Annotated in this window: 52 protein-coding genes, 1 tRNA gene and 1 pseudogene (1 of these 54 only partly in view); 25 read left to right on the top strand and 29 right to left on the bottom strand. The window is 66.7% G+C overall.

Features of this window, described 5'->3' with window-relative positions; all coding sequences use genetic code 11:
- Positions 1 to 125: 125 nt before the first annotated feature.
- From Q0Q02_RS07540 to Q0Q02_RS07525, 4 genes are all read right to left on the bottom strand, one after another.
- The gene (locus Q0Q02_RS07540; RefSeq protein ID WP_293808229.1) at positions 126 to 827 is read right to left on the bottom strand and encodes a phosphatidylserine decarboxylase; all 702 of its coding nucleotides are present in this window, start codon (positions 825 to 827) and stop codon (positions 126 to 128) included.
- Between the two features lie 293 nt (positions 828 to 1,120).
- Positions 1,121 to 1,348: a hypothetical protein gene (locus Q0Q02_RS07535; RefSeq protein WP_293808227.1), complete on the bottom strand. Its 228-nt coding sequence runs from the start codon at positions 1,346 to 1,348 to the stop codon at positions 1,121 to 1,123.
- 503 nt (positions 1,349 to 1,851) lie between these two features.
- A complete protein-coding gene (locus tag Q0Q02_RS07530; RefSeq protein ID WP_293808225.1) occupies positions 1,852 to 2,340 on the bottom strand; it encodes a hypothetical protein in 489 nt (162 codons plus the stop codon).
- A 159-nt stretch (positions 2,341 to 2,499) separates the two neighbouring features.
- Positions 2,500 to 4,410, bottom strand: a complete 1,911-nt coding sequence (locus Q0Q02_RS07525) for an ABC transporter ATP-binding protein/permease (protein WP_293808224.1) — start codon at positions 4,408 to 4,410, stop codon at positions 2,500 to 2,502.
- A 176-nt stretch (positions 4,411 to 4,586) separates the two neighbouring features.
- Here Q0Q02_RS07525 and Q0Q02_RS07520 point away from each other — a divergent pair, with 176 nt between their 5' ends.
- Entirely contained in the window at positions 4,587 to 4,925 is a 339-nt protein-coding gene (locus Q0Q02_RS07520; RefSeq protein ID WP_293808222.1) for a hypothetical protein, read from the top strand.
- A 156-nt stretch (positions 4,926 to 5,081) separates the two neighbouring features.
- Here Q0Q02_RS07520 and cimA read toward each other — a convergent pair whose 3' ends face one another.
- Complete coding sequence (cimA, locus tag Q0Q02_RS07515; RefSeq protein WP_293808220.1) at positions 5,082 to 6,680, bottom strand: citramalate synthase; 1,599 nt, start codon at positions 6,678 to 6,680, stop codon at positions 5,082 to 5,084.
- A 103-nt stretch (positions 6,681 to 6,783) separates the two neighbouring features.
- A complete protein-coding gene (gene cysS, locus Q0Q02_RS07510; protein ID WP_293808218.1) occupies positions 6,784 to 8,244 on the bottom strand; it encodes a cysteine--tRNA ligase in 1,461 nt (486 codons plus the stop codon).
- 332 nt (positions 8,245 to 8,576) lie between these two features.
- On the opposite strand from cysS, the gene Q0Q02_RS07505 reads away from it, so the two are divergent.
- On the top strand, positions 8,577 to 8,906 hold the full coding sequence (locus tag Q0Q02_RS07505; RefSeq protein ID WP_293808217.1) for a hypothetical protein: 330 nt from the start codon (positions 8,577 to 8,579) through the stop codon (positions 8,904 to 8,906).
- Positions 8,907 to 9,103: 197 nt separating this feature from the next.
- On the opposite strand, the gene Q0Q02_RS07500 is transcribed toward Q0Q02_RS07505, so the two are convergent.
- Complete coding sequence (locus tag Q0Q02_RS07500) at positions 9,104 to 9,619, bottom strand: CreA family protein (RefSeq protein WP_293808215.1); 516 nt, start codon at positions 9,617 to 9,619, stop codon at positions 9,104 to 9,106.
- 123 nt (positions 9,620 to 9,742) lie between these two features.
- Between Q0Q02_RS07500 and Q0Q02_RS07495 the strand changes: the two genes are divergently transcribed.
- The gene (locus tag Q0Q02_RS07495; protein WP_293808213.1) at positions 9,743 to 10,294 is read left to right on the top strand and encodes a GNAT family N-acetyltransferase; all 552 of its coding nucleotides are present in this window, start codon (positions 9,743 to 9,745) and stop codon (positions 10,292 to 10,294) included.
- Here the strand turns inward: Q0Q02_RS07495 and Q0Q02_RS07490 are convergent.
- Complete coding sequence (locus Q0Q02_RS07490) at positions 10,275 to 10,808, bottom strand: hypothetical protein (RefSeq protein WP_293808211.1); 534 nt, start codon at positions 10,806 to 10,808, stop codon at positions 10,275 to 10,277. The genes Q0Q02_RS07495 and Q0Q02_RS07490 overlap by 20 nt on opposite strands.
- A gap of 93 nt (positions 10,809 to 10,901) precedes the next feature.
- The gene (locus Q0Q02_RS07485) at positions 10,902 to 11,912 is read right to left on the bottom strand and encodes a fumarylacetoacetate hydrolase family protein (protein WP_293808209.1); all 1,011 of its coding nucleotides are present in this window, start codon (positions 11,910 to 11,912) and stop codon (positions 10,902 to 10,904) included.
- 62 nt (positions 11,913 to 11,974) lie between these two features.
- Here Q0Q02_RS07485 and Q0Q02_RS07480 point away from each other — a divergent pair, with 62 nt between their 5' ends.
- Together Q0Q02_RS07480 and Q0Q02_RS07475 are read left to right on the top strand one after the other, a co-directional pair.
- A complete protein-coding gene (locus Q0Q02_RS07480; protein ID WP_293808207.1) occupies positions 11,975 to 13,060 on the top strand; it encodes a TRAP transporter substrate-binding protein DctP in 1,086 nt (361 codons plus the stop codon).
- Positions 13,061 to 13,079: 19 nt separating this feature from the next.
- Positions 13,080 to 13,577, top strand: coding sequence for a MarR family winged helix-turn-helix transcriptional regulator (locus tag Q0Q02_RS07475; RefSeq protein WP_293808205.1), 498 nt, complete (start codon positions 13,080 to 13,082; stop codon positions 13,575 to 13,577).
- A 130-nt stretch (positions 13,578 to 13,707) separates the two neighbouring features.
- Here Q0Q02_RS07475 and Q0Q02_RS07470 read toward each other — a convergent pair whose 3' ends face one another.
- Positions 13,708 to 14,658, bottom strand: coding sequence for a phosphoribosylaminoimidazolesuccinocarboxamide synthase (locus tag Q0Q02_RS07470; RefSeq protein ID WP_293808203.1), 951 nt, complete (start codon positions 14,656 to 14,658; stop codon positions 13,708 to 13,710).
- 426 nt (positions 14,659 to 15,084) lie between these two features.
- Here Q0Q02_RS07470 and Q0Q02_RS07465 point away from each other — a divergent pair, with 426 nt between their 5' ends.
- On the top strand, positions 15,085 to 16,236 hold the full coding sequence (locus Q0Q02_RS07465) for a DUF2865 domain-containing protein (RefSeq protein WP_293808202.1): 1,152 nt from the start codon (positions 15,085 to 15,087) through the stop codon (positions 16,234 to 16,236).
- A gap of 189 nt (positions 16,237 to 16,425) precedes the next feature.
- Positions 16,426 to 17,751 (top strand): annotated as a pseudogene (locus Q0Q02_RS07460) (MFS transporter).
- 183 nt (positions 17,752 to 17,934) lie between these two features.
- On the opposite strand, the gene gltX reads toward Q0Q02_RS07460, so the two are convergent.
- Complete coding sequence (gene gltX / locus Q0Q02_RS07455) at positions 17,935 to 19,275, bottom strand: glutamate--tRNA ligase (protein WP_293808200.1); 1,341 nt, start codon at positions 19,273 to 19,275, stop codon at positions 17,935 to 17,937.
- Between the two features lie 152 nt (positions 19,276 to 19,427).
- Between gltX and Q0Q02_RS07450 the strand changes: the two genes are divergently transcribed.
- Positions 19,428 to 20,291 (top strand): outer membrane beta-barrel protein, encoded by an 864-nt coding sequence (locus Q0Q02_RS07450; RefSeq protein WP_293808198.1) that lies wholly within the window; start codon positions 19,428 to 19,430, stop codon positions 20,289 to 20,291.
- 79 nt (positions 20,292 to 20,370) lie between these two features.
- Here Q0Q02_RS07450 and Q0Q02_RS07445 read toward each other — a convergent pair whose 3' ends face one another.
- The gene (locus tag Q0Q02_RS07445) at positions 20,371 to 21,756 is read right to left on the bottom strand and encodes a class II 3-deoxy-7-phosphoheptulonate synthase (RefSeq protein WP_293808197.1); all 1,386 of its coding nucleotides are present in this window, start codon (positions 21,754 to 21,756) and stop codon (positions 20,371 to 20,373) included.
- Between the two features lie 405 nt (positions 21,757 to 22,161).
- Complete coding sequence (gene gor / locus Q0Q02_RS07440; RefSeq protein ID WP_293808196.1) at positions 22,162 to 23,532, bottom strand: glutathione-disulfide reductase; 1,371 nt, start codon at positions 23,530 to 23,532, stop codon at positions 22,162 to 22,164.
- 449 nt (positions 23,533 to 23,981) lie between these two features.
- On the opposite strand from gor, the gene Q0Q02_RS07435 reads away from it, so the two are divergent.
- From Q0Q02_RS07435 to Q0Q02_RS07425, 3 genes are all read left to right on the top strand, one after another.
- The gene (locus Q0Q02_RS07435) at positions 23,982 to 24,947 is read left to right on the top strand and encodes a tripartite tricarboxylate transporter substrate binding protein (protein ID WP_293808194.1); all 966 of its coding nucleotides are present in this window, start codon (positions 23,982 to 23,984) and stop codon (positions 24,945 to 24,947) included.
- Between the two features lie 100 nt (positions 24,948 to 25,047).
- On the top strand, positions 25,048 to 25,527 hold the full coding sequence (locus Q0Q02_RS07430; RefSeq protein ID WP_293808193.1) for a tripartite tricarboxylate transporter TctB family protein: 480 nt from the start codon (positions 25,048 to 25,050) through the stop codon (positions 25,525 to 25,527).
- Positions 25,528 to 25,540: 13 nt separating this feature from the next.
- Positions 25,541 to 27,040: a tripartite tricarboxylate transporter permease gene (locus Q0Q02_RS07425; protein WP_293808192.1), complete on the top strand. Its 1,500-nt coding sequence runs from the start codon at positions 25,541 to 25,543 to the stop codon at positions 27,038 to 27,040.
- Between the two features lie 103 nt (positions 27,041 to 27,143).
- On the opposite strand, the gene Q0Q02_RS07420 is transcribed toward Q0Q02_RS07425, so the two are convergent.
- The 4 genes from Q0Q02_RS07420 to Q0Q02_RS07405 form a co-directional block, all read right to left on the bottom strand.
- The gene (locus Q0Q02_RS07420; RefSeq protein ID WP_293808191.1) at positions 27,144 to 28,178 is read right to left on the bottom strand and encodes an aldehyde reductase; all 1,035 of its coding nucleotides are present in this window, start codon (positions 28,176 to 28,178) and stop codon (positions 27,144 to 27,146) included.
- Positions 28,179 to 28,320: 142 nt separating this feature from the next.
- On the bottom strand, positions 28,321 to 28,818 hold the full coding sequence (locus Q0Q02_RS07415) for a DUF2059 domain-containing protein (protein ID WP_293808190.1): 498 nt from the start codon (positions 28,816 to 28,818) through the stop codon (positions 28,321 to 28,323).
- Between the two features lie 114 nt (positions 28,819 to 28,932).
- Positions 28,933 to 29,634, bottom strand: coding sequence for a ribose-5-phosphate isomerase RpiA (gene rpiA, locus Q0Q02_RS07410; RefSeq protein ID WP_293808189.1), 702 nt, complete (start codon positions 29,632 to 29,634; stop codon positions 28,933 to 28,935).
- Positions 29,635 to 29,743: 109 nt separating this feature from the next.
- Complete coding sequence (locus Q0Q02_RS07405; RefSeq protein WP_293808188.1) at positions 29,744 to 30,064, bottom strand: hypothetical protein; 321 nt, start codon at positions 30,062 to 30,064, stop codon at positions 29,744 to 29,746.
- Between the two features lie 222 nt (positions 30,065 to 30,286).
- On the opposite strand from Q0Q02_RS07405, the gene gph reads away from it, so the two are divergent.
- Complete coding sequence (gene gph, locus Q0Q02_RS07400) at positions 30,287 to 30,985, top strand: phosphoglycolate phosphatase (protein WP_293808187.1); 699 nt, start codon at positions 30,287 to 30,289, stop codon at positions 30,983 to 30,985.
- Positions 30,986 to 31,013: 28 nt separating this feature from the next.
- Positions 31,014 to 31,088 (top strand) — tRNA-Val (locus tag Q0Q02_RS07395).
- A gap of 420 nt (positions 31,089 to 31,508) precedes the next feature.
- On the opposite strand, the gene Q0Q02_RS07390 is transcribed toward Q0Q02_RS07395, so the two are convergent.
- Positions 31,509 to 32,567, bottom strand: a complete 1,059-nt coding sequence (locus Q0Q02_RS07390; protein WP_293808186.1) for a hypothetical protein — start codon at positions 32,565 to 32,567, stop codon at positions 31,509 to 31,511.
- 149 nt (positions 32,568 to 32,716) lie between these two features.
- Between Q0Q02_RS07390 and Q0Q02_RS07385 the strand changes: the two genes are divergently transcribed.
- Positions 32,717 to 33,649, top strand: a complete 933-nt coding sequence (locus tag Q0Q02_RS07385) for a transglycosylase SLT domain-containing protein (RefSeq protein ID WP_293808185.1) — start codon at positions 32,717 to 32,719, stop codon at positions 33,647 to 33,649.
- Between the two features lie 179 nt (positions 33,650 to 33,828).
- Positions 33,829 to 34,407, top strand: a complete 579-nt coding sequence (locus tag Q0Q02_RS07380; protein WP_293808184.1) for a L,D-transpeptidase — start codon at positions 33,829 to 33,831, stop codon at positions 34,405 to 34,407.
- Positions 34,408 to 34,621: 214 nt separating this feature from the next.
- On the opposite strand, the gene Q0Q02_RS07375 is transcribed toward Q0Q02_RS07380, so the two are convergent.
- A complete protein-coding gene (locus Q0Q02_RS07375) occupies positions 34,622 to 34,984 on the bottom strand; it encodes a DUF971 domain-containing protein (RefSeq protein ID WP_293808183.1) in 363 nt (120 codons plus the stop codon).
- Between the two features lie 165 nt (positions 34,985 to 35,149).
- Here Q0Q02_RS07375 and moaA point away from each other — a divergent pair, with 165 nt between their 5' ends.
- The 4 genes from moaA to Q0Q02_RS07355 all read left to right on the top strand — a co-directional run bounded on the left by moaA (position 35,150) and on the right by Q0Q02_RS07355 (position 39,239).
- Positions 35,150 to 36,163, top strand: coding sequence for a GTP 3',8-cyclase MoaA (gene moaA / locus Q0Q02_RS07370; RefSeq protein WP_293808285.1), 1,014 nt, complete (start codon positions 35,150 to 35,152; stop codon positions 36,161 to 36,163).
- A 242-nt stretch (positions 36,164 to 36,405) separates the two neighbouring features.
- Positions 36,406 to 37,005 carry a hypothetical protein gene (locus tag Q0Q02_RS07365; protein ID WP_293808182.1) on the top strand — a complete coding sequence of 200 codons (600 nt, stop codon included), beginning with the start codon at positions 36,406 to 36,408 and terminating at the stop codon, positions 37,003 to 37,005.
- Entirely contained in the window at positions 36,995 to 38,464 is a 1,470-nt protein-coding gene (locus Q0Q02_RS07360) for a hypothetical protein (RefSeq protein WP_293808181.1), read from the top strand. The genes Q0Q02_RS07365 and Q0Q02_RS07360 overlap by 11 nt, the downstream gene beginning before the upstream one ends.
- Before the next feature lie 10 nt (positions 38,465 to 38,474).
- Positions 38,475 to 39,239 (top strand): hypothetical protein, encoded by a 765-nt coding sequence (locus Q0Q02_RS07355; RefSeq protein WP_293808180.1) that lies wholly within the window; start codon positions 38,475 to 38,477, stop codon positions 39,237 to 39,239.
- A 142-nt stretch (positions 39,240 to 39,381) separates the two neighbouring features.
- Here the strand turns inward: Q0Q02_RS07355 and Q0Q02_RS07350 are convergent, their stop codons facing one another.
- The gene (locus tag Q0Q02_RS07350) at positions 39,382 to 41,106 is read right to left on the bottom strand and encodes a methyl-accepting chemotaxis protein (protein WP_293808179.1); all 1,725 of its coding nucleotides are present in this window, start codon (positions 41,104 to 41,106) and stop codon (positions 39,382 to 39,384) included.
- A 238-nt stretch (positions 41,107 to 41,344) separates the two neighbouring features.
- Here Q0Q02_RS07350 and Q0Q02_RS07345 point away from each other — a divergent pair, with 238 nt between their 5' ends.
- Both Q0Q02_RS07345 and Q0Q02_RS07340 read left to right on the top strand, forming a co-directional pair.
- On the top strand, positions 41,345 to 42,247 hold the full coding sequence (locus Q0Q02_RS07345) for a DMT family transporter (RefSeq protein ID WP_293808177.1): 903 nt from the start codon (positions 41,345 to 41,347) through the stop codon (positions 42,245 to 42,247).
- Entirely contained in the window at positions 42,244 to 43,434 is a 1,191-nt protein-coding gene (locus Q0Q02_RS07340; protein ID WP_293808175.1) for a multidrug effflux MFS transporter, read from the top strand. Before Q0Q02_RS07345 ends, Q0Q02_RS07340 begins: the two co-directional genes overlap by 4 nt.
- An 18-nt stretch (positions 43,435 to 43,452) precedes the next feature.
- Here Q0Q02_RS07340 and Q0Q02_RS07335 read toward each other — a convergent pair whose 3' ends face one another.
- From Q0Q02_RS07335 to Q0Q02_RS07315, 5 genes are all read right to left on the bottom strand, one after another.
- Positions 43,453 to 44,319, bottom strand: a complete 867-nt coding sequence (locus Q0Q02_RS07335) for an NAD(P)-dependent oxidoreductase (protein WP_293808174.1) — start codon at positions 44,317 to 44,319, stop codon at positions 43,453 to 43,455.
- A 109-nt stretch (positions 44,320 to 44,428) separates the two neighbouring features.
- On the bottom strand, positions 44,429 to 45,145 hold the full coding sequence (locus tag Q0Q02_RS07330) for an ABC transporter permease (RefSeq protein ID WP_293808172.1): 717 nt from the start codon (positions 45,143 to 45,145) through the stop codon (positions 44,429 to 44,431).
- Complete coding sequence (locus Q0Q02_RS07325; RefSeq protein ID WP_293808170.1) at positions 45,142 to 45,852, bottom strand: ABC transporter permease subunit; 711 nt, start codon at positions 45,850 to 45,852, stop codon at positions 45,142 to 45,144. The genes Q0Q02_RS07330 and Q0Q02_RS07325 overlap by 4 nt, the downstream gene beginning before the upstream one ends.
- Positions 45,853 to 45,920: 68 nt before the next feature.
- Entirely contained in the window at positions 45,921 to 46,697 is a 777-nt protein-coding gene (locus Q0Q02_RS07320; RefSeq protein ID WP_293808168.1) for a transporter substrate-binding domain-containing protein, read from the bottom strand.
- Positions 46,698 to 46,898: 201 nt separating this feature from the next.
- Positions 46,899 to 48,101 (bottom strand): MFS transporter, encoded by a 1,203-nt coding sequence (locus Q0Q02_RS07315; RefSeq protein WP_293808167.1) that lies wholly within the window; start codon positions 48,099 to 48,101, stop codon positions 46,899 to 46,901.
- 179 nt (positions 48,102 to 48,280) lie between these two features.
- Here Q0Q02_RS07315 and Q0Q02_RS07310 point away from each other — a divergent pair, with 179 nt between their 5' ends.
- Positions 48,281 to 48,955 (top strand): hypothetical protein, encoded by a 675-nt coding sequence (locus Q0Q02_RS07310; RefSeq protein WP_293808284.1) that lies wholly within the window; start codon positions 48,281 to 48,283, stop codon positions 48,953 to 48,955.
- A gap of 54 nt (positions 48,956 to 49,009) precedes the next feature.
- On the opposite strand, the gene Q0Q02_RS07305 is transcribed toward Q0Q02_RS07310, so the two are convergent.
- The 3 genes from Q0Q02_RS07305 to Q0Q02_RS07295 are packed head-to-tail and all read right to left on the bottom strand — an operon-like array spanning position 49,010 to position 51,374.
- Positions 49,010 to 49,789, bottom strand: a complete 780-nt coding sequence (locus Q0Q02_RS07305; RefSeq protein WP_293808165.1) for a hypothetical protein — start codon at positions 49,787 to 49,789, stop codon at positions 49,010 to 49,012.
- Positions 49,786 to 50,844, bottom strand: a complete 1,059-nt coding sequence (gene speB / locus Q0Q02_RS07300) for an agmatinase (RefSeq protein ID WP_293808282.1) — start codon at positions 50,842 to 50,844, stop codon at positions 49,786 to 49,788. The genes Q0Q02_RS07305 and speB overlap by 4 nt, the downstream gene beginning before the upstream one ends.
- Positions 50,845 to 50,861: 17 nt before the next feature.
- The gene (locus Q0Q02_RS07295) at positions 50,862 to 51,374 is read right to left on the bottom strand and encodes a GNAT family N-acetyltransferase (RefSeq protein ID WP_293808164.1); all 513 of its coding nucleotides are present in this window, start codon (positions 51,372 to 51,374) and stop codon (positions 50,862 to 50,864) included.
- A 187-nt stretch (positions 51,375 to 51,561) separates the two neighbouring features.
- Between Q0Q02_RS07295 and Q0Q02_RS07290 the strand changes: the two genes are divergently transcribed.
- From Q0Q02_RS07290 to Q0Q02_RS07280, 3 genes are all read left to right on the top strand, one after another.
- On the top strand, positions 51,562 to 52,647 hold the full coding sequence (locus tag Q0Q02_RS07290) for a TRAP transporter substrate-binding protein (protein ID WP_293808162.1): 1,086 nt from the start codon (positions 51,562 to 51,564) through the stop codon (positions 52,645 to 52,647).
- A 228-nt stretch (positions 52,648 to 52,875) separates the two neighbouring features.
- Complete coding sequence (locus Q0Q02_RS07285) at positions 52,876 to 53,970, top strand: TRAP transporter substrate-binding protein (RefSeq protein WP_293808160.1); 1,095 nt, start codon at positions 52,876 to 52,878, stop codon at positions 53,968 to 53,970.
- Between the two features lie 138 nt (positions 53,971 to 54,108).
- On the top strand, positions 54,109 to 54,492 hold the full coding sequence (locus tag Q0Q02_RS07280) for a hypothetical protein (protein ID WP_293808158.1): 384 nt from the start codon (positions 54,109 to 54,111) through the stop codon (positions 54,490 to 54,492).
- 1 nt (position 54,493) lies between these two features.
- Here Q0Q02_RS07280 and Q0Q02_RS07275 read toward each other — a convergent pair whose 3' ends face one another.
- Positions 54,494 to 54,774, bottom strand: partial view of a uracil-DNA glycosylase family protein gene (locus tag Q0Q02_RS07275; protein WP_293808157.1) — the 3' end only. 346 nt of this gene lie beyond the right edge of the window; only the last 281 of its 627 coding nucleotides appear in the window; its start codon lies beyond the right edge, outside the window — the gene reads right to left on this strand; the stop codon is at positions 54,494 to 54,496.

Genomic DNA, 54,774 nt, shown 5'->3' with positions numbered 1-54,774 from the left:
GACCGTCATCAGGAGAGTGAGTTCTTCTCGGCAGCGTTCAGGTGGGGGCGCCCCCTTTCGGGGGGCGGTCCCGTGTCTGCGCAGCGGCATTTCATGCCGCAGCGCGCACGGGATGACAGCGCCCGTCAGATGTCGCGGAAGCTGCGGGCGACCGGCTCGTTGCCGGTCATGTCGGCAAGCACGGTCTCGCCAGCGATCGCGGTCTGGCCCTCGCCGACCAGCGGCACGACATGAGACGGCAGATAGACATCGACGCGGGAGCCGAAGCGGATCAGGCCGAAGCGCTCGCCGGTGCCCAGCACATCGCCTTCCTTGACGAAGGGCACGATGCGGCGCGCGATCAGGCCTGCGATCTGGACGACGCCGACGATGCCGGACTTGGTCTCGATCGCCAGCGCGTTGCGCTCGTTGTCGTCGCTCGCCTTGTCGAGTTCGGCATTGAGGAAGAGGCCGGGCGTGTAAGCGATCTTGGCGATGCGGCCGGGCACGGGGGCGCGGTTCACATGGCAATCAAAGACGTTCATGAAGATCGAGATGCGGGTCATCGGCTCGGCCGGCAGCTCGAGCTCCGGCGGCGGCAGCGACTGGGCGATCTGGCTGATGCGGCCATCGGCCGGCGAGATCACCAGCCCCTCGCGTTGCGGCGTGACCCGGACGGGATCGCGGAAGAAATAGCAGATCCAGATCGTGACGATCGCGCCGATCCAGCCGAAGGGCGACCAGAGATTGGCGAGGACGATCGTCGCCACGAGGCCGATCGCGATGAAGACATAGCCTTCCTTGTGGATCGGGACGATCACCTTGCGGACGGAATCGACGAGAGACATGGATGGAGTTCCGTTAGTCTAGCTGGCGCGGCAGCTGCGCATATGGCGGCGGCCTGCGGCAGAGTTACGACCGCAAGCGTTGGCTGTGTGATTTACGGGGTTCGGCGCGCGGGGGAAAGGGGTGTGCGGCAGCTTGTCCTCTGAAGCCGGGGATAGTGCCTCACGAGATCCTCAAGTGCGCGCCGCTCATCGCCTAGTCGAGGCCGCTGGAGTTGACGCTTCCGTTCAGCAGGCAATCACGCCCCCCGACAGCAACACTCCCAGGCGCAGGCCCAGCCCGAACGATGCAGACCTCATCGTGGCTGAGCTTCCAGCGGCTTGCTGAGCGGCGTCAACACGGCCCGCCATTCCGGAGGTCCCGGCTGCTCCAGATCGGCAGGAAAGACCGGCAGCAGCGTGAAGGCGAGCGGCCGGCCGGGCTTGTCGTTCTGAAGCACCAGCGTGTCCGACCTGAGCAGCCGGGCCGAAACCCGCGGAACGACGCCGCCGGCAGCCACCACCACGCCGCCTACGCTCAGCACGAAGCAGGAGTCGAGAGGGTGCCAGGCCCTCTCCTGCGGTGGGCCAGACGCGCTCCCCGTCCCCGATTGCACGAGTTGCCCGCCCTGCCACCGGACCGTCAAAGCCTCGTCGAGCCTCAGCGGCGCATGGGTAGACGTCAGGGCAGCGGGCGGCGGCCATGCCAGCCCTCTCGGCATAACGCAGGCTGTCAGGAGGCCGGGGCGGCTCGGTCGCAGAACCCAGAGCGACCACCCCTGCATCGGCTCGGCGCCAAGCGGGCCGACTGCGAGGAAGACCACAAGCCAGCCCCCCAGAAACGTCTCCAAGAGGCGCAGGCGCTTCCACATCTCGTCCACCGCATCAGCTGGAGTCGTTAGGTCAGGCCTATGACCTGTCTAGGCCGGGCGCAAGGTGGGATCGGCGTCGCCATGCATCCGAGGCAGCTGCGAGCGCGGCCCGTCACCGGCGCGCGCCCTGCCGATCATTGGCGGGCGCTGAACCTCCATAGCGACGGCGTCTCGCCCTAGATGAGCCGCGGCATCTGGACGAAGCGCACGGCCGCCTTCCAGGTCAGGGTGCCGAAGACGAACAGGACGAAGGCTTCTGCAATGGCGAAAACCGGCTCGGACTGGGTCGGCGCCAGCGCCCGCAGCGGCGGGATCTTGGCGAACATCTGCGCCACCAACACGAAGACGAGCAGGTAGAAGACCATCATCGCGGTGATCGCATACGTCCGGCGCCAGGGCCCTTCCAGCCTGCGTCCATAGAGCGCGAAGGCGGCGATCCCGACGAGCGCCAGCGAGACCGCTCCGACGATGTGGGAAGGAAGGATGCCGGTGAAGGGGAAGCCGAAGCCGGTCGCGCTGGCGGCAAAGGCGGTGGACAGGAACACTCCGGTCCAACGCGGGCGCGTATGCCCCTGAAGCAGCCCCGCCGCCACCGGGAAGCCGGCGATGATCGCAACCAGGCTGAGCCAGGTATGGAACCCCACGAACGTCGTCGGATCGAACATGGCAGCCGCTCCCCTGATGCCTTTGCCCCGGTGCCGGAGGATGCAGGAAACGGGCCGGCATTGCGAGCGGTTCAAGCGGGCGGGGAACATCCGCCCGTGGAGCGCCCGTTCAAGACCGGGATGCTCGCCACAGGGGCGAGCATGACGCCGATCCGGCTCTTACGACAGCGTGACCCGGACGCTTTCGCCCTCCGCCTCGGTGGCGCGCTGGAGCGTCGCCTTGGCCTCGTCGACCTCGCGCTGGCGGTTCCACATCGCGGCATAGACGCCATCGGCGGCGAGGAGATCGCGATGATGGCCGCGCTCGACGATCTGGCCCTTGTCGAGCACGATGATCTCGTCGGCATTGACCACGGTCGAGAGCCGGTGGGCGATGACCAGCGTGGTGCGGCCTTCGCTGACCCGATCGAGCGCGTCCTGAATCTCCTTCTCGGTGAAGGAATCGAGCGCCGAGGTCGCCTCGTCGAGGACCAGCACCGGCGGCCCCTTCAGGATGGTGCGGGCGATGGCGACGCGCTGCTTCTCGCCGCCGGAAAGCTTGAGGCCACGCTCGCCGACCGAGGTCGCATAACCCTCGGGCAGCAGGCGGATGAAGCGGTCGATCTGGGCGAGGCGCGCGGCCTCCTCGACCTCGGCCATCGTCGCCTCGGGGCGGCCGTAGAGAATGTTGTACTCGATCGTATCGTTGAACAGCACGGTGTCCTGCGGGACCATGCCGATGGCGGCGCGCAGCGAAACCTGCTGAACATCGGCGATCGGCTGGCCGTCGATCAGGATGCGGCCCGTCTGCGGCTCGTAGAAGCGGAAGAGCAGGCGCGAGATCGTCGACTTTCCGGCGCCGGACGGGCCGACGATGGCAACGGTACGGCCCGGCGGCACCTTGAACGAGACGCCGCGCAGGATCGACCGCTCCGGCACATAGGCGAAATGCACGTCCTCGAAGGCGACCTCGCCCGCCGGCACCGCCAGCGGCTTGGCGCCGGGCTTGTCCTGGATCTCGGGATCGCGGCCGATCAGCGAGAACATCTGGGCGATGTCGAGCGTCGCCTGCTTGATCTCGCGATAGACGGTGCCCATGAAGTTCAGCGGCAGGTAGAGCTGGATCAGCATGGCGTTGATCAGGATGAGGTCGCCGACCGTGTTGGTGCCGGCCTGGAAACCGCGCACCGCCATCACCATCGAGAGCGTCAACCCCACCGCGAAGATCGCGGCCTGGCCGAAGTTCAGCCAGGCGAGTGAGGTATAGGACTTGATCGAGTTGCGCTCGTAGCGCGCCATCGACTGGTCGTAGCGCGCGGTCTCGCGGGCCTCGGCGCCGAAATACTTCACCGTCTCGTAGTTCAGCAGCGAGTCGATCGCCTTGGCATTGGCGTCGGTATCCGACTCGTTCATCGCCGAGCGGATGGCGATGCGCCACTCCGTCGCCTTGATGGTGTAGGTCATGTAGGCCGTGACCATCGTCACGAGCACGACGACGTAGCGCCAATCGAACAGATAGAGCAGCACGGCGATGATCATGATGACCTCGATGATCACCGGCACGAGCTGGTTGAGGCCGAGACGCACCATCTCCTCGATGCCGTTGCGGCCGCGCTCCAGCACGCGGGTGAGACCGCCGGTCTTGCGCTCCAGATGGAAGCGCAGCGAGAGATGGTGGAGATGGCCGAAGGTCTGGAGCGCCAGCGTGCGCACCGCATGCATGAAGACCGGCGCGAAAATGGCGTCGCGCATCTGGACGAAAGCGGCCGCGCCGACACGGGCAAGACCGTAAAGCACCGTCAACGCCAGCGGTGCGCCGACCAGCCAGGGCAGCCATTTCTCCAGGTTCGAATAGGAACCGGCCAGCGCATCCGTCACCCATTTGAAGGTGAAGGGCACGCCCATCAGCACCAGCCGCCCCGCCAGCATCAGTGCGAAGGCGGCGACGACGCGGCTGCGCAGATCGGCGCGTTCTGCCGGCCAGAGATAGGGCCAGAGCGCGCGGAACGTGGCGAAGAAGCCGGACCCGGGCTGGATGACGGCAGAGCGTTGGAAGCTCGACGCCGGGGGCGGCGCAGACGGCGCGGACATTTTCAAACGATTCCAGTTGGCGCGTTCATATAGCCGCAATCGCGCGCCGTTGCATGGGAATGTCGTTGCATGGGGAACATGGCTCGGGCTGCCCGAAAGCTGCCTTGCCGCCGCCCCATCGCCGGTATCTGATCCCTCCCAGAGCGCCCGACGCTCGAGATGGGGAAGGAAATGACATGAAGGCTCAACAGCTTGTCGCCTCGGGGATCGGCCTTGCCGCCGCCCTCCTCCTCGCGTTGCCGGCCGCGGCGCAGACCTCCCGGCCGCATCCGCAAATCACGATCACCAACCAACGCACCGTGCCGCTCAGCAATTTCGCAATCGCAACCTCCGGCGATCAGCCGCGCCTCGTCGCCAAGCTCGCCAAGCCGCTGGCGCCGGGCAAGAGCGTCGCGCTCAAGCTCAACAAGCCGCAGGGCTGCTCCTATACGGTGCAAGCGAAATTCGACGACGAAGCCGAGAGCGACGCCGATATGGACCTGTGCAAGGACCGCGTGATCCGCCTGACGGAGTGAGCGTCTAACCACCTCCCGCGCCGTCATCCCGGACAAGCCGCGCAGCGGCGCCGATCCGGGATCCATGCCGGAGCGCTTCCGGCAAAGGTTCAGGCATGGATCCGGGGTCTGCGCTTCGCTTTGCCCGGGATGACGGCGTTTTCGGCAAGACGCGCTTCAAGCCGTCGCGCCTGCCTTGACCAGCTTGTAGGTGATCGAGTCGACCAGTGCCTGGAACGAGGCGTCGATGATGTTGGCGCTGACACCGACCGTGGTCCAGCGCTCCCCGGTCTCGTCGCCCGACTCGATCAACACGCGCGTCACGGCATCGGTGCCGCCCTGGAAGATGCGGACCTTGTAGTCCACCAGCCGCAAGCCGCCGATCAGCGACTGGTAACGGCCTAGGTCCTTGCGCAAGGCGATATCGAGCGCGTTGACCGGGCCGGCATCGCCTTCCGCCGCAGAGATCAGCAGGTCGTCGCCGACCTTCACCTTCACGATCGCCTCGGAGAAGGTGACGAGTTCGCCGAGCGCATTGTAGCGGCGCTCGACATTCACGGCGAAGCGCTCGACGGTGAAATAATCCGGGACTTCGCCGAGGATGCGCTTCACCAGCAGGAAGAACGAGGCATCGGCGCCCTCGAAGGCGTAGCCCTGCGCCTCCTTGTCCTTGACCTCCTGCAGCACGCGATTGAGGCGCGGATCGTCGCGGCCGAGCGTGACGCCGATGCGCTCCAGCTCGGCGACGAGGTTCGACTTGCCGCCCTGGTCGGAGATCAGGACCTTGCGGGTGTTGCCGGCCGCCTCGGGCGCGACGTGCTCGTAGGTACGCGGGTCCTTCAGCACGGCCGAAGCGTGGATGCCGGCCTTGGTGGCGAAGGCCGAGGCGCCGACGAAGGGCGCGTGCCGGTTCGGCGCACGGTTCAGCATCTCGTCCAGCGCGCGCGAGACATGGGTCAATTCGCCGAGCTGCTCTTCGCTGACACCGAGCGTGAAGCGGTCGCGATAGCGCTCCTTGAGCTTGAGCGCGCCGATCAGCGTGACGAGATTGGCATTGCCGCAGCGCTCGCCGAGACCGTTGAGCGTGCCCTGAATCTGGCGCACGCCGGCCTCGACGGCCGCGAGCGAGTTGGCGACGGCACAGCCGCAATCGTCATGGGCATGGATGCCGAGATTCTCGCCCGGCACTGTCTTGACGACCTCGCGCACGATCGCTCCGACCTCGTCGGGCAGCGTTCCGCCATTGGTGTCGCAGAGCACGACCCAGCGGGCGCCGGCTTCGTAAGCCGTGCGGGCGCAGGCGAGCGCGTAGTCGGGATTGGCCTTGTAGCCGTCGAAGAAATGCTCGCAGTCGAGCATCACCTCGCGGCCGGCGGCCTTGGCCACTGCTACGCTCTCGGCGATGCCGGCGAGGTTCTCCTCCAGCGAGATCTCGAGCGCGACATGGACATGGTAGTCCCAGCTCTTGGCGACGAAGACGATGGCGTCGGCCTTCGCCTCCAGCAACGCGGCGATGCCAGGATCGTTGGCGGCCGAGCGCCCTGCCCGCTTGGTCATGCCGAAGGCGGCGAACTTGGCCTGCTTCGTCGGCTTCTGTTCGAAGAAGGCGGTATCCAGCGGATTGGCGCCGGGATAGCCGCCTTCAACATAGTCGACGCCGAGCCGGTCGAGCAGCGCCGCGACGGCGCGCTTGTCGTCGAGCGAGAAATCGACGCCCGTAGTCTGGGCGCCGTCGCGCAGCGTCGTGTCGAAGAGATGGACGCGTGCCGCGCTCATCGCTCCCGCCTCAGTTTGAAGCGGACGACGCGCGGCACGACCATGGCCAGCATGACCAGCTTGATGGCAAAGGAGAGCGAGCCCGCCGGGCGGATCTTCGGGCTCATCGCTTCACCTCCCAGCTGGTCGTCGGCTCGCCGGTGGCGGGGTCCTTGCCGTCCTTGAGCGCGATGCCCATCGCGGCGAGCTCGTCGCGGAGGCGATCGGACTCGGCGAAGTTCTTCGCGCGGCGGGCGGCGAGACGGGCGGCGATCAGGCGTTCCACTTCGGGCGCTACGACGGCAGGCGCCGCCACCGCCGGCAAAGCAATGCCGAGCAGGTCGAGACCGGCCAGCAGCGCCGGCAGATCGCCCGCCTTGCGCAGGGCATGCAACTCCGCCAGCACGCGAGCGGTGTTGAGATCGTCCGCGAGCGCATCGAGCAGCTCGGCCGAGGGCTTGGAAGCGGCCACGTCCTGAGCCGCTTCGGCCCAGTCCTGCAGCGTCTTCTCCGCCTCCTCCAACGCCTTCACCGTCCAGTCGATCGGCTGGCGGTAATGCGTCTTGAGCATCGCGAGGCGCAGCACCTCGCCCGGCCATTTGCGGCCGCCGAACACATCCGTTTCCAGCAGTTCGTTGATCGTGACGAAGTTGCCGAGCGATTTCGACATCTTCTCGCCTTCGACCTGCAGGAAGCCGTTATGCATCCAGATATTGGCCATCAGCGGCTGCCCTTCCGCCGCGCCGAAGGCGCAGCAGGACTGGGCGATCTCGTTCTCGTGGTGCGGGAAGACGAGATCGATGCCGCCGCCATGGATGTCGAAGACATTCTTCATGGGATCGTCGCAAGCGAGACCGCCGCCGAAGGGGGTCAGCAGCTTCGCCATCGACATCGCCGAGCACTCGATATGCCAGCCGGGACGGCCCGGCGTGGCGATGCCGGCCGGCGACGGCCAGCCGGGATCAAGCCCGACGCGGCTCGGCTTCCACAGCACGAAATCCATCGCGTCGCGCTTATAGGGCGCGACGTCGACGCGGGCGCCGGCCAGCATCTCGTCGAGCGAGCGGCGGGCGAGCGTGCCGTATTTCGGCGCCTTCACGAGATGGGCGACGGCGGGAACGTGGAAGAGCACATGCTCCTCGGCGACATAGGCGACGCCGCGCGCGATCAGGCGCTCGATAATCGCCTTCATCTCCTCGATATGCTCGGTGGCGCGCGGCTCCGTCGTCGGGCGCAAGGTGCCGAGCGCGTCGATATCGGCGTGGAACTGCGCCGTCGTGGTCTCGGTGACCTTCGCGATAGCCTCGTTCAGGGACAGGCCGGGATAGTCACGCGCCGCGCGGGCGTTGATCTTGTCGTCCACGTCCGTGAGGTTGCGGGCATAGGTGACGTGATCGGCGCCGTAGATGTGGCGCAGCAGCCGGTAGAGCACGTCGAAGACGATGACCGGGCGAGCATTGCCGATATGGGCGTAGTCGTAGACCGTCGGGCCGCAGACATACATGCGGACATTCGACGGATCGATCGGCGCGAAGTCCTGCTTCGTCCGCGTCAGCGTGTTGTAGAGCCTCAGGGTCGGCGACATCGGGACTAAATCCTGGAACGAAACGAATGACGAAATACGAAAGGGCGACCTGGCCGCTGGCCGGGGGCGCTTTTGTCGGTTCGTTTTTCAGGACGAGGACGTGAGCAGCCGGCCAGCGAAAGCTAGCGGCAAATAATGCAAGGGCTGTTGATGGCGGCTCGCGTCATGGGAGGAACTGATTGCCTTTCCGCGAGCTTTCCGTCAAGAGGGCGCCCGATTGCTGCAATGCAGCATTGCCTCAAGATTGCCGCGGTTCACTCAAATTTAACCGGCCGGAAGCATCATCCCGATTCGCGGGTTCTGCGCCCGCAACCCATCAGGAACCAGAATTCATGCGCCGCGCCGTGGCCTTCGTCGGATTGCTCGGGATCGTCGCCGCCGGCATCTCGCTGTCGGTCATGCCGACCAGCCATACGGCTGCTGCCGCCAACGAGCCGCGCACCTTCCTGATCCCGGCCAGCGACGGCTACGGCGTCGCCGACTGCATCTCATCCAAGGCCGAATGCGGCAAGATCGTCGCCAATGCCTGGTGCGAGTCGCAGGGCTTCGGCAAGGCGGTCGCCTTCGGCGTCGCCGCCCGCGAGGACTTCACCGGCTCGGTCACGAAGCCGAGCCCGGCCCAGGCTGCCGAGCAGCCGCTCAGCATCACCTGCGGCGAGTAGGCTGCGCGAGGAACCGCGCCGTCATTCCGGGGCAGGCCGCAGGCCTGAGCCCGGAACCCAGAACCGATGCCGCCATGAATGCGAGCGACGACCCGACCGCGCCCTTCGTGGAAGCCGCATCGCTTCTGGGTTCCGGGCTCTTCGCTGGCGCGAAGCCCCGGAATGACGCAGCGGTTCCGTGCAAAATCGCCGGATTTCTAGCGAATCCATTCCGAGCATTTCGGCGGCTCGCCCGACGTGCCCCAGGGCATGATCGGCACGGTCGAGGTCGAATTCTGCGGCGAGCCGTCGATCAGCTTGTCGGTATAGACGAGATAGACCAGCACGTTGCGCTTGGCGTCGCAGCCGCGCACGATCTGCATCTTCTTCCAGACCAGCGAGCGGCGCTCGCGGAAGACGACATCGCCCTGCTCCGCCTTCTCCTTGAACTTGATCGGGCCGATCTGGCGGCAGGCGAGCGAGACCTCGGAAACCTCCTCGGCGACGCCGAACATGCCGGAGACGCCGCCCTTCTCGGGCACGGTGTAGTGGCAGGCAACGCCCTCGACGAGAGGATCGTCGACGCCGTAAACGGCGAGCTTGTCGTTCGGCGTCAGCATCTTCCAGACGGTGGATTTGCGGAAGATCAGGTCTTCCTGCGCCGAGGCCGGCGGCAGCATCATTCCCGACAGGGTGAGGGCCAGCGCGGCCAGGACCCAACGACGAAGCAGCATTCCCATTCTCCCGGCGCGTTCCAGCTTGGCGCCCGCCACGATATGGGATGCCGAGCCGCGGCGCACCAGAGTTTCGCGCCGCACAATGTCGCTCAGTCAAAACGGACCCGGGACAACGGAATCATGCTGCCGGAACTGGAAAGCGAGAGGTTGCTGCTGCGCCCGCGCTCGCTTGGGGATCTCGATGCCATCGCGGAGATGAACGCCGATCCGGAGGTGATGAAGCATATCGCCGCTATTGGCGATCCCGCGATGAGCCGTGAGGCCGTCACGGCGCGCAGCTTCAGCCATGTCGACCGGGGCCTCGGCTACTGGTCCGTCTTCGCGAAGGCCGAGCCTGAAATATTTCTGGGCTATGTCGGGCTGATCCCGGACGGCGACGCGGCCGACGATGTCCAGCTGAGCTACCGCTTCACAGTCTCAAGCTGGGGCCAGGGCTATGCCCGGGAAGCCGCCGCTCGCCTGCTGCGGCATGGCTTCGGGACGCTCGCCTTGCCGAGCATCGCCGTCACCACGCACCCGCTCAACCCGTCGTCGCTGCGCCTGGCCGAACGGCTCGGCTTCAGGCCTGCGCCCCTCGATCCGGCGATGCTGATCGGCCATCCTGCCGTGATCGCAACCCGCTTCCGTCTCACCGGCGAGATGTGGCGCGGCCTCAACCCGCCAGCGGCTTGAACACCAGATAAGCGGCAACGAGCGCGCCGATGACGCCGAGCGCGAAGAGGACGAGCTTCAACCGCGTCATCGTGCTGGCGAAGGCGACATTGCCGCCATCGACCTGCGGATAGCGATCGAGCATGCGTGCCAGCGCAAAATTCTCGGCGACATCGCAGAGGCCGCCAAGCAGCCAGCCGCCGCCACAGAGCGCCGCGACCCACCAGGGCTGCCCGCGCAGGCTGAGGCCGGCAACGATCAGCGCGCCGACGATCGCATAGGTGAAGGCGCAGGCGACATCCGCCGGCAGCACCCGGTTGCGGTAGCGCGCGCGGGTGTCCTCGCCATAGATCGTGAACAGCTTCTCGACATCGGCGGCATTGTAGCCGTCCCAGTCGCCTTCCAGCATGCGGGGCACGCCCTGCCTGTTCGACCAGAGGCCGACCAGCCAGAACAGCACCACCACCAGCACCGGCCCCCAGACGAAGAAAGCCAGCGGGATGGCGGTCGAATAGAACGGCACGGTCTCGGTCATGGCTCTCGCGTCTCGCGTCTGGCTGGGGCGCTGTGCTTGGGAGGTTATCCGGCGGCCCGGCTGCCGCCAAGACGCAGGTGGCCGGATCGCCGATCAGCCGTGCGGCAGAATTTCCTGCTCGATCGCGCCGAAGATCGAATGCCCAGCGGCATCCTTCATCTCGATGCGGACGGTGTCGCCGAAGCGCAGGAACGGCGTCTTCGGCTCGCCACCCCGGATCGTCTCGACCATGCGCTGCTCGGCGATGCAGGCATAGCCCTGCCCGCCCTCCGCCACCGGCCGCCCGGGACCGCCATCGGCATCGCGATTCGAAACCGTGCCGGCACCGACCACCGTGCCGGCCGAGAGGCGGCGCGTCGCGGCGGCATGGGCGATCAGCGTGCCGAAATCGAAGGTCATGTCGGTGCCGGCATCGGGCTTGCCGAAGAGCGTGCCGTTGACCAGCGCCAGCAGCGGCAGATGCAGCCGGCCGTCGCGCCAGGCACCACCCAGTTCATCCGGTGTCACCGCGACCGGCGAATAGGCCGAGGACGGCTTCGATTGAACGAAGCCAAAGCCTTTCGCCAGTTCGGCGGGAATCCGATTCCGCAAGCTCACGTCGTTCACGAGCATGACGAGGCGGATCGCCCCGAGCGCCTCCTCGCGGCTCGCGCCCATCGGCACGTCGCCGGTGACGACCGCGATCTCGGCCTCGAAATCGATGCCGTCCTCCTCGCTGCGGGCCTGCACGGCCTGGCGCGGGCTGAGCGAGGCGTCGCTGCCGCCCTGGTACATCAGCGGGTCGGTCCAGAAGCTCTCCGGCATCGTGGCGCCGCGCGCCTTCCGGACGAGATCGACATGATTCACATAGGCCGAGCCATCGAGCCATTGATAGGCGCGCGGCAGCGGAGCGGCGCAGTCATGCTCGTGGAAACGGAAGGACGGAACCGAGCCGTGTTCCAGCCCCTCGGCGAGATCGGCGAGGCGCGGGGCGTGGCGCTCCCAGTCATCGAGCGCCGCCTGCAAGGTCGGCACGACGGGGAAGGCATCGGTGGCACGGGTCAGGTCGCGCGAGACGACGACGAGGCGGCCGTCACGGCCATGCGCGAGCGAGGCTAGCTTCATGTCTTTTCATTCCTTCCCGGACGCGCCAATAAGGGCATAACAAGCCCTCGGGAGGAAACCATATGGAACGTCGCAGCTTTTTGAAATCCGGGGCTCTCGCCGCCGCCGCCACGACGGTCGCGATGCCGGCGGTCGCGCAGTCCCAGCCCGAGGTGAAATGGCGCCTGACGTCGAGCTTCCCGAAGTCGCTCGACACGATCTTCGGCACGGCGCAGCAATTCTCGAAATACGTGTCCGAGGCGACCGACGGGAAGTTCGAGATCCAGGTCTTCGCGCCCGGCGAGATCGTTCCCGGCCTGCAGGCGCTCGACGCGGTCTCGTCCGGCACCGTCGAATGCGCGCATTCGCCGACCTATTTCTATATCGGAAAGGACCCGACGCTGGGGCTCGGCACCGGCATCCCCTTCGGCCTCAACGCCCGCCAGCAGCATAGCTGGTGGTATTTCGGCGGCGGCGAGCAGATCGTGAACGGCGTGCTCGACCGCTTCAACGCCTATTCGATCCCCTGCGGCAATTCCGGTTGCCAGATGGGCGGCTTCTTCCGCAGTGAACTCAAGGGCGTGGAGGACCTCAAGGGCCTGAAGTTCCGCATCGGCGGCATGGGCGGTTCCGTGCTCGCCAAGCTCGGCGTGGTGCCGACGCAGATTGCACCGGGCGACGTCTATCCCGCACTGGAGCGCGGCTCGATCGACGCGGCCGAGTTCGTCGGCCCCTATGACGACGAGAAGCTCGGCTTCATCCGCGTCGCCAAGTACTACTACTATCCCGGCTGGTGGGAGGGCGGCGCGATGCTGCACCTGATCATCGGCAAGGAGGCCTGGGCCAAGCTGCCCAAGCACTACCAGGCGATCGTGCAGAACGCCTGCGAGGCGGCCAATAACTGGATGCTGGCGAAATACGATTTCGTGAACCCGGGCGGCCTGCGCCGGCTTGTGGCGCAAGGCGCGCAATTGCGCGGCTTCCCGCTGCCGGTGATGGAAGCTGCGCTGAAGGCGGCCGAGGAATTCTACGCCGAGACCAGCGCCAAGAGCCCGGACTTCAAGAAGGGCTACGATTCGATGGTCGCCTTCCGCGGCGAGAACCTGCTGTGGTGGCAGATCGCGGAACTGTCCTACGACTCGTTCATGAACCGGCTGAAGGCGCGCTGAAGCGCGCCTTTTCATCAGCATGACAACAAAGCCAACCACCGACCCGCAAGAACAGGCGCTCCATCTGGAGCGCTTCCTGCCCTACCGCCTCAATGTCGTCGGCACGCTCGGCGGCCGGGCGCTCGGGCGCATCTATGGCGAGCATTTCGGCATCGGCATCCCGGAATGGCGGGTGGTGGCGCAGCTCGGCGAATTCGGCAAGCTGACCTCGCGCGACATCGGCGACCTCGCCCAGATGCACAAGACCAAAGTCTCGCGGGCGGTCGGCGAGCTGGAGAAGCGCGGCCTCGTCTCGCGCGCCGAGAACCGGCATGACCGGCGCGAATCCTTCGTCGCGCTGACCCCGGCGGGAAAGCGCATCTACGACCAGATCGTGCCGCTGGCGCTCGGCTTCGAGGCGCGCTGGATCGATGGCATCGCGCCCGACGAACTCAAGGTGTTCGAACGCGTGCTCTCGACACTGACCGAGCGCGGCCGGCATCTGGCGGGGAATTATCGCGAGGAAGACGGGGCTTAGAGCCCTCTCGGCAGCGGTCGTCATGCTCGGGCTTGACCCGAGCGTCTCATGACGCGGAGGCTCCTCGCCCCTTTCGGTCTGAGATTCTCGGGTCTGCGTTGCGCTCCGCCCGAGAATGACGGTCACGTCCTCAGAAATACCGGGCGAGATTGCGCCGGATGCGCTCTGCCGGGTCCTCGCCCTTCGGCGGGTAGGCAAAGGCCGTCCCCGTAATCGCCTCATAGGCCCGGACATAGACCGAAGAGGTCTGGTCGATCAGCTCCTGCGGAATCGGCGGCAGGTCCTGCGTATAGGGATCGCAGCGGGCCACGACCCAATTGCGCACGAAATCCTTGTCGAAGGATTCGGGCTTGCCGCCCGAAGCGAAGCGCTCCGGGTAGCTCTCGGCGAACCAGTAGCGGCTCGAATCCGGCGTATGGATCTCGTCGGCCAACACGATGCGCCCCTCGGCATCGGTACCGAATTCGTACTTGGTGTCGGCCAGGATGAGGCCACGCTCGCGGGCGAGCTTCTGCCCACGAGCGAAGAGCGCCAGCGCATAGGCCGATACCTGGTCCCATTGCGCCTGGGTCAGCAGCCCTTCCCCGACGATCTGCTCGGCCGAGAGCGGCTCGTCATGGCCGCCGTCGAAGGCCTTGCTGGTCGGGGTGATGATCGCCTGCGGCAGCGCCTCGTTATCGTGCAGGCCGTCCGGCAAGGTTAAGCCGTACATCTCGCGCCGGCCCTGCTTGTACATCGTCAGGATCGAGGTGCCGGTCGTGCCCGCGAGATAGCCGCGCACCACCATCTCGACGGGCAGGATCTCCAGCCGCCGGCCGACGACGACGTTCGGATCGGGATATTCCAGGACATGGTTGGGGCAGATATCGGCTGTTTGTTCGAACCAGTAACGCGCCGTCTGTGTCAGCACCTGCCCCTTCAGCGGAATCGAGGCGATCGCCCGGTCGAAGGCGGAGAGCCGGTCGGTCGAGATCAGGATCCTGCGGCCGTCGGGCAGGTCGTAATTCTCGCGGACCTTGCCGCGATAATAGTTCGGCAGCTCCGGGATGACGGCTTCGTGAAGAGGCAGATAGTCGGACATGGGCGGGGCTTGCCTCATTGGCGCTGCACGGAAGGCCGGCGCGGACGGGCCGCTGCCGCAGGTCTTCTAGAGCACGCGCCGACCCGACTGCAACGCAGTCGAACCGGCACGCCTCTCGGAGATCGATGATTTTACGCAGAAACACGCCGTCATTCCGGGCTTGACCCGGAATGACGGTGTGCTTCAACCGGCAGCTATCAGGCTTGGCAGGAAAGGGAGTTTTCCACCACCGGGGCGGTGCATGAGTCCCCGGATTGCTGCGCCCTCGCGAATATGGCATGCGAGGCCCTCGCGATGGAGCGTCCCCGCGGCCTATCAGGCGAGGCTCCGCTCCATAGTTCCGTCGTGTTTGGCGGGTGTTCTCTGGCCGGCCCTCTTGGCCGAACTTCCCGGACAGAGCCGGCCGCCGGCTCGACTATGGATGACGTGACCCAACCTGCGATGATGCTGCGACTTTCCCGACGCTTCGGCATGGCCCTCGTGATGCTGGCCGCCCTCGGCGGCACCGCCGTGGCGCAGTCGGCCTCCTGCAACGCCTGGCGGGCCGAGCTCGAGAGCCTGCAGAGCCAGAGCGGCAGCGATCCGCGCGCGGCACAGGCCGCCCAGCGCGTCGGCGCCCAGCTCGCCCAGTTGAGCAGCCAGTACCGTTCGATGGGCTGCGATCGCGGCTTCAGCTTCTTCGAGTCGCCGCCGCCGCAGTGCAACTTCATCCGCCAGCAGCTGGGCCAGCTCCAGAACCAGTACGGCGCGCTGCAGCGCCAGGCGGAAGGCGGCGGCCTCGCGCAGCGCCGGGCCCAGCTCGCAGCCGCGATCAACAATAATTGCCGGGCGCAGCCACGCGGCTTCTTCGATACGATCTTCGGGCGCGATCCCGCTCCCGGCGACATCGATTCGACCCTGCCCGAGCTCGACCCCGAGCAGCCGACCGAACCGGCGAAGCCGCGCCTGGGTGGTCCGCAGACCGTCTGCGTCCGGACCTGCGACGGCTTCTTCTTCCCGCTCGCCAACAATGCCGGCAATGGCGACGAGATGTGCCAGGCGCTCTGCCCTGGGACCGAGACCCGCGCCTATGGCATGAGCGCCGGCGGCGACATCCAGAACGCCGCCGCCCGCTCGACCGGGCAGCCCTATTCCTCCCTGGCCAATGCCGGAAAATACACCCGCAGCTTCGATGCCGCCTGTACCTGCCGCGGCCAGGGGCAGAGCTGGTCGGCCGCCCTCAAGGACGCCGAATACCTGCTCGACAAGCGCAAGGGCGACGTCATCCTCAGCGAGCAGCGCGCGGCGGAACTGTCGCGGCCGAAGATCGACCCCAAGCGCAAGGGCGCAGGGCCCCAGCCGGCAGCAGCGACGCCCGCTCCGGCCGTGCCTGACGAGAAGCCGATGCCGTCGGAGGATTCGCCGACGGCGGGCACCGAGTCGGCCGGCGTCGGCCCCGACATCGTCGGCGAGAAGGTGCTCGACAAGAAGGACGGGCTGAAGAGCGAGTCGCGCAGCGCCACCGGCGAGCGCCGTACCGTACGGATCGTCGCTCCCAATCTCGCGCCGAACCTGAGCCCCCAACTCGTCAGACCCTGAACGCGGAAGATTCCATGCCGACAGCGCATGGAAGACTGCCCGACAACAGCAGGATAACCGCTGGACGCATAGCCGGGACCGCCGCATAAAGGTGCCTTCCAAGCCGCCTCCGGGAGGCCGCCAGACCCGTCCGACGGCTCATTTGCGCCGCGCGCCCGCTTCTGACGCTCCCCAGCTCAGAAGGCCGCCATGTCCGGGACGACTGCGACGCCTCCCGCCCATCCGATCGAATTCGACGATGCCAAGCGCCGCCTCAAGGCGATCTTCATCGGCTCCGTCGGCAATCTCGTCGAATGGTACGATTTCTACGCCTACACCGCCTTCGCGCTCTATTTCGCGCCGCATTTCTTTCCGTCGAACGACCCCGTGGTGCAGCAGCTCAATGCGGCGACGCTGTTCGCGGCCGGCTTCATCGTGCGCCCGCTCGGCGGCTGACTGTTCGGCCATATCGCCGACCGCTATGGGCGGCGCCTGTCCCTGACCGTTTCCGTCCTGATGATGTGCTTCGGCTCGCTGATCATCGCCTTGACGCCGACCTATGCCACGATCGGCTTCGCAGCGCCGGCCTTGCTGGCGCTGGCGCGCATCATCGAGGGCCTGAGCCTCGGCGGCGAATACGGCGCTTCGGCAGCCTATCTCTCCGAGATCGCCGACCCCGAGCATCGCGGCTTCTATTCGAGCTTCCAGTACGTCACGCTGATCGGCGGGCAGCTCACCGCGATCCTGGTGCTGCTGCTGCTCCAGAACGTCTTCCTGACGCATGAGCAGCTCGTCGCCTGGGGCTGGCGCATCCCCTTCGTCATCGGCGCGCTCCTGGCGATCACCGCCATGTTCATGCGCCGCCATATGCATGAGACCGAGGCGTTCGAGGCCATCAAGAAGAGCGGCATCAAGCGCGAGAGCTCGCTGCGCGGCCTGTTGAAATATCCGCGCGAGGTCGCGATCGTGGTCGGCCTGACGGCCGGCGGCACGGCCGCCTTCTACACCTTCACCGCCTATATGCAGACCTTCGTGCGCCAGACGGCCGGTTTCTCCGACATCACCACGACCTATGTCATCGCCGGCTCGCTGATCTTCGCTGCTGTGCTGCAGCCGATCTACGGGCTGATCTCGGACAAGATCGGCCGCAAGCCGATGCTGATCTTCTTCGGCGTCTGCGGCACGCTGTTCACGGTGCCGCTGCTGACGACGCTCGCCGGCACCAAGTCGCCCTGGATGGCCTTCCTGCTGATTTCGGGCGCCTGGATCTTCGTCGCCGGCCACACCTCGATCAATGCCGTGGTGAAGGCGGAGCTGTTCCCAACCGCGATCCGCGCCACCGGCGTCGCCGTGCCCTATGCGCTCACCGTCTCGATCTTCGGCGGCACGGCGCCGGCCATCGCCCTGTTCTTCAAGCAGCAGGGCCATGAGCAGTGGTTCTACTACTACCTCGCCGGCATCATCTTCCTGTCGTTCCTGGTCTATTCGACCATGCGCGACACCAAGCACGCCTCGGCGATGGAGCGGCACGAGTAAGCACTGCCGGTCCCAACATGCGCAAGCCTACACTTCCCTTCTCCCCTTGCGGGAGAAGGTGGCAGCGCGAAGCGCTGACGGATGAGGGGTCGCATCGAACCTGACAGTTGGGTGTTCGGCTCACGATCGACGCCGCGAGACCCCTCACCCTAGCCCTCTCCCGCAAGGGGAGAGGGGACAGGTTCAGGCGCTCTCGCCCGCCAATCGCTTCAGCGCCTTCTCCCGGCCGATCAACGGCAGCAGGGCTGCCAGCTCCGGGCCGTGGTCGAGCCCGGTCAGGGCCTGGCGCAACGGCATGAACAGCGCCTTGCCCTTCACGCCCGTCGCGGCGGAGACGGCCTGCGTCCAGCTCTTCCAGGTCGTGGCGTCGAAAGGCTCCGCCGGCAGCAAGCCGGCCGCCGTGGCGACAAAGCCCGGATCGGCGATCACAGGCTCAGTCGGCCCCTGCACCACCCGCCACCACTGGGCCGCCTCGCCCAGCTTGGCGAGATTGCCGCGCACCGCCTGCCAGAACGCCTCGTCAGCCGCGACACCGAGCGCTTTCAGACGATCCTCTACCGCCGCCAGCGGCAACTGGTGCAGCGTGCGCGCGCTCAGTGTCTCAAGCTCGTGTTCGTCGAACTTGGCCGGCGCGCGCGAGACATGAGCGAGTTCGACCAGTCCTGCGAGCTCGTCGAGGCTCGCGACCGGGCGCACCGCATCGGAGGTTCCGACCAGCGTCGCCAGCGCCGCCACGGCCAGAGCCTCGACGCCGGTCTCGCGCAGGCCGCGCAGCGAGAGATGGCCGAGACGCTTGGAGAGCCCCTCGCCGCTCGCCGTGGTCAGCAGGTTGTGATGGCCGAAGACGGGCAGGCTCGCGCCGAGCGCCTCGAAGATCTGGGCCTGGACGGCGGTATTGGTGACGTGGTCCTCGCCGCGGATGACATGGGTCACGCCGGTCTCGATATCGTCGACGACGGAGGGCAGCGTGTAAAGGTAGCTGCCGTCCTCGCGGACCAGCACCGGATCCGAGAGCGAGGCGCAATCGACATGGGAGGCGCCGCGCACCAGATCGTCCCAGGCGACCTCGCGCGGCTCCAGCAGGAAGCGCCAATGGGGTTTACGTCCTTCGGCCGCGAAGGCCGCCTTCTGCTCGTCGGTGAGCTTCAGCGCGGCGCGGTCGTAGATCGGCGGCAGGCCGCGGGCGAGCTGACGCTTGCGGCGGCGATCCAGTTCGTCGGCCGTCTCGTAGCAGGCGTAAAGGCGCCCTGCCCCGCGCAGCCGGTCGGCGGCGGCATCATAGATGGCGAGCCGCTCGGACTGCTTGATCACCTGATCAGGCAGGATGCCGAGCCAGCCGAGATCCTCGGCGATGGCATCGGCATATTCCACCTTCGAGCGGGCGGTGTCGGTGTCGTCGTAGCGCAGCAGGAAGCGGCCGCGATGCCTGCGGGCAAACAGCCAGTTGAACAGCGCCGGCCGGGCGTTGCCGATATGAAGATAGCCGGTGGGCGACGGCGCGAAGCGAACCAGTGGCGAGGTCATGGCCGGCTTATGGCGCGTTTCCCGACGGGCGACAATCCGGCGTTTCAGTGGAATTCCGCATCGTTAACCCTGCATTAGGGTTACCGAGGCATGAATTGAACCCAGAGCGGGGTGAAACGGGTGGAACCGGACCGCTGCTCGGGGAGATCAGGATGCGCATCCGTTCCATCGCGCTCATGCTTGGGTCCACCGCCCTCGCCACCAGCCTTGTTGTCGCGCCAACCCTTGCGGCCGACTATCCCGTCCTGCGCGGCTCGCAGATCGAGGACGCGCCGCCGGTCCCAACCCGGTTCAGCTGGGAAGGGTTCTATTTCGGCGGCGGCGCCGGCGTGTCCGATACCCAGTTCAAGCCCGGCACCGGCTTGCAAGATCTCGCCCGCTTCGCCTTCCGCAATACGACCCTGGGCCAGCAGATCGATATGGGCAACCTGGTGAACAATCTGCCCTCGAAGAGCGATAGCGGGGTCACCTATTTCGGCTTTGCGGGCTACAACTGGGCCTTCGGCGACGCGGTCCTCGGCTTCGAGGCTGACTATACACGCTCGGGGCACAGCTATCAGATCGACGACTATATCGCCCGACGCGCCGTGACGCCTGACGGCACGGTCAACGATTTCACGCTGACGACGAACCAAGGCGCGAAGCTCGACGACTACGCGACGGCGCGCCTGCGCATGGGGTGGGCCTTTGGCAACTTCATGCCCTTCGCAACGATCGGCGGCGCGGTCGGCCGCTTCAATACGATGTCGACGGTCACCGCCACGAATTACCTGACTCAGACCAATCCGGTGACGGGCGTAATCTCTCAGGGACAGGCCAATGGCTATCCCCTCGTTGTCGGCGCCACCAAGAAGAATGTCTACGGCTTCGGCCTGACGGTGGGCGGCGGCGTCGACTGGGCGCTGACGGACAACATGTTCCTGCGCGGCGAATACCAGCTGATCCGCTTCGCCGATGTCGAGGGCACGACGACGACGGTCAACACCGCGCGCGCCGCTCTCGGCGTCAAATTCTGACGCAGACACCAGCGGCTTGAAACAAAAAGGCCGGGGCGAAAGCCCCGGCCTTTCCTATTCGTGGTCCCGGTGAGGCGCCCTACTCGGCCGCCTCGACCTCGGGCCGCGCCCGGCCGGCGCGCTGGCGCTTGACCAGCTCGGCGACGATGAAGGCGAGCTCCAGCGCCTGCTCCGCGTTGAGGCGCGGATCGCAGAACGTGTGATAGCGGTCGTTGAGGTCCGCATCGGTCATGCCGCGGGCACCGCCCGTGCATTCGGTGACGTTCTTGCCGGTCATCTCCAGATGCAGGCCGCCGGCATGCGTGCCTTCGGCCTGATGGACGGCGAAGAAGTTCTTCACCTCGCCCAGAATCAGGTCGAAGGGCCGGGTCTTGTAGCCGCTCGCCGCCTTGACCGTGTTGCCGTGCATCGGGTCGCAGGACCAGACGACGTTGCGGCCTTCCCGCTTCGTCGCCCGCACCAGGGCCGGCAGATGGTCGAAGACCTTGTCGGCGCCGAAGCGCGCGATCAGCGTCAGCCGCCCGGGCTGGTTCTGTGGATCGAGCACGTCGATCAGCTTGAGCAGGCCGTCGACCGTGGTCGAGGGACCGCATTTCAGGCCGATCGGGTTGCGGATGCCGCGGAAGAACTCGACATGGGCATGGTCGATCTGGCGCGTGCGATCACCGATCCAGAGCATGTGGCCGGAGGTGTCATACCACTCGCCGGTCGTCGAATCCGTCCGCGTCATCGCCTGCTCGTAGCCGAGCAGCAGCGCCTCGTGGCTGGTGTAGAAGTCGGTCGAGCGCATCTCCGGATGGGTCTCCGGGTCGATGCCGATGGCGCGCATGAACTCCAGCGCCTCGGTGATGCGCTCGGCCACCTCCTGGTAGCGATGCGACTGCGGGCTATCCTTGACGAAGCCGAGCATCCAGCGATGCGCGTTGTCGAGATTGGCATAGCCGCCGGTCGCGAAGGCGCGGATCAGGTTCAGCGTCGCCGCCGACTGGCGATAGCCCTCGAGCTGACGGCGCGGATCGGGGATGCGCGCCTCGGCCGTGAACTCGTTGTCGTTGACGATGTCGCCCTTGTAGCTCGGCAATTCGACGCCGCCGATCGTCTCGGTCGGAGCCGAGCGCGGCTTGGCGAACTGGCCGGCGATGCGGCCGACCTTCACCACCGGCGAACCGCCGGCGAAGGTCAACACCACCGCCATCTGCAGGAACAGACGGAAGAAGTCGCGGATGTTGTCGGCCGAATGCTCGGCGAAGCTCTCGGCGCAATCGCCTCCCTGCAACAGGAAGGCCTCACCGGCGGCGACCTTGCTCAACGCCCGTTTGAGCTTGCGCGCCTCGCCTGCAAAAACGAGCGGCGGAAAGCCGGCGAGCTGCTGCTCGACCGCCTTCAAGGCTGCCTGGTCCGGATAATCCGGAATCTGCTGGGCGGGCTTGGCCCTCCAGCTCTCTGGCGTCCACCGCTCGGACATGGGACTACGTGCTCCTGACTGTGAGATCGCGCATCGTTAACCTCTGGGTAGCGCGAAGGGGCGGCTATACACCGATGGTGGCGGAATGGCCACTGTCAGAGGGAGGTCGCCGCCGGGCCCCTTCCCTCAACGCATCAAACCCTATCGAAAAGCCACTTCCCGTAAGGGGATGGCGACGACCGCGGCCCTATCGCGGCAACGACCTGCCATCCCGATTCAAGCGCTTCACGAGGCGATTCAACCGTAGCCGCAGAGACTCCATTGGCTACGCCGTCTCAGAAACGCGCGTCATCCCGGACGGAGCGAAGCGGAGATCCGGGATCCATCGTAGAGCGCAGCGCCTTTCGATGGATCCCGGGGCAAGCCCGGGATGACGGCGTGGTTCCGAGAGATAATTGACAGCCTTCAGCTTGCCCGCGGCGTGCGCATCGTCACCAGCTCCTCCGCCGCGCTCGGATGCAGCGCGACGGTACGGTCGAAATCGGCCTTGGTCGCGCCCATCGTCACCGCGATCCCGACCGCCTGAATGATTTCGCCGGCATCGTGCCCGAGGATATGGACGCCGAGCACCTTGTCCGATTGCGCATCGACCACGAGCTTCATGTAGATGCGCTCCTGCCGGCCGGAGATCGTCGCCTTCATCGGGCGGAAGCCGGATTCGAAGACGGTGACCTTGTGCCCTGCGGCAAGCGCCTGCGCTTCCGTCAGGCCGACGGTGCCGACCTCCGGCGTCGTGAAGACGGCCGAGGCGATGGTCCCGTGTTCGACCGTCCAGTCACGGCTGCCGAAGGTACTGTCGGCGAAGGCATGGCCCTCGCGGATCGCGACCGGTGTCAGGTTGACCCGGTTGGTGACGTCGCCCACGGCATGGATCGAGGGCACGCTGCTCGCCGAGGCGGCGTTGACCTTGATCTCGCCAAGCGGCCCCATCACGACGCCAGCCTGCTCCAGGCCGAGCCCCTTCGTGTTGGGTCGGCGGCCGGTGGCGACGAGCACGACATCGGCATCGATCGGCGCGCCATGCGTGCAATGGGCGCGGCGGGAGCCGTCCGGCAGTTCCTCGATCCGCTCGATGGTGCAGCCGAGCCGCAAGGTGATGCCGGCATGAGCAAGCGCGTCGCGCAGCCGGGTGCGGATGTCCTCGTCGAAACCGCGCAGGATGTTGTCACCCCGGTGCAGGACGGTGACTGCGACGCCGAGCCGGGCGAAGAGGCTGGCGAATTCGAGCGCGATATAGCCGCCGCCAACGACCAGCAGGCGCTTCGGCAGCGCCGGCAGGTTGAAGACCTCGTTGGAGGAGATGCCGAGCTCGCCGCCCGCGATCGGCGGATCGAAGGAGGGCCAACCGCCGGTCGCGACCAGGATATGCCGGGCGCGGATCACCTCCCCGCTCTTCGTCAGACGAACCTGATGCGGCCCCTCGACGACGGCGCGCTCCTCGCGAATCTGGACTTTGGCTCCTTCCAACCCCTTGCGATAGAGGCCGGACAGGCGGGTCACCTCGTTCGCCACGGCATCGCGCAGCGTCGGCCAGTCAAAGACCGGGGCCTGCGGCAGGGTCCAGCCGAAACCGGCGGCATCCTCGAAATCATCGGCGAAGCGGCTGGCATAGACGAAGAGCTTCTTGGGCACGCAGCCGCGGATCACGCAGGTGCCGCCGATGCGGTCCTCCTCCGCGATCATGACGCGGGCGCCATGGCCGGCGGCGATGCGCGCGGCGCGCGTGCCACCGGAACCCGCCCCGATGACGAAGAGATCGACGTCGAACTCAGCCATGATACCCCCTAACCGCCTTCAGTCGTCCGTATCGGCGGACATCAAACCGCAGGACAGCCGGATGATCGCCGGCCGCCGCGCAGATGATCGACCGCGAGCAATTGGCGGCACGGCGGCGAAACTTCAAGCACCATGAGATGACGTGCCGGCATGGGCGGCATGCCGAAGCCCGGCCGGAACGCCGTCGAAATCGGCCCGCACGGGGCGCCGGGACCGGTCTTGAGGCTCTGCGCCGGCGCGATCGCGCCGGTCGCCGCCAGGCCCCCGCGCGAACATTCAGTCAAGTCGTAGGACCAAAGGTGTAAAAGATGCGGAGAAAGCGGCCTGTCGTCGAAAATTCTTGACTTAAGATTATGCAATCAGGCGCAATTGACGACCGGCGCGGCAAGGTGCCACAGGCGGAGCCGTCTCAAGAAAACCGCGGACCAAGCCCGCAAGCGGAGGAATTCATGCTGACATCCATCCTGAAGCGCACGGCCCTGACGGCGGTGGCGCTTGCTGCCCTTTCCACGGCCGCCTTCGCCCAGGTCAACGAGCTCAAGATCATGGCTCCTGCGGCGCCCGGCGGCGGCTGGGACGGCACGGCCCGTTCGATGCAGCAGGCGTTGACCACAGCCGGCATCGTCAAGAGCGTTCAGGTCAACAATGTGACCGGCGCCGGCGGCACGATCGGCCTCGCGCAGCTGATCGGCGCCAAGGGCGACGGCCACCAGCTCATGGTCAACGGCTTCGTCATGGTCGGCGCCATCCTGCTCAACAAGTCGCCGGTCAACCTGACCCAGATCACGCCGATCGCGCGCCTGACCGCCGAGGCAGAGGTCATCGTCGTCCCGACGGAGTCGCCGCTCAAGACCGCCAAGGACCTCGCCGAGCGCCTCAAGGCCGATCCGGCCAAGGTGACCTGGGCCGGCGGTTCGGCCGGCGGCACCGACCATATCCTCGCCGCGCTCTTCGCCCAGGCGGTCGGCGCCGATGCCAAGAAGATCAACTACATCCCGTTCTCGGGCGGCGGCGAGGCCCTCGCGGCCATGCTCGGCGGCCGCGTCACGGCCGGCGTGTCCGGCTATGGCGAGTTCGAAGGCCAGATCAAGGCCGGCAAGCTGCGCGTGCTCGCCGTGTCCTCGTCCAAGCGCCTCGAGAATGCGCCGGATGCGCCCACGCTGAAGGAGCAAGGCATCGATCTCGAGCTCCTGAACTGGCGTTCGGTCGTCGCTCCTCCCGGCCTCTCCGCCGACCAGACCAAGGCTCTGATCGACACGGTCGAAAAGATGGCCAAGTCGAAGGAATGGCAGGAAATCCTCAAGGCCCGCGGCTGGGATGATGCCTTCCTCGCCGGAGCAGCCTTCGAGACCTTCCTGAAGGCCGAGATCGAGCGCGTCTCCAAGGTCATGACCGAAGTCGGCCTGGTGAAGTAAGCCAACCGAGACGCTACAATCTGCAGGGGCCGGGAAACCGGCCCCTTTTCCAACCGCCAGAAGCGCCCAGAAGACGCCGGCCAGCACTGCGGGAACGCCCATGACCAACGACACGCGCACGCAAGGTGCCAACAAGCCGGCCCTGCTCGTAGGGGTCCTGCTGCTGATCGTCGCCGCCCTCGTCGGCTATGACGCCTCGCAGCAGACCATCACCTCGACCTACGGCGTCGGCCCGACCGCCATGCCCTACGTGGTGGCCACGGGACTGGTGATCCTCGGCCTGGCGCATTTCGTCGTCGCCTTCCGCGAGGGGCTGCCTCAGCCGGAACACGCCGATAACAAGGCCCTGCTCTGGATCGTCGGCGGGCAGATTTTCCTGATCGCCTGCATCGCTCTCGGCGGCGGCTTCATCCTCGCCATCACCGTGGTCTTCGCCTGCACCGCGCGCGGCATGGGCCGGCAGGGCCTGGCGATCGACGCCGCGATCGGCTTCGTGCTCGGCCTCGTCATCTTCCTCGTCTTCGCCAAGGTCCTGACGCTGATCCTGCCGTCGGGCCCGCTCGAGCGCCTGTTCCTCTGAGGAGAGCCCGATCATGGACACCCTGCTCTCCCTGCTCCACGGCTTCGGCGTCGCCTTCGAACCCTCGAAGCTCCTGTTCTGCCTGATCGGCGTGTTCCTGGGCACGGCCGTCGGCGTGTTGCCCGGCATCGGCCCGGCGCTGACCGTCGCGCTGCTGCTGCCGGTGACGTTCAAGCTCGACCCGGCGGGATCGCTCATCATGTTCGCCGGCATCTACTATGGCGGCATGTATGGCGGCTCGACCACCGCGATCCTGCTCAATGCGCCGGGCGAAAGCGCCTCGCTCGCCACCGCGCTCGAAGGCTCCAAGATGGCCAAGGCCGGCCGCGGCGGCCCGGCGCTCGCCACCTCGGCGATCGGCTCCTTCGTCGCCGGCCTGATCGCAACGATCGGGCTTGCCTTCCTCGCGCCCCTGCTGGTCGAGCTCGCGGTCAAATTCGGCCCCTGGGACTATTTCGCGCTGATGATCGTCGCCTTCGTCACGGTCTCCGCGACCTTCGGCGACTCGCCCCTGCGCGGCCTGACCAGCCTGTTCCTCGGCATCGCGCTCGGGCTGGTCGGCATCGACAAGCTGACCGGACAGGCGCGCCTGACCTTCGGCGTCCCGGAGCTGCTCAACGGCGTCGAGGTCACGACGCTTGCCGTCGGCCTGTTCGCTGTCGGCGAGGCCTTCTACGTCGCCTCCAAGCGCTTCCGTGACCCCGAGGAGATCATTCCGATCAAGGGCTCGCTCTGGATGACCAAGCAGGACTGGAAGCGTTCCTGGGCGCCCTGGCTGCGCGGCACGGCCTTCGGTTTCCCGATCGGCGCCCTGCCCGCGGGCGGCGCCGAGGTGCCGACCTTCCTGAGCTATTCGACCGAGCGCAGGCTCTGCAAATATCCGGACGAGTTCGGCAAGGGCGCGATCGAGGGCGTCGCGGGGCCGGAAGCCGCCAACAACGCCTCGGCCGCCGGCACGCTCGTGCCGCTGCTGACGCTCGGCCTGCCGACCTCGGCGACGGCGGCGATCATGCTCGCCGGCTTCCAGCAATACGGGCTCAACCCCGGCCCGCTGCTCTTCGCCGAGAAGCCGGACCTGGTCTGGGGCCTGATCGCCTCGCTGTTCATCGCCAACGTCATGCTGGTGATCCTGAACCTGCCGCTGATCGGGCTCTGGGTCCGGCTGCTCGCGATCCCGCAGCCGTGGCTCTATGCCGGCATCCTCGTCTTCGCGACGATGGGCACGCTCGCCGTCAACGGCTCGCCGGCCGAACTCACCATGCTCTTCCTGTTCGGCTTCCTCGGCTATCTGATGCGCCGCTACGACTATCCCGTTGCACCCATGGTGGTCGGGCTGATCCTCGGGCCGATGGCGGAGCAGCAATTGCGCCGCGCGCTGCAGATCAGCCTGGGCGATCCGATGATCCTGCTGGAGAACCCGATCTCCGCAACGCTGCTCGGCATCGCCTTCCTCGCCCTGATCGCGCCGTTCCTGATGCAGGGGCTGAACAAGTTCAAGGCTGCCGAGGACTGAGAACCACCCTCCCCGCCATTGCGAGGAGCGGAGCGACGAAGCAATCCAGGGGCGGCAGAGCTCTATGTCCCCCTGGATTGCTTCGCTGCGCTCGCAATGACGGTCAGCGTCGCAGCAGCCCCAAGCGGAACAGGCTCTCGCCCGTGGCGACGAGAGCCTCCTTCGCCGGGCGCGGCTGCCAGCCCAGCATGGCCTGCGCCTTCGCGCTCGTCGCATTCTTGCTACGGCCGAGCTCAGGCGTCGCGGCCTGACGCGCCGCCGCGCTGAAGCGGGCTGCAAGGCGCACCAGCCAATCCGGCAGCACGCGGGTCGAAACCCGCGCCGCATCCTCGCCAAGGCCATCCTTCAGCGCCTGTGCGATCGCCTGCATCGTCATGAAATCGCCCGCCGTGGCCAGGAAGCGCTCACCGGCGGCGGCGGCATCGGTCATGGCACGCAGATGCAGGTCGGCGACATCGCGGACATCGACGACGCCGAACATCAGGCGCGGCACCGCCCAGAGCCGGCCGTCCAGCATGGTCTTGACCAGCAGGATCGAAGCCGAGAGTTCCGGCCCGAGCAATGGCCCGAAAATGCCGACGGGGTTGACGACCGCGAGTTCCAGACCCTGCCCCTCGCCATCGATGAAATCCCAGGCGGCGAGCTCCGCCAACGTCTTGGACTTCGGATAGGCAGCAAGCCCGGAGGCCGCCGGATTGGTCCAGTCGCGCTCGTCATAGGGGCGCTTCACCGCCCGGCCATAGCCGATCGCGGCGAAGGAAGAGGTCAGGACGACGCGCTTCACCCCGGCCCGGTGGGCGGCACGCAGGACGCGCAACGTCCCTTCCCGTGCCGGGCGGATCAGTTCGTCCTCATCCTTCGGGGCAGTCGCAGCGAGCGGCGACGCGATGTGCAGGACATAAGCGCAGCCCGAGGCGGCCTCACCCCAACCCTCGTCGCGCATCAGGTCAGCGACAGCGACCTGCAACCGACCGCCAGCCTCCATGCCGGCTGAGCGCAGCGCTTCCCTGAGCGACGCCTCCCGCGTGGACGTCCGGAGCGTGGTGCGGACCTCGTAGCCCTCCTCGAGCAGCCTGAGGATGCAGTGTCCGGCCAGGAAGCCCGAGCCTCCGGTGACGAGGACAAGATCGCGGGTCATGTCGTTGGCTCCGAGCTTCGCGATTCAACCATCACGGCGAAAGAGCGCGCTTCAGTCCGATACCAGCGGAGGATGCCGCAACAAAAAGGCCGGCGAATGCTCGCCGGCCTCTTTCGTTATCGTGAAGCGCGAGCGCCCCGGCTCACAGGGTGTGGCCGCGCTTGCTCATCTCCTGCGAGAAACGATCGAACAGGTACTGGCTGGTCTGGATGGTCCAGGGCGCCAGGGTGTTCAGGATGTCCTCCATCGCCTCGCGCCGCAGCGTGCTGTAGCGCTGGCCGACCGGCGACTTGAAGAAGGCGGCGACGTCCTTGAGATCCGCCTCGGTCATCTTGCGGGCGAAGACCTCGGCTGCGACCTGGGACATCTCGCTGGCGCGCTTGTCGGCTTCCGGCTTCAGGGCCGCGATGACGGCATCGGCGTCCTTCTTCATCTCCGGCCGGGTCGCGAGCATGTTCTGCACGTTACGCTCGAACTCGTTGTAGATGTTGGTGAAGCCCTGCGTGACGCCGCTCAGTTCGAGAACCTCGCGCGCGACCTGGACATGGCTCGGTACCAGTGCCGGCGCCTGGGCGAAGGCCGGAGCCGCACAGAGGAGCGCCAAGCCGACAGCGGCCCGAACGAGAGAACGACGGATCATGCGTTGAAACCCCTTCATCAGCGAACCACCGCCGGAGCGCGCGATTGCACTGCCAGCAACGATGGTCCGGTCATTTATGGCGCGTTCCTTAGCGTGGATCGCGACGGAATGGAATCATTCGATCCTGCCGAGCAGCTTGAGGCCGTCGGCGCCCGCCAGGATGGCGCCGGAGGCCAGGCCGATGAACAGGCCGTGCTCGACGACGCCGGGCACAATGTTCAGCGCCTGCGCCAGCAGCTCCGGGTGCTCGATCGCGCCGAGATGCGCATCAAGGATGTAATGGCCGCCATCGGTGACGAGCGTCGTGCCGTCCGGCCGCTGGCGCAGCACGAGCTTGCCGGCGGCGCCCGAGGCGGCGATGGCCTCGGCCACGGCCCGACGCGTCGCCTCGACCCCGAAGGGCACGACCTCGATCGGCAGCGGGAAACGGCCGAGCGTCTCCACCAGCTTGCCGTCATCGGCGATCACGATCATGCGGGCGGACGCCGCCGCGACGATCTTCTCGCGCAGCAGCGCCGCACCGCCGCCCTTGATCAGGCGCAATTGCGGATCGACCTCGTCGGCGCCGTCGACGGTCAGATCCAGTTCCGGCGTCTCGTCGAGCGTCGACATCGGGATGCCCAGTGAAACGGCCTGGGCCTGCGTCGCCTCGGAGGTCGAGACGCAGAGGACCTCGAAACCGGCAGCGACCTTCACGCCGAGCAGGTCGACGAAATGCTTGGCGGTCGAACCGGTACCGAGGCCGAGCCGCATGCCCGGCCGTACCAGCTCGAGCGCGCGAGCGGCAGCCTGCTTCTTCAGGTCATCGGCATTCATGAGGTTCGTCCGGCTCAGGTTGAGGAAAACGCCCGCCGTCCGTGCCGGACGACGGCGCTCTCCTGCCCCGGCAGGGCGGACGAGTCCAGCGCGCGGAAGGCGCGGGACGTCATTTCGTCTGGGGCGTGCACACCGTCTTGTCGTCGAAGACGTAGCAGATGCTCATCTCGCCGGTGCGGATATTGACGCGGAAGATGCCGCCCTCCTTCTCATGGCGCGACGGCATCAGGCCGTAATCGCTGGGCGCCTGGGGACCCGCCCCTTCGCCCGAAGGAAAGCAGACCGTCAGGCCGACGCCGCCCTCCTTGAGCTGGAACTGGCAGGCGCCGACCTCGCCCGTCGCCTTGTCGATGCGATAGACCCGGTTGAGATCGTTTTGCGGCGCGGGCGCGAACTCGAACGGCCCGGCCCAGGCCGGCATCGCGCCCATGAGCGCGCACCCCGCCCCCAGCAGGCCCCCCATGATTCCAGCCCGCTTTTCCATCGTTTTCCACATGACAATCTTCCCTGCCGCCGGCCGCGCGACGAATCGGCGCTACGATACCATTCCGCGCGGCAAATTTGCGGAGACGCCCCGCGGGACTTGCCAGCCCTGCCACGAAGACCTCTAACCGAATCTCGCCTGCCCCGAATCACCCCGAAGGTTTCGACCATGAGTCTGCCCCCCATCGTCGTCTTCGATCTCGACGGAACGCTCGCCGAGACAGCGCCGGACATCATGCGGGTCCTCAACCTGATCCTGGTCCGTGAGGGACTGGCGGCGCTCCCGCTGGAGCGGGCCCGCGAACTCGTCGGCGCGGGCGTGCGCGTCCTGATCGAGCGCGGCTTCAAGGTCTCGGGCCAGCCGCTCGACCCGGAAACGCTGGAGCGGCTCTTCCAGGAGTTCATGGAGATCTATGCGCAGGACACGGCGGGGAGCAGCCATCTCTATGACGGCGTGCTCGGCGCGCTCGATGCGCTGGCGAACCAAGGCTACGCGCTGGCGGTCTGCACCAACAAGCCGATCCTGCACACGCGGCTGATCCTCGACCATTTCGGCATCGCCGGCCGCTTCGCCGCCGTAGCCGGGCGCGACAGCTTCCCCTATTTCAAGCCGGATCCGCGCCATCTCACGCTGACGATCGCCGCGGCGAAGGCCGATCCGGCGCGGGCCGTGATGATCGGCGATTCCCGCACGGACATCGCGACGGCGCGCGCCGCCGGCATCCCGTCGATCTGCGTGCCCTTCGGCTATACCGACGTGCCGATCGAGACGCTGGAGCCCGATCTCGTCATCCAGCATTTCGACGAGCTGGCCGGCGCGGTCGACCGCATGTTCAAATCTCCTCCGCGCACATCCTTGACGGCATGAGGCGCGCCGACTAGGAGAGGCCGGGTCCGGGCGATTAGCTCAGCGGTAGAGCACTCCCTTCACACGGGAGGGGTCACAGGTTCGATCCCTGTATCGCCCACCATATTTTACGGACTTCCCGACACCCCCTGATGCACCAGCGCGCAGAACAGCGCGCGAACATGTGCCACCTGCTGGGGGATATCTGGGGGACGTCTGTTCTCCCCGGCCTCCACGAATTGCGTCTTCCCAACGCCGGAGGCCGACTGGGATAGATACTCCCTTCTTCCCTACATGCAGGCCTGGATGGGAAGGGAGCGCACCGCCTCCCAACGATGCGCCCCCTTCCCGCGGGTGCCAGCCCGCATCGCGCCGAGTGCCATGTCCTGCCGGCCCATTCCGAGGCGAATGCACGGGCTTTAGACGACGTTGCCGCGCCGGCGGATTACCAGTGAATTAAGAGAGCGACAGGCTCATCGGGCGAGGTTCGAGGGGCTGCAATCGATGTGCCCCAAGCGCTTGCCCTGGCCATACAGGGTAAGCGTCAGCGCAGCACGAGCGCCGCGCCATCATCCTGCGGCGCATCGCCCTTGCCGATCCTGGCGAGTTCCGCGCCGAAGCGGGCTGCGATCGCCAGCCGGAAATGCAGCGGGTCCCAGTAATTAGCGTCCTGCGACGTGATCGGCGAGGCATGGGCGTAATCGACGACCGTCGCGCCATGGCGGTGCGCCAATGCCGCGATCTCCACCTTGCAGCCGGCATAGCGCTGCCACGCCGCCGAGCCCTCCCGTGGGTAGGCGGCCAAATGGGCCGGCGGCAGCACCAGCATCACCTGCGTCGTCTTCGGGAAAGCGGCAATGCTCTCCTCCAGCCATGACAGGGCCGGGAAGCGCCAGGCGGCGCTCTCCGTCGGCGTGACGGCGGCCGGCGGCGACAGCGGTGAGAGATCGGAAACCGTGCCGCCGTGGCTTGCATAGATATGGCTGCGGGCCCGGGCGAGGTCATAAGTCGCCTCCGGCGGTGTGAAGACCTCGTAGCCGTCGCCGCGGATGCGCTCGCGCGACCAGCCGAGCCGCTGGGCCATGAGCCGGCCGGCAATCTCCAGGTTGGTCAGGTTGAGCAGCTTCGGCCAGTCGCTCCAGCCGACCTCGCGGGAGAGCCAGGCCGGCACCGGGCGCGGCGTCAGGCGCTTGCCCTCGTCAGTCGCATCAGCCTCGCACCAGGTCGTGTCGATGCCCCAGATCACGCGCTTCGGCGCTCCGACATGCTCCCGGAAGAGCCACGCCATCTGCATCTGTTCCCAGGGGGTCGCAGCATTCATCGCGAGATTGACGAAGCGGGCATCGAGCCCCCGCGACAAGACCTGCGGGTCGAGCAGCCGCATCGTCGAGGTGCCGATCACCGCCGCATCGAAGCGCCCGGAACGGACGAGCTGCGGATACATGAAACGCTGGTTGATATCCATGATCGGCCGCGGCGCCTGCCCGGCATGGACGCGCATGCCGAAGGGGTCGAGGATCGCGACGAAGGCGAAGAGCAGGCCGGCGCCGGCAGCCGCCGCGCCAACGAACCATCGCGACCACTTGATCCAGGCTCTCGCCATTCCGGCCTTCCGCTCCGACAATCAAGACGCGGCCGCTCCATGAACCGGCTTCCGCGCGGCGCCCTCATCGCACAGGCCGGCGCCTCGTCACAACGCGAAAGGCGCATCGCATGGTCGCAAGCCACCGGACATGGCAGAGAAGACCGATGATGCCCGGCCCTGTCCACACTCTCCCCCGCCAGCTGCGAGGGCTGGTAGCTCTGCTGCTCGCCTTCGCGTTGCTGGCTTCCGCGACACAGGCGGCCGAGGAGCCGTTACCGGCCTCATCGGGCATCCAGGATGCTCTGTGTCGCCTGATCGATGACGCAGCCAAGGCGCAGGGCGTTCCCCCCGCTTTCCTCACCCGGCTGATCTTCCAGGAATCGAGTTTTCGACCCGGCGTCACCAGCCCCGCCGGTGCACAGGGCCTCGCCCAGTTCATGCCCGGCACGGCACGCGAGCGCGGGCTTATCGACCCGTTCGACCCCGAGCAGGCCGTGCCCAAGGCCGCGCATTTCCTGGCGGAGCTGCATGACCGTTTCGGCAATTGGGGCCTCGCCGCTGCCGGCTATAACGGCGGGCCTAACCGCGTCGCGGGCTGGCTTGCGGCGCGCAAGGCTGGGCAGGCGCGCGTCCTGCCGAGCGAGACCGAGACCTATGTCTTCGCCATCACCGGCCGGACCGCCGACGACTGGGCTGAAGAGGCGATCGACCGCGCCAATGGCGACGGGCGCTCGCCGGCGATGCCGCCTGCGACCCGCGACCGCGATGCGCAGGCGAGTTGCGCCCCCACGCTCGTCGCGGTCCGGCAGGCCCGCCCTGCCCTCCCTACGATCGCGGAAGCCCCCTTCGCGCCCTGGGGCGTGCAGCTCGCCGGCAATTTCTCGAAGGCGCGCGCTCTGGCCTCCTTCCAGCGCGCCGGCGCCCGCCATCGCGCGATCATCGGAGACCTGCCGCCGATGGTGATCGGGACGCGCCTGCGCAGCCGCGGCACGCGCGCCTTCTACCGGGTGCGCCTGCCGGCTGCGACACGAGCCGAGGCGGCCGCGCTCTGCCGGCGGATCCAGTCCGATCGCGGCGCCTGCGTCGTGCTGCGGAGCTGACGCCGATCCCGCGATGTTGCATGCGCGCAACGCAGCATGGCAAAGCTCGACCGCTCCCGTCGATGTGATTGCGGCGCGATTGCACGACCCTGGGGAAGCTGACAGGACGTTGAGGAGACGTTGACTTTTCTGCGTCATTTTCGCGACCCAGCCGTCCCGACCCGCCCGAGGTTCCTCCGATGATCCGCTCCACCCGTCTGGCCTTGCTCGCTGGCCTTGGCCTGCTCGCTCTGGGCTCCGCCGCCCGAGCCGAAATCGATCCTCTGACCCGTCAGCCGCTGGTCCAATATGTGGACCCGGCCAAGGCGCAGGCCACCGCCATCCCGCGCGAGGTCGTCAACTATTCGACGAAGTACAGCCCCGGCACGATCGTGATCGACTCGAACGAGCGCCGCCTCTATTTCGTCATGCCCGACGGCAAGGCGATGCGCTACGGCGTCGGCGTCGGCCGTCCCGGCTTCGACTGGGCGGGCACCCAGACCATCTCGCGCAAGCAGGAATGGCCGACCTGGACGCCGCCGTCGCAGATGCTGAAGCGCCGCCCCGACCTGCCGCGCTTCATGCCGGGCGGCCCGGACAACCCGATGGGCGCCCGCGCGCTCTATCTCGGCTCGACCCTCTACCGCATCCACGGCTCGAACGAGCCGGAGACGATCGGCCAGGCGGTCTCCTCGGGCTGCATCCGCATGCTGAACGAGGACGTGATCGATCTCTACGAGCGCGCCAAGGTCGGCACCCGCGTCGTCGTGGCGCGCTGAGCCTCCGACAGATTTCGATGAAGAGGCCGGCGGTGACGCCGGCCTTTTTTCGTTGAGATACGGTGTGCCGAATTTGCTGTGAACCGCGCCGTCATCCCGGGCTTGCCCCGGGATCCATCGGAGGGCTCCGCAGCTCTACGATGGATCCCGGATCGACGCTGCTGCGCAGCTTGTCCGGGATGACGATGTGCTTTCCGGCAGGGATCGACGAACTCTAACGCTTCCGTTCGCGCGACAGGCCCTTCTCGGCCAGCGCCGCGACATAGGCGCGCATCTTCTCCTCGCCCTGCTCGCCGAGCTCGCGCAGATAGTCCCAGGCGTAGATGCCGGTTTCGTGCATATCGTCGAAGCCGAGCCTGACGGCGTAATGCCCCACCGGCTCGATCCGGAGGATCTCGACCGCGGCCTTGCCGGGCACGATCGTCTTCTGGCTGGGATGGTGGCCCTGGACCTCGGCGGAGGGGCTTTCGACACGCAAAAGCTCGGCCGACAACGCGAAGCTCACCCCGTCGTCAAAGGTGACATGCAGAATGCGGCGATCCTTGGACAGGCGGATCTCGGTCGGCCAGGATGACATGCTCGTGTACGTCCCTCACAGCGGGCGCAGCCATGCGCCATTTTGCGCGCTTGACCTTGGCCGTATCGGTGCCAATGTCTTCCTATAGCAATGTGAAAACCTGTCTGCATCCCGTGTGGGGCGGACAGGGCTCTCGGAGTTGATGCAGACGTGCTGCTCGACGACATGAAGCCGCTGACGCGGGCGCCCTTGGTCGACCCGTTCGGCCGCAAGATTTCCTATCTGCGGATCTCGGTGACGGATCGCTGCGATTTCCGCTGCGTCTATTGCATGTCCGAGGACATGAAGTTCCTGCCGCGCAAGGAACTGCTGACGCTCGAGGAACTCGACCGGATCGCCAGCGCCTTCGTCGCGCGCGGCACCCGTAAACTGCGCCTGACCGGCGGCGAACCGCTGGTGCGCCGCGACATCATGAGCCTGTTCCGCTCGCTCTCGCGCCACCTCACCTCCGGCGCGCTGGACGAATTGACGCTGACGACCAACGGCTCGCTGCTGCATCGCTATGCCGACGAGATGGCCGGCTATGGCGTGCGCCGGATCAACGTCTCGATCGACACGCTCGACCCCGACAAGTTCCGCGAGATCACCCGTCGAGGCGACCTGAACGTCGTGCTCGCCGGCGTCGAGGCGGCGCGCAAGGCCGGCATGCGGGTGAAGATCAACGCGGTGGCGCTCAAGGGCGTCAACGACGACGAGATCGAGCATCTGATGCTCTGGTCGCACGGGCTCGGCATGGACCTGACCCTGATCGAGGTCATGCCGATGGGCGAGATCGAGGTCGGCCGCGTCGACCAGTACCTGCCGCTCTCGGTGGTGCGCGGCCGGCTGATGGACAAATACACGCTCGTCGACGACCCCTATCGCACCGGCGGGCCGGCGCGCTATGTCCGCGTCAAGGAGACCGGCGGGCTCGTCGGCTTCATCACGCCGCTGACCCATAATTTCTGCGAGAGCTGCAACCGCGTGCGCCTGACCTGCACCGGCACGCTCTATATGTGCCTCGGTCAGGAGGATGCCGCCGATCTGCGCGCGCCGGTCAGGGCCTCGCAGGACGACACGCTGCTCTTCCGCGCCATGGACGAGGCCATCGCCCGCAAGCCGAAGGGGCACGATTTCATCATCGATCGCCGCCATTCCGGCCCCGCCGTCGGCCGGCACATGAGCGTCACCGGCGGCTGAAGGCGATCGGAACGTCCTCGGTATCTCCGAGCCCTCATCCTGAGGAGCCATTTCGACAGAAATGGCGTCTCGAAGGATGTTTCAGCTTGCTCGGGAGCCTCCTGGACCATCCTTCGAGACGCCGCTTCGCGGCTCCTCAGGACGAGGGCTCAGGGAAACGGCCAGATCTCCTCGGGCCAGAACGGCGCTCGCTTGACCCTTTGGCCGAATGCGGTCACCGTCCCGCCGACGGGTGGAGTTGCATGCGGTCACAGTTCAAGGCGATGGCCGGCCGGATCAAGGCGGCCGCGAGCGCGATCGATGGCGCCGTGAGGCAGACCCATGCGGCGCGGCTTGCCATCATGGCTGCGAATCTGCGGCGTCCCCTGCCCCTCATCGCCATGCTGCTCTTCGCGACGCTGCTGTTCTGTCTGTTCCTGGCCTGGTCTTCGGCGCGTGGCGTCTTCATCGTGCTCTCGCCGGCCTCTCCGACCGGAATCATGGCCGGCATCGCAGCGGCCGTCGCGGGGCTTGCCGTACTTGAACTCTGCGCGGCCTTCGCCATCACCATCATGACCGCCGCCCTGCAGCTCGCCTACGACACCGGCCGCCATTGCGTTTTGGCCCTGCTGGCGATCGCGAGCGCACTCGGGCTGGCAGCGCTTGCGTGGCGGCTTGCGGCGGAAGGAGCTGCCGCACCTGCCGGTGCAGTCCTGCCAATCCTCGGCCTCTGCGGGCTCGTCGCGCTGACGCTCTGGTTCAGGCGCGCCTATCTGCGCCCGGCCTATCCCGGCTTCCGCGATTTCTGGGTCGACATCGTCGAGGCCCGCCATGTCCTGATGCGAGCCGCCCATGGCGAATGACGACGGTGCAGCCTCGCGGGTCGTGCGCATGACGCCTGCTCCGACGGCCCATCATCTGGCCGAGGCGGTCAAGGCCGGGCATCACGGCGCGAGCGATGCTGTCGAAAATCAGCCGCCCGCCCATGCGACGATGCTCTCGCAGACGGAACAGACGCTGATCGCCCGGGCACGCGAGCATTTCGCCACGCTGCGGCAGGAGGCGGCGACAAGCCTCAACGCCATCCAGGCCGAGGTCACGAGCCGCCGCGAATTGTTCACGCAGCAGCGCTTCGAGGGGCGCGTGCGCGGCGCCGAGGCGACGATGCGCGCGATGCTGAACAAGCATGGCGGAGAGTTGGAGCAGCGCGTCTACGATGCGCTCCGGGCCAAGCGCGAATACGCCTTCTTCAATTACGAGAACAAGCGCCGGGCCGATCCCAAGCTCGACAAATGGCAGTTCATCCTGTTCTTCCTGGTCGTGCCGCTGGTGATCGAGAGCCTGCTCAACGGCAATTTCTTCGCCGAGGCCAGCGATTTCGGCCTGGTCGGCGGCGCGGCGACCGCCGTCATCATCTCGGCGCTCAATATCGCGCTCGGCTTCTTCATGGGCGTGGGACCGGCGCGCTATTGCCAGCATGTCAAAAGCTCGCACCTGTTCTGGGCGCTGCCGGCCTATGCCGGGATGATCGGGCTGATCGTGCTCTTCAACCTCGCCGTCGGGCACTATCGCGAGATGCTGATCGCCAACCCGGATGCGCGCTCCTTCCAGGTCATGCCGCGGATGATGGAGAACCCCTTCGCGATCTACGACATCAAGTCGGTCGCGCTGGTCATCATCGGCTGCCTCGTCGCCTTCGTCTCGGCGACCAAGGGTTATACCGCCTTCGGCACCTATCCGGGCCACGCCACCGCCTACAAGCGCTGGCGCCAGCGCTGGAACGCGGTCGAAGAGGAGCGGCGCCGGCTCGATGCCGAGCTCCTGCCGGAGCTGGGGGCGATCCGCACCCAGGTCGACGGCTTCCGCGAGGATTGCCGCGACGAGCTCGGCAAGCTGCAAGGCGTGAAGGCTGCGGCCGAGAAGGCACGCGATCTCTACCTCTCGCGTCTCGGGCAACTCCGGGCCGCCAAGGACGCCGCGATGATGCAATATCGCGAGGCCAATCTCCGGGTCCGCACCGACCTGCCGCCAGCCTATTTCGCGCAGTCGCTCAACCTCGCCGAGATCGACCAGCCGGCGGAACTGCCGGAATATGTCGCCGCCCGCCGCCAGATCGATGATTTCGAGCAGCAGCTCTCCAGCATGCCGGCGCTGATCGAGAACAAGCTCAAGGACCGGCTGGTGCTGCTGCGCGGTGTCGATCTTGCCGGAGAGGTCGAGCAGGTGAAGCTCCGCGCGGCGCAGTCCGGACGCGAAGCCTTCGAGCAGGACGAAGCGGCGCAGAAGCAGGCGGCGGAGGATTTCGCCGCAATGAAGCGCTAAGGGCCGACGGATGAAGACCGAGAACTGGGCGATCGTCGCCTCCGTGCTCGCCGGGCTTGGCCTTGTCGGCTTCTTCGCGGCACCTTCCCTGCTGCGCGGTCCGCCGCGCGACCAGGAGACGCTGTGCCCGAAGACCGGCCCCGTCGGGCATACGCTCATCCTCGTCGACAAGACCGATCCGTGGAGCGAGGTGCAGGCGAAGCGATTGAAGACGCTGGTCAAGCAGGTCGGCGACGAATTGCCGACGGACCGGATGCTATCGATCTACGTGTTCAACGACGTGTTCGAGCCGGGCTTCCCTTCGCTTGTCTCGCTCTGCAACCCCGGCAAGACGGCAAGCGAGCTGATCGGCAATCCGCGCCGCGAATACGTCAAATGGGTCGAGAAGTTCGGCCGCCCGCTCGACGAGGCGCTGACCGTGCTGACACAGCCGGCCAAGGGCAACCAGTCACCGATCGTCGAGGCCATCGGCGATGTCGTCTCGCGCCGCGAGAACCGCGTCCCGACCGGGGACCGCAAGCTCGTGCTCGTCTCCGACATGCTGCAGAATTCGAACCAGTTCACGATGTTCGGCACCGGAGCCGGCGCGCGTGATCCGGAGCGCTTGCGACGGCTGCTCGGCAAAGTCTGGCAGGATTCGGGCGCGTCGAGCTGGGAGCTGAGCATCCATCAGGTCCAGGGCGTGTATGACGCGGCGAGGCTCGAACAGGCGGCTACGCTCTGGAAGCAGGCTTTTCAGAAGCTCAGTATCAGCGTGAACTGGGACAGGTTGTAGGGCTGTCATCCCGTGCACGGTGCAGCGCGAAGCGATGCGCCGCAGACACGGGACCGCATGACGAGAAGGCGCCTTTTCCGGAGGACGATCCCGCATCTGCGCAGCAGCACTGCGTGCCGCAGCGCGTGCGGGATGACACGCTTCAGAGCCGATAACCCATCCGCACACCGCCCCAGTGGCGGCCGCGAACGCGCAGCGGCGCGTTGACCTCATTCAGGAATTCGGCGCGGCCATTCTCGTGTTCGTGCCGGCTGAGCTGGATGAGAAAGGGGCGGATCGAGCGCCCGGCGCTCAAGCCCACGCGGCTGTCGGCAATCCGCCGGTTGCGGGCGTGCGCCGCATTCCAGGCGGGATCGCCGGGGCGCTGCGGCTGGGACCAGTCGGCATGATGCACCGGCACATAGCCGTTGCGGTCGCTCGGCAGGGCAAAGACCAGCCGGCAGTCGGTCGCGAGCGCGCCAGCGAGCAGCGGCGGGAGCACGGTTTCGAGCGCCGTCAGGCTCGGGCTCAGATATTGCCGGGGCTCGCTTTCGGGCACCGGAAGATAGCGGAGGTCGAACAGATCCTCTTCGGAGAGCAGACCTCGCGCGATCGCGCCTTCCATCACACCCGCGATCTCGCGGGCGAAGTCCTGGGCACGCTCGATCAGCGGGCGGTAGGAACGCTCGATCTCCTCGATCATGCCCGCCAGTGCGTCGCAGCCGGCAGCGACATCGCCGGCGAAGGCGATATGCACCCCGTGTTCGCTGACGCCGGTCATGCGACAGGGCAATGGCGGCAGGCCCTCGATCGCGACGACCCCAGAGCCGCCGATCGGCAGCCGGGCGCTTGACGAGGCGGCCAGCAAAGCGCCGCCGCGACCGAGATCGACCAGCCGGCCGGGAATATCGACCATGCCCACGACGAGATGGGCGCTGCGCGCCGTCGGATAGCGGTCGAAGCGACGCCGGTCCGCGAAGGCCGAATGACGCAGCGCGGGCTTGAAGCGCCGTACCATGTTGCCGACCAGACGGCTGCCCTTCTGCGTAGCCCGCCGGGCACGCTCGCTTTCCGCGACCGTCTCATGGGCGATGCGGTCGATCTCGTCGGCGCGGCGCGCCACACCTTCGACGAAGAGGGCCGCCTCCTGGGCATTCCGTGAGAGTTCCGCGGTCGAACCCGCCTGCTCCTGCGAGGCGCGCCCGATCGTCGCCATGATCGGATTGACGTCGCGAACGATCTGCAAGGTATCGTTGACGATGCCGTTCGAGCCCTGGGCGGCGCGGGTCAGACGGTCGACGCGCTCGCGGATATGGCCGACAGCCTCGCTGACCTCGACCGAAAGGGACTTCACCTCATGGGCGACGACGCCGAAGCCGCGCCCGGCCTCGCCGGCACGGGCGGCTTCGATCGCCGCGTTGAGCGCGAGAAGATTGGTCTGGCGCGCGATCTCCGCGATCGAATCGACGATGCCCCTGATCTCGCCGGTCGCGGAAGCCAGTCCATCCAGCATCAGCGCCGCCTCGCCGGCGCGCGATACCGCAGCGTCGAGCTTTTCACGGACGCTGACCATGGCGCCGTCGACCTCTTCCGCCGCCTGCGAAACCTGCTGGGTCGCGGCGGCAAGGGCAGAGGCGTTCTCGCTCGCAGCGCCGACAGCCATTCGCATGCTGCCGGTGTTCTCGAGGATATGGCGCGAGCCGCTCTCGGACTCGGCCGAGAGCTGCTCGACCTCGCCCAGTTCCTGCGTCAGCTGCTGCATCGCGAGCAGGATGTCGCGCTCGATATCGTCGACGGCGTCATGGGTGGAGGCATCATAGGGCTGGACCGCAGCCGGCCAGAGCGTGGCCTCCGCCGCCGGGAGCGCCGCCGCGGGGATGTCCTCCACCGCATGTCCGGCGCCCAGCCAGCGTCGTATCCTGCCTCGCATCCCCAGCCCAGTCTCACCATAGGTCAAGCCTTGCGTCCGGTTATGGTCCCGGGGCGTTAACAAAGGCTTCCACGCCGCCGCACGACGCCCTTGCCGGAGACGCATTGGACCCGTGTGTTCCGGCCCTGTATGGCTAAATTTTAGACGCCGCACCGACAGGCTGCCGGCCTGAAGCCTCCCGAACCGGATCCCAGCCTTGGCCAGCGCAGCCGAAAACCGTCGCGGCATCATTTTCATGCTCGCGGCAATGTCGCTCTTCGTGATCAACGACGTGTTCATGAAGCTCGCGCGCGAGGCTTACCCGGCCGGGCAGGCGATCGCGCTCCGGGCCTGTTTCGCAGTGGTGATCGGTTTCGCACTCGTCTTCGCAGCGCGGGAAGGTGATCGGCTGCGCCTGGCGTTCCGCCCGCGGGTGCTGCAACGCGGCGTCATCGAGGCCTTCGGCGCGCTGACCTTCGGCTGGTCGCTCGGCCTGATGCCGCTCGCCAATCTCACCGCGATCAACATGGCCTCGCCGCTGCTCATCGTCGCGCTGGCGGTTCTGCTGGGCATGGAACGCGTCGGCTGGCGGCGGGTAGTGGCGTTGGCCATCGGCTTCGTCGGCGTGCTGTTCGTGGTGCGCCCGGGCGCCGAATCCTTCAACGCCGCCGCCATCGTCGCCGTGATCAGCGCCATTCTCGTTGCCGGACGGGACCTGACGACCCGCACCATCGGCGACGACGTGCCCTCGACGGTGGTGTCGCTGACCACGACCATCCTCGTCGGCGTCGTCGCCGTCGCCTACGGCTTCACCGAAGAGTGGCTGCCGATCTGGCGCGTGGAGACCATCTATGTCGCGCTCGCCGCCATCCTGGTCACGGCCGGCACCTTCTTCATCATCGGCGCCTTCCGGCGCACCGATGTCGGCGTGATCTCGCAATATCGCTATGCCATCGTCGTGTTCGCCACCGTCCTGGGCTATGCCGTCTGGGGCGACGTGCCCGATCTCTACGCCTTCATCGGCGTCGCGCTGATCGTCGGCAGCGGGCTCTACACCATGCATCGGCAGCGCGTGCGGCCCGTTTCCAACCTGAAGATCACGCGGAAGCGGCCGGCATGACGGCTGCTGCGGTCAAACCCACGCTCGCGATCCTCGTCGCGATCTCGGCGCTGCAGCCGATCGCGCTCAACCTGCTCGCGCCGGCGACGCCGGCGCTCGCGCGGCATTTCGCCTCGAACTACGCCACGATCCAGCTCACACTGACACTGTTCCTGGTCGCCGTCGCGCTGACGCAGCTCGTCATCGGGCCGCTCTCCGACCGGTTCGGGCGCCGCCCTTGCGTCAATGCGGGCGTCGCCCTGTTCGCGCTGGGTTCCATCCTGGGAGCGCTCGCCCCCACGACCCATATCCTGCTGATCGCGCGGGTGCTGGAAGGCGCCGGCGGCGGCGCCGTCTTCGCGCTGTCGCGCGCCATCATCCGCGACACCGCCGATCGCGACCATGCCGCGAGCCAGATAGCCACCGTCACGATGGTGATGGTGGTGGCGCCGATGCTCGCGCCCTGGCTCGGCGGCCAGATCGAGACTGCCTTCGGCTGGCGCGCGATCTTCTGGTTCATGACATTGTTCGGCGCAGCCGTGCTCGCCTTCACCCTCGCGCGCCTGCCGGAGACCGCACCCAATCTCGGCCGGCAGAGCTCGCTTTTCGGCGTTTTCCGCGCCTTTCCGGAACTCGTGCGCAACCGCGAATTCATGCTGAATGTCGCGGCGAGCTCCTCCGCCTCGTCGGCCTTCTTCGTCTTCATCGCGGCGACGCCCTATATCGTCGTCGAGACGATGGGGCGCGGCTCGGATGTCTACGGCAGCTATTTCATCCTGAACGCGCTCGGCTACATGATCGGCAACTTCGCGATGTCGCGATTGGCCGTGCGCGCCGGCACGCAGACGATGGTGCGGCGCGGCCTGGCGATCTCCTTCGTCGGAACCGCTGCGGCGCTCGCCCTGTCGTTCTCGCCCTGGTGGTCACCGCTCGCGCTGTTCCTGCCGCTGGCTCTGAACGCAGTCGGCAACGGCATGACAATCCCCGGCGCGACGGCCGAGGCGCTCTCGGCCCGCCCTGAACTGGCAGGCTCGGCCGCCGGTCTCCTGGGCGCGACCCAGCTCGGCTTCAGCGCGGCGCTCACCGTACTGATCAGCTGGCTCGTGACGCTCTGGCCGCAATCGATGAACCTGTTCGTCTGGCTTCTGACGACGGCCGGGCTGGTCGCCGTCTGCTTCGTGCGGAAGCGACCCGGCCCGGCCGGTTAGCCGGGCCAGGCCAGGCCCTCAGCCTTCGAGGCGGGCGATCAGGCTCGACGTATCCCAGCGATTGCCGCCCATCTTCTGGACCTCGGCATAGAACTGGTCGACCAGCGCGGTGACCGGGAGCTGCGCGCCGTTGCGGCGGGCCTCGTCGAGCACGATGCCGAGGTCCTTGCGCATCCAGTCGACGGCGAAACCGAAGTCGAACTTGTTCTGGTTCATCGTCTTGCCGCGGTTCTCCATCTGCCAGGAGCCGGCAGCGCCCTTGGAGATGACCTCCAGCATGGTCTCGACATCGAGCCCGGCGCGCTTGGCGAAATGGACGCCTTCCGACAGGCCCTGGACGAGGCCGGCGATGCAGATCTGGTTGACCATCTTGGTGAGCTGGCCGGAACCGGCCGGGCCCATCAGCTTGCACATGCGCGCGAAGCTCGCGATCACCGGCTCGACGCGGGCATAGGTCCCGGGCTCGCCGCCGCACATCACGGTCAGCACGCCGTTCTCGGCGCCGGCCTGACCGCCCGAGACAGGCGCATCGACGAAGCCGAAGCCACCCTTCGTGGCGGCTTCGTAAAGCTCACGCGCGACATTGGCCGAAGCCGTGGTGTGGTCAACGAAGACCGCGCCCTTCTCCATGCCGGCGAAGGCGCCGTTCGGGCCTGTCGTCACCGAGCGCAGGTCGTCGTCATTGCCGACGCAGCAGAAGACGATCTCCTGCCCCTTCGCCGCATCGGCCGGGGTCGGCGCCGAGACGCCGCCGTGGCGGGAGACCCATTCCTGCGCCTTCGTCGGGTTGCGGTTGTAGACGGTGACCTCATGACCCTTGGCCTTGAGATGGCCGGCCATGGGGAACCCCATCACGCCGAGACCGATGAATGCGACTTTCGCCATGCTGCTCTCCGCTTGCCGTTCGTGGCTTCTCGCTGGGCTTACCGTGCACGGCACGGCGAGGGAAGCACCGGCACGGCCAAGCCGGCATGCGCGTCCGCGCGCCTTCCGCTCAACGCAACGCCATGTGCCGGCTCAGCCTGATTTCGAGCCTGTCCCAGACGCGACGGATGATCTCGACCAGCACCAGATAGATCAGCGCCGCATAGAGATAGATCGTGAGGTCGAAGGAGCGGGCGAAGGCGAGCCGCGTCGCGCCCATCAGATCGAACAGCGTCACCAGCGAGACGATGGCGCTCGACTTGATCATCACGATCAATTCGTTGCCGAGCGGGCGCAGCGCCAGGATCATCGCCTGCGGCAGGACGACGAGCCGCAGCGTCGCCCAGCGATGCAGACCGAGCGACAGCGCCCCTTCGAACTGCCCGCGCGGGATCGCCTGGATCGCGCCGCGCAGGATCTCGGCCTGATAGGCGGCGGTGTTGATGGTGAAGGTGAAGAGCGCGCAAAAGAACGGCTCGCGGAAGAACCACCACAGGCCGATCCCCTGCCAGAACTCACGGAACTGGCCGAGGCCGTAATAGACGAGGAAGAGCTGGCAAAGCAGCGGCGTGCCGCGCAGGAAGGTGGTGTAGCCGCTGACCGCCACCCGCGCCCAGCGCGGGCCGTAGAGCCGGGTCACGGCAAGGCCGAGCGCCAGCACGAAGCCGATGGCGACCGAGATCGCGACGAGCTCGAACGTGACCCAGAGGCCGTTCGCCATCCGGCAGCCGTAGTTCTGAAGGACTTCGCTGCCGACCGCGTAGCCGGGATATTCGCACCAATTCATCGCGTCGCTCCGCCGAAGGCGGCCTGGCCGCGATTGGTGCGCTGCTCGAGCTTGTCGATGCCCCAGGCGGAGACCAGCGAGAAGAAGAAATAGAGCAGCATCGCCGTGCCGAAGAACAGGAACGGCTCCTTGGTCACGACATTGGCCCGCGTCGCGATGAACATGATATCCTGCAGCGTGATCACCGAGATCAGAGAGGTCTCCTTCAGCAGCACCATCCAGTTATTGCCGAGGCCGGGCAGCGCCACGCGGATCAGTTGCGGGAAGACAACGAGGCGGAAGGCCTGCGCCTTCGACAGGCCAAGCGCAGCGGCGGCCTCGCGCTGGCCCTTCTGGATCGAATTCAGCGCGCCGACCCAGACCTCGCTGGAGAAGGCGGCGAGCACCATGCCGAGCGCGATCATGCCGGCGCCGAAGGGCGGAATCGAGAAGCCCGGCCAGACCTGCTGGACCAGGATCTGGATGCCGAAATAGATGATGTAGAGCGTGAGCAGCTCCGGCACGCCGCGGAACACGGTGGTGTAGATCGTCGCCAGTGCGCGCAGCAGGACGTTGTCGGAGCGCTTCAAGAGCGCGATGACGAGGCCGAGCCCCAGGCCGAATGGCAGGGTTGCGAGCGCGACCGAGAGCGTCGTAGCGGCGCCCTGAAGCAGCGCCGGCCCCCAGCCGGAAGGGCCGAAGCCGAGCAATGCGAATTTTTCGAGCATGGGGTGCCGTGCGGGAGAGGATGCTCGCCGGCGCGAAGGCGCCGGCGAGAGTCAGGCGTTTTCAGGCGTCACTTGGCGAATTTCAGCCACTTGTCCTGAATCTTCTGGTTCGAGCCGTCCGCGGTCGTCTCGGCGATCGCCTTGTCGAACATCGCCTTGAGCGCGGTGTCGGACTTGCGGATCGCGGCACCGACACCCGGGCCGTGGATGGCGTCGTCGCGCTTCACCTCGGCGACGAACTTGCAGCAATCCTTGCCCTTGCCGGTCAGGAAGTCCGAGAGGGCGAGCGCGTCGGCGACGATATAGTCGAGCCGGCCGTTGATCAGGTCGAGATTGGCCTCTTCCTGGGTCGGATAAAGCCGGGGCGTCGAGTCCTTGTAGTACTTCTCGAGGTAATTGGCGTGGATGGTCGAGCCCTGGGCGCCGATCGACTTGCCCTTCAGCGCCGCCGGCGAGATATCGTCCGACTTGGTGCTCTTCGGGCCGATCATCCAGATCGGGGTCTTGTTGTAGGGCGTGGTGAAGTCGACCTGCTTCTTGCGCTCGTCGGTGGCGTTCATGCCAGCGATGATGACGTCGTATTTATTGGCGAGCAGCGCCGGGATGATGCCGTCCCAATCCTGCACGACCCAGGTGCATTTCACCTTCATCCGCTCGCAGAGCAGGTTGCCGTAGTCGATCTCGTAGCCTTCGAGCTCCTTCTTGGCATTCAGGTTGTTGAAGGGCGGATAGGCGCCTTCCGTGCCGATCCGGATCTCCTTCCACTCCTTGGCCTGGGCGAGCACCCCCGTTGCGCCTGCAACCGTCAACGCCGCAGCCGCGATGAAACGAACGAAACTCTTCATGGAACCTCCGCGATGCAGTCCGGCCGGTTTTGCTGTTGTCCCGGTCCGGCTCTGTCGCGACAGATTGGGCGCAGTTTCGTCTCGCTCGCAAGAGGGAGCTGCGCAGCTTTTGACGCCTTGCACGCCCAAACGCGCGGCGACGGCCGTGATGCGACCAAAGAAGGAGAGGTAGAGCCAGCCGGAACGTACCCGGCGACGAGCTCAGCGGCGGGCGTCGAGAACCGCGACGATCCAGATCGCGAGGCCGCCGAGCGCCAGTGCCGCACCGACCCAACCGGTCGAGGTCCAGCCGTAGCCGGCGGCGATCGCCATGCCACCGAGCCAGGGGCCGAGCGCATTGGCGGTATTGAAGGCGCTATGATTGAGCGCCGCGGCCAGCGTCTGCGCGTCCTCGGCGACGTCCATCAACCGGGTTTGCAGCATGGCGCCGAGCCCGCCGCCGCTACCGATCATGAAGATGACCAGCGAGACCGCCCAGATATTGCCGGCCGCGAACGGGAAAGCCGCCAGCCAGAAGGCGCTCCAAAGCAGCAGGGCCGCGGTTGCGGGAACGAGCGCCCTGTCCGCGGCCCAGCCGGCGATGAGCGTGCCGACCGTCAGCCCCAGGCCGAAGATCGCGAGCACGACCGGGACGAGCGCGGGCGAAACCTGCGTCACCGCCATCAGCGTGGAGGCGACATAGGTGTAGACCGCGAACAGGCCACCGAAGCCGATCGCGCCCGTCGCCAGCGTCAGCCAGACCTGCCGGCGCCTCAGGGCACCGAGCTCCCGCAGCGGGCTCGCGCCCGGCTGCACCGTGTCGCGCGGCGCGAACAGCGCGATCAGCAGGGCCGTCAGCAGAGCCAGGCCGGCAACGATCGCGAAGCCCGAACGCCAGCCGAGCACCTGCCCCATCCAGCTTGCCACGGGCACGCCGAGGATCGTCGCCACCGTCAGGCCGAGCATGACCCGCGCAACCGACTGCGCCCGACGATTCGGCGCCGAGAGCGAAGCCGCGACCAGTGCGGCGACGCCGAAATAGGCGCCATGCGGCAGGCCGCTCAGGAAGCGGAAGACCAGCATCCAGTGATAATTCGGAGCCAATGCGCTCAACGCGTTGCCGAGCGCGAAGACGCCCATCAGGCCGATCAGCAGCGTGCGGCGCGGGATCCGCGCCGCCAGAACCGCGATCAACGGCGCGCCGATTACGACGCCGAGCGCATAGACGCTGATGACATGTCCGGCCGTGGGTTCGTCGACGCCGAGTCCGACCGAGAAATAGGGCAGCAGGCTCATGGCCGCGAATTCAGTGGTGCCGATGGCGAAGCCGCCCATGGCGAGCGCGAACAGGACGAGCCCCGCCGAGGCGGGCCTGAAGGCGGACGCCGAAGCGTCCAGGCTGCGATCATTCGCGGCGAGCGTCATAACGGGCTTTCACGGAAGGGCAGGCGCAATGCTGCGCCGCAACATGAAATAGCCATGCATCCCCGCCCGATCAACGCTACGCATGGCGAAATTTCATGCAATCAACGCATATCGCTTTGCCATCCGGCCGATCGGCGGGAATGGGCTATAAGGCGGTTTCCCAGACAGGCGAGAACGACGTGATACCCTGGACAGTCCTCGACACCGCAGCCCTGCCGGATGGCAGCGGCGACCTCCGGTTGAAGCAGCGCGGCAGCGAATTCTCGATCATGCTCGGCAGCAACGAGCTGATGAACAGCCGCCTCAGCGGCTCGGAGGAAGCGCTGGCGACGCTGGTCTGCGACAGGCTCGGACAACGCCGGCAGCCGCGCATCCTGATCGGCGGATTGGGGATGGGCTTCACGCTCCGCGCGGCGCTCACCCATCTTCCCGGGGATGCGCAGGTTGAGGTGGCCGAGCTGATTCCGGCCGTGGTCGCCTGGGCGCGGGGGCCGATGGCGGCGGTTTTCGCCGGCTGCCTGGATGATCCCCGCGTCAGCGTGAACGTCACCGACGTCGCAGCCGCGATCGCCGCCGGCAAGGGACGCCATGACGCCATCCTGCTCGATGTCGACAACGGCCCGGAAGGTTTGACCGTCGCCGGCAACGACCAGCTCTACGGCGCGGCAGGATTGCAGGCCGCCAAGGCCGCGCTGCGGCCCGGTGGCATTCTCGCGGTCTGGTCCTCGGGGCCCGACCACAGCTTCACCCGGCGCCTGCGCCAGGCCGGCTTCGCCACCGAAGAGGTCACGGCCCGCGCGCGCCGCACCGGCGGAGGGGCGCGGCACATGATCTGGCTGGCAACACGTCCCTGAACGTCGACGGATTGCCGCGCCCCGCGCGGAGGCGCGGCAATCCGGGACGATGCCTCAGTTGACCGTGCAGAAACCCTCGCAGGGGGCGGCCGCCATCGTGCTGGCGAATTCCGCAATCGCCTTCTGCGCCTCCGGCTTCAGGGACGGGCTCACCGACTGAAGCGCGCTGACGAGCGCATTGCGATCCGGCGGGGTAAGCGAAGCGGCAATGCCCGCGGCATTCTCCGCGAAGGCCTGCGCGATCAGCAGGCGGTTCGCGTCGCGCAGCCCAGAGCCACGCAGCGCCAGCGCCGAACCGACGACGATCTCCTGAAGGCCGAGCCGCATCTGCCGCAAGCCCTTCACCCGTGCCTCGGTCTTGTCCGCCTCCGTCAGATTGGAAGCGAAATCGTAGAGCGCCGACGAGGCGCCGCCGACGGCCTTCAGCAGGAAGACACGCCCGCGGGTCAGCTCGTCCTGGAACTCGACGGCATTCGCCGCCTGGTCCGGCGCCTGCCGGCCCGGCCGCGGCGAGAACAGCGCATAGGCTTGCAGGATCCGCGCCTGCTTCTCGATGATGTCGAGCAGGGCCGAGAGATTCTCGGCGGGATAAGGCGGCTTTCCAAGGATGGCCGGCGCGTTCCAGGTATCGGCCAGAACCTTGCCGTCGACCGGGTCCGACAGACGCGGCGGGGCCTGCTTGCCGTTGTAAAGCCTGAGCAGCGATTCGACGGAAGCGAAAGCGGCGTCGTGATAGGCCTTTCCGTTGGCCGGCATCTCGGCGCGAGCGGCCACGGCCAGCAGGCAGAATCCGCTTACCGCGGCGATCCGCGCGATCGATCGAATCCGAATCATGGTCTTCCTTTTCCCAAGGCGCGCGCTTCGGCAAGCAGGCAGAGCTCGGTGAAGAGCACCTGCGCCGCGCACTGCGCCGTATTGCTGGTCGCGTCATATTGCGGCGCGACTTCTACGACATCCGCGGCAACGATGTCGCGCCCCTTCAGCGCCCGCAGGATCGCGAGCGCCTCGCGCGGGCTCAGGCCGCCCACTTCCGGCGTCCCGGTGCCGGGTGCGAAGCCCGGATCGAGCGAATCGACATCGAAGGAGACATAGGTCGGCCCATCGCCGATCACGGCGAGCGCCTTCGCGATCACGGCGTCGAGGCCCAGATCGTCGACCTCGTTGGCGTGGATCACGGTCATGCCGGACTCGTAGGAGAACTCCCAGAGATATTCGGCGCCGCCGCGGATGCCGATCTGGATCACGCGCTCGGGGTCGAGCACGCCGTCGAGCACCGCCTGCCGGAACGGGCCGCCATGATGGAACTTCGAGCCCTCATAGGGGCCGGAGGTATCGCAATGAGCGTCGATATGGACCATGCCGACCGGACGCTTCGCCCCGACCGCCTTCAGGATCGAATAGGTGATCGAATGGTCGCCGCCGACGGCGAGCGGCGAAACGCCGGCCGCGACGATCGTCTTGAAAGCCGCCTCGATATCCTCGTGGCAGCTCTCCAGCGAATAGCGGGAGCGGAACGGCACGTCGCCGATATCGGCGGCCTTGAGCATGGTGAAGGGCGCGGTGCCCAGCGCATGATCCATCGGCCCCATGCGCTCGATGGCGCGGACGGCACGCGGACCGAGGCGCGCGCCGGCGCGGTTGGTGACACCGAGATCCATCGGCACACCGATGATCGCCACGTCGAGGCCGCCGAGGCCGGGCGTCGCCAGGGCGTCGGGACGATACGGAGCGCCGACGAAGGTCGCGACATCGGCGAAGGGCCATTTGCGCTTGTCGCCGGTGAACTGGGCCGCGGCCACCTTGGCGAAATGCCGATCGTGAATATCGCCGCCGCCGGCTCCGGCATAACGCTGCCGCAGCTTCGCGAGCCTGTCCTGATCCATGCGAATCTCCCTACCCGGGCCCGTCAGCCGGGAACGCGTTCGAGCATCGTCACCGGCCCGTTCTGGTAATCGACCTGCCCGAAGCTCTTGTAGCCGAGCTTGTGCGCCACGCGGAAGGAGGCAAGATTCTCGGGCGCAATGATGCAGACGCTGCGCTTTTCGCCATGCGTCGCGGCGAACCAGCGGTGCGCGGCGGCAGCTGCCTCACCGGCATAGCCCTTGCCATGCGCCCCGCTCGCCATGACCCATCCCGCTTCCGGTGCGTTGTCGAAATCCGGCGCCAGACCCCGGCAGCCATCGAACAGACCGACTTCGCCGACCAGAACGCCGCTGCTTTTCTCGATGACCGCGAACATGCCGTAGCCGCGTAAGGCCCACTGGCCGACGAGGCGCGTCAGCCGATGCCAGGCCTCCTCGCGGTTGAGCGCCCGGCCGCCGAGGAACCGGACGACGGCGAGATCGTTGCGCATCGCATGGATCGCATCGAGATCGCCGATCTCGGGGCGGCGCAGGGTAAGATTCTCGGTCTCGATCATGCCCGCTTTAACCACCACGGGAGATGCGCGCCAAGACAGCAGTCAAACCTAGCCGAAAGTCGCAAGAATCGACGACGAAATCCCTCGCGCTTCGAAAATCCATTCGCTACAACCCGTCTCTGAATGCCGGGCGGCAGAAGCCGTTTCGAAACGCCGCATCCGCCAGACTCCCGAGGAGAGCCCCTAGATGAAGCGCCGTCAGTTTATCCAGACCGCCGCGGCCGGTGCCGCCGCGACCGCCGTGGCCATGCCGGCCGTGGCGCAGTCGAATCCGGAAATCAAGTGGCGCCTGGCGTCGAGCTTCCCGAAGTCCCTCGACACGATCTATGCCGGCGCCGAGATCATGGCCAAGATGGTCTCCGAGCTCACCGACGGCAAGTTCCAGATCCAGGTCTTCGCGGCGGGTGAAATCGTCCCGGCGCTGCAGGCGCTCGACGCCGTCACGAACAACACCGTCGAGATGTGCCACACCGTCTCGTACTACTATGTCGGCAAGGACCCGACCTTCGCCATCGCCGCTTCGGTGCCGTTCGGTCTCAATGCCCGGATGCAGAACGCCTGGCTGTTCCAGAACGGCGGCAACGAGCTCTTCAACGAGTTCTACAAGAAGTTCAACGCTTACGGCCTGCCCTGCGGCAATACCGGTGCGCAGATGGGCGGCTGGTTCCGCAAGGAGATCAAATCGGTCGCCGACATGCAGGGCCTGAAGATGCGCATCGGCGGCATCGCGGGCTCGGTCCTGCAGAAGCTCGGCGTCGTGCCGCAGCAGCTCGGCGGCGGCGACATCTATCCGGCGCTCGAGAAGGGCACGATCGACGGTGCCGAGTGGGTCGGCCCCTATGACGACGAGAAGCTCGGCTTCGCCAAGGTTGCGCCCTACTACTACTATCCGGGCTTCTGGGAAGGTGGCCCGACGGTCCACGCCTTCGTCAGCCTCGACAAGTGGAATGCGCTGCCGAAGAGCTACCAGGCCGCACTCACCGCCGCCTGCACCTATGCCAACACGCAGATGGCGGCGAAATACGACGTGGTGAACCCGCCCGCGCTGAAGCGCCTGGTCGCGGCCGGCACGCAGCTGCGCCCCTTCCCGCAGGACGTGATGGAAGCAAGCCTCAAGGCCTCCAACGAGCTCTATGCCGAGATCTCGGCCAAGAACCCGGACTTCAAGAAGGCGATCGAGGCCATGGCCGCCTTCCGCTCCGACCAGTATCTCTGGTGGCAGGTTGCCGAACTCAGCTTCGACGTCTTCCAGGTCCGCACGCGCACCCGCTGAGCCCAATCGTCAGTCATCCCTTCGAGGCCCGGCATTTGCCGGGCCTTTTTTCGTGGCGATGGCCCGGGCGGATCCATCGCGGATTCTTGATAGCCTTTCACGATTCATGACAAAAATGCATGACGGCCATGCAATTCACTCTTGCTCTCGCTATCAGACCTGCTTTGCTGGCTCGCATCGGCACGACCGGAAGACCGGCGTGCATGTCCGGGAGGGAGGGCATAATTGATGAAGCGACGCCTATTCTTGAAGACCGCGGCGGCTGGGGCGGCTGCGGGTGCGATCGCCAGTCCGGCCATCGCGCAGCCGATGCCGGAGATCAGGTGGCGCATCACCTCATCCTTCCCGAAATCGCTGGATACCATCTACGGCGCCTCTGAAGTTCTCGCCAAAGCCGTCTCGGAAGCGACCGACGGCAACTTTCAGATCCAGGTTTTTGCGGCCGGCGAGGTCGTACCGGCATTGCAGGCGGCGGATGCGGTCACGAACGGCACCGTCGAGATGTGCCACACGGCCTCCTATTACTATGTCGGCAAGGACCCGACCTATGCGTTCGGCACCGCCGTGCCGTTCGGGCTCAATGCGCGCCAGCAGAACGCCTGGTTCTATCATGGCGGCGGCAACGAGCTGCTGAACGAGTTCTACAAGAAGGCCAATATCTACGCGCTGCCCGGCGGCAATACCGGCTGCCAGATGGGCGGCTGGTTCCGCAAGGAGATCAAGACGGCCGCGGACCTGCAGGGCGTCAAGATGCGCATCGGCGGCTTTGCCGGGCAGGTGATGAGCAAGCTCGGTGTCGTGCCGCAGCAGATCGGCGGTGGCGACATCTATCCGGCACTCGAAAAAGGCACGATCGACGCGGCCGAATGGGTCGGCCCGGCCGATGACGAGAAGCTCGGCTTCAACAAGGTCGCGCCCTACTACTACTATCCCGGCTGGTGGGAAGGCGGCGCGGCCCTGCACTTCTTCATCAACACGAAGAAATGGGAGGAGCTGCCGAAGGTCTACAAGTCGCTGCTCACCACGGCGGCGGCCCAGGCCAATATCGACATGCAGGCGAAATACGACGCGCGCAACCCGCCCGCACTCAAGCGCCTCGTCGCCGCCGGCGCGCAGCTCAGGCCATTCTCGCAGGACATCCTCGAAGCCTGCCTGAAGGCCTCGAAGGAGGTCTATGCCGAGACTTCAGCCAAGAACGCCGACTTCAAGAAGATCTACGATTCGATGTCGGCCTTCCGCAGCGACGAATATCTCTGGTTCCAGATCGCGGAATACACCTACGACAATTTCCTGATCCGCTCGCGCGTTTCGAACCAGCTCTGATCCAACGGAGCCCGTAGCGCGAGGGATACTCACCCCGGCGCAAGCCGGGGTTTTTCTGTATGACGATCATACGGTTCGATCTTGCCATAACTGCGCCTTGCTGGCTCAGTAACGGAAGCCGTTCAACGGATCACAACCATGCTTCGCACGACCCTGGCCTTGCTCCTGACCGGCCTTGCGACGGCAGCTTCGGCGCAGTCGATCGGCCAGCCGCTGCCGCGGAAGGCCGAGCCTTACGCGGCCCCGGCAAAACCTGCCCAGAAGCCCGGGTCCGCCGCCCGCCCCTGCCCCGAATACGGCGCGGGCTTCGTCCGCGTGGAAGGTTCCCAGTTCTGCGTCAAGGCCGGCGGAGCAGTTCGCGCCGAATTCGGCAAGAGCTCGCGCAACGGCACCGGCACCCGGACTGACGGCATGGTCTATCTCGAAAGCCGCGGCCAGACCGGGCTCGGCGAAGTCCGCTCGGTGGTCAGTGTGCGCGGCCAGGTCAATCGCGGACTCGATTCAAGCCCCTTCCGCTACTGAGCTACCCCAGCAACCGCGCCACCTCCTGACGCAGGACCGGCAGAAGCTCGTCCTCGAACCACGGATTGCGCTTGAGCCAGGCATTGTTGCGCCAGGACGGATGCGGCAGCGGTAGAACGCGGGGAAAGACCGGTCGGGCGAGGATTTCGCGCCAGTTGGCGACGGTGGCGGAGAGATTGGCCGCATCCTTCGGGCCGAGATGCCAACCCTGGGCATAGCGCCCGATCGCGAGCACGAGCTCGATCCGGGGCAGCGCCGCGAAGACACGGCCCCGCCAGGCCG

The sequence above is a fragment of the uncultured Allobosea sp. genome (assembly GCF_945956895.1).
Lineage (GTDB): Bacteria > Pseudomonadota > Alphaproteobacteria > Rhizobiales > Beijerinckiaceae > Allobosea.
Note: the sequence above shows the minus strand (reverse complement) of the source record. Positions and strands in the feature narration are given on the sequence as shown.

Bases quoted from the DNA above. Each gene is read 5' to 3' on its own strand.
- Q0Q02_RS07540 (WP_293808229.1), bottom strand. From the start codon at position 827: ATGTCTCTCGTCGATTCCGTCCGCAAGGTGATCGTCCCGATCCACAAG.
- Q0Q02_RS07530 (WP_293808225.1), bottom strand. From the start codon at position 2,340: ATGTTCGATCCGACGACGTTCGTGGGGTTCCATACCTGGCTCAGCCTG.
- Q0Q02_RS07525 (WP_293808224.1), bottom strand. From the start codon at position 4,410: ATGTCCGCGCCGTCTGCGCCGCCCCCGGCGTCGAGCTTCCAACGCTCT.
- Q0Q02_RS07520 (WP_293808222.1), top strand. From the start codon at position 4,587: ATGAAGGCTCAACAGCTTGTCGCCTCGGGGATCGGCCTTGCCGCCGCC.
- cimA (WP_293808220.1), bottom strand. From the start codon at position 6,680: ATGAGCGCGGCACGCGTCCATCTCTTCGACACGACGCTGCGCGACGGC.
- cysS (WP_293808218.1), bottom strand. From the start codon at position 8,244: ATGTCGCCGACCCTGAGGCTCTACAACACGCTGACGCGGACGAAGCAG.
- Q0Q02_RS07505 (WP_293808217.1), top strand. From the start codon at position 8,577: ATGCGCCGCGCCGTGGCCTTCGTCGGATTGCTCGGGATCGTCGCCGCC.
- Q0Q02_RS07500 (WP_293808215.1), bottom strand. From the start codon at position 9,619: ATGCTGCTTCGTCGTTGGGTCCTGGCCGCGCTGGCCCTCACCCTGTCG.
- Q0Q02_RS07495 (WP_293808213.1), top strand. From the start codon at position 9,743: ATGCTGCCGGAACTGGAAAGCGAGAGGTTGCTGCTGCGCCCGCGCTCG.
- Q0Q02_RS07490 (WP_293808211.1), bottom strand. From the start codon at position 10,808: ATGACCGAGACCGTGCCGTTCTATTCGACCGCCATCCCGCTGGCTTTC.
- Q0Q02_RS07485 (WP_293808209.1), bottom strand. From the start codon at position 11,912: ATGAAGCTAGCCTCGCTCGCGCATGGCCGTGACGGCCGCCTCGTCGTC.
- Q0Q02_RS07480 (WP_293808207.1), top strand. From the start codon at position 11,975: ATGGAACGTCGCAGCTTTTTGAAATCCGGGGCTCTCGCCGCCGCCGCC.
- Q0Q02_RS07475 (WP_293808205.1), top strand. From the start codon at position 13,080: ATGACAACAAAGCCAACCACCGACCCGCAAGAACAGGCGCTCCATCTG.
- Q0Q02_RS07470 (WP_293808203.1), bottom strand. From the start codon at position 14,658: ATGTCCGACTATCTGCCTCTTCACGAAGCCGTCATCCCGGAGCTGCCG.
- gltX (WP_293808200.1), bottom strand. From the start codon at position 19,275: ATGACCTCGCCACTGGTTCGCTTCGCGCCGTCGCCCACCGGCTATCTT.
- Q0Q02_RS07450 (WP_293808198.1), top strand. From the start codon at position 19,428: ATGCGCATCCGTTCCATCGCGCTCATGCTTGGGTCCACCGCCCTCGCC.
- Q0Q02_RS07445 (WP_293808197.1), bottom strand. From the start codon at position 21,756: ATGTCCGAGCGGTGGACGCCAGAGAGCTGGAGGGCCAAGCCCGCCCAG.
- gor (WP_293808196.1), bottom strand. From the start codon at position 23,532: ATGGCTGAGTTCGACGTCGATCTCTTCGTCATCGGGGCGGGTTCCGGT.
- Q0Q02_RS07435 (WP_293808194.1), top strand. From the start codon at position 23,982: ATGCTGACATCCATCCTGAAGCGCACGGCCCTGACGGCGGTGGCGCTT.
- Q0Q02_RS07430 (WP_293808193.1), top strand. From the start codon at position 25,048: ATGACCAACGACACGCGCACGCAAGGTGCCAACAAGCCGGCCCTGCTC.
- Q0Q02_RS07425 (WP_293808192.1), top strand. From the start codon at position 25,541: ATGGACACCCTGCTCTCCCTGCTCCACGGCTTCGGCGTCGCCTTCGAA.
- Q0Q02_RS07420 (WP_293808191.1), bottom strand. From the start codon at position 28,178: ATGACCCGCGATCTTGTCCTCGTCACCGGAGGCTCGGGCTTCCTGGCC.
- Q0Q02_RS07415 (WP_293808190.1), bottom strand. From the start codon at position 28,818: ATGATCCGTCGTTCTCTCGTTCGGGCCGCTGTCGGCTTGGCGCTCCTC.
- rpiA (WP_293808189.1), bottom strand. From the start codon at position 29,634: ATGAATGCCGATGACCTGAAGAAGCAGGCTGCCGCTCGCGCGCTCGAG.
- Q0Q02_RS07405 (WP_293808188.1), bottom strand. From the start codon at position 30,064: ATGGGCGCGATGCCGGCCTGGGCCGGGCCGTTCGAGTTCGCGCCCGCG.
- gph (WP_293808187.1), top strand. From the start codon at position 30,287: ATGAGTCTGCCCCCCATCGTCGTCTTCGATCTCGACGGAACGCTCGCC.
- Q0Q02_RS07390 (WP_293808186.1), bottom strand. From the start codon at position 32,567: ATGGCGAGAGCCTGGATCAAGTGGTCGCGATGGTTCGTTGGCGCGGCG.
- Q0Q02_RS07385 (WP_293808185.1), top strand. From the start codon at position 32,717: ATGCCCGGCCCTGTCCACACTCTCCCCCGCCAGCTGCGAGGGCTGGTA.
- Q0Q02_RS07380 (WP_293808184.1), top strand. From the start codon at position 33,829: ATGATCCGCTCCACCCGTCTGGCCTTGCTCGCTGGCCTTGGCCTGCTC.
- Q0Q02_RS07375 (WP_293808183.1), bottom strand. From the start codon at position 34,984: ATGTCATCCTGGCCGACCGAGATCCGCCTGTCCAAGGATCGCCGCATT.
- moaA (WP_293808285.1), top strand. From the start codon at position 35,150: ATGAAGCCGCTGACGCGGGCGCCCTTGGTCGACCCGTTCGGCCGCAAG.
- Q0Q02_RS07365 (WP_293808182.1), top strand. From the start codon at position 36,406: ATGCGGTCACAGTTCAAGGCGATGGCCGGCCGGATCAAGGCGGCCGCG.
- Q0Q02_RS07360 (WP_293808181.1), top strand. From the start codon at position 36,995: ATGGCGAATGACGACGGTGCAGCCTCGCGGGTCGTGCGCATGACGCCT.
- Q0Q02_RS07355 (WP_293808180.1), top strand. From the start codon at position 38,475: ATGAAGACCGAGAACTGGGCGATCGTCGCCTCCGTGCTCGCCGGGCTT.
- Q0Q02_RS07340 (WP_293808175.1), top strand. From the start codon at position 42,244: ATGACGGCTGCTGCGGTCAAACCCACGCTCGCGATCCTCGTCGCGATC.
- Q0Q02_RS07335 (WP_293808174.1), bottom strand. From the start codon at position 44,319: ATGGCGAAAGTCGCATTCATCGGTCTCGGCGTGATGGGGTTCCCCATG.
- Q0Q02_RS07330 (WP_293808172.1), bottom strand. From the start codon at position 45,145: ATGAATTGGTGCGAATATCCCGGCTACGCGGTCGGCAGCGAAGTCCTT.
- Q0Q02_RS07325 (WP_293808170.1), bottom strand. From the start codon at position 45,852: ATGCTCGAAAAATTCGCATTGCTCGGCTTCGGCCCTTCCGGCTGGGGG.
- Q0Q02_RS07320 (WP_293808168.1), bottom strand. From the start codon at position 46,697: ATGAAGAGTTTCGTTCGTTTCATCGCGGCTGCGGCGTTGACGGTTGCA.
- Q0Q02_RS07315 (WP_293808167.1), bottom strand. From the start codon at position 48,101: ATGACGCTCGCCGCGAATGATCGCAGCCTGGACGCTTCGGCGTCCGCC.
- Q0Q02_RS07305 (WP_293808165.1), bottom strand. From the start codon at position 49,789: ATGATTCGGATTCGATCGATCGCGCGGATCGCCGCGGTAAGCGGATTC.
- Q0Q02_RS07295 (WP_293808164.1), bottom strand. From the start codon at position 51,374: ATGATCGAGACCGAGAATCTTACCCTGCGCCGCCCCGAGATCGGCGAT.
- Q0Q02_RS07290 (WP_293808162.1), top strand. From the start codon at position 51,562: ATGAAGCGCCGTCAGTTTATCCAGACCGCCGCGGCCGGTGCCGCCGCG.
- Q0Q02_RS07285 (WP_293808160.1), top strand. From the start codon at position 52,876: ATGAAGCGACGCCTATTCTTGAAGACCGCGGCGGCTGGGGCGGCTGCG.
- Q0Q02_RS07280 (WP_293808158.1), top strand. From the start codon at position 54,109: ATGCTTCGCACGACCCTGGCCTTGCTCCTGACCGGCCTTGCGACGGCA.